This is a genomic window from Plantactinospora sp. A48 (assembly GCF_055793945.1).
Map to the genome: position 1 here is coordinate 1 of NZ_JBTIXF010000030.1, position 57,671 is coordinate 57,671.

The following is a 57,671-nucleotide window of genomic DNA, read 5'->3' on the forward strand; positions in this document are numbered from 1 at the left end:
CCCCGCCCGCTCTGGGCGGTCAGGCTTGATCCCGACGCGGGCGGGGTCGGCGGAAACCCCCCAGCGGTCCGGCGAACCAGCCCGGCGGTCAGGCTTGATCCCGACGCGGGCGGGGTCGGCGGAAACCCCCCAGCGGTCCGGCAAACCAGCCCGGCCGTCGGGCTTGATCCTGGGGTGGGCTGGGTAGGGGGAGGCACTCGGTGGTCCCGGTGCTGCGCGGGGACTGGTGTCCGCCGGGGCCGCTGGGCAGGATGGAACGCATGGACTACGAATACGCGCCGCTACGGTTACCGCCGAACGTCGACCGGGTGACCGCGATGGCGCAGCTGGCCATCCAGGCGGAGTTCTCGGGCTGGGAGCTGGCCCGGGTGCGGCTGTACCGCGACGGCACCCGCCAGGTGGTGCTGCGCCGCCGGGTGGTCAACACACCGCAACCGGGCCTGTCCTACTGACCCGCGCCGGGTCCGGCGTCAGCGCGCCGGCTCGTCCTCGGCGTCCGTCTCGGGCAGGAACGGGTGCTCGTCGAGGCGACCGACAAGTCGGTCGTCCGCCCCCGGCTGGAACGGGCCGACGCCGTCGTCGTCGTCGAACCCCTCCAGGTCGAGCGGTACGGCCACCTCGCTGACCATCACCAGCCCGTCCAACGGCTCCAGCTCGGGGATGTCCAGCGCGGCGAGCGAGCCGTCGCCCGCCTGGAGCAGCTCCAGCACCGCCTCGCCGACCCCCTCGACCGGCTCGCTCTCGTCGCCGTCCGGCAGCCCCGCCCGGCGGGCGGCCTGGGCCACCCGGATCAGCGCCCCGACGCTCGGCACCCGGAAGTCCCGCCGCTGGCGCACCGACAACACCTGCGGGTGCGGATCGGCCGGCTCGGTCCCGTCGGCGCCGCCGAGGCCCACCCCGAAGCGCTCGTCCGCCTCCTCCGGGTCGATCGACTCGACGTCCCAGGGCGTCACCTCGCCGTACGCCTCCAGGAGCTGGTCGTCGTACTCGTACGAGGCGTTGTTGAGCGCGACGTACGCCTGCCAGACATCGTCGTCGTCGACCCGTCCCTCGGCGGCCTTGACGGCCGCCAGGTGGATCCGCGCGGCCTCGATGACCCGCTCGAGCGCGGCGTCCAGCTCGACGTGCTGGTCGGTCATGATGGTGGGTGTCCCTTCGGGAAGGTGGTCGGCAGAGCGGGAGTCCGGACCGCCGGGGCGGCGGACGAGGGGTCAGCAGGCGCGCAGGAACCGGTCGAGCACCCGCACGCCGAACTGTAGTCCGTCCACCGGTACCCGCTCGTCGATGCCGTGGAACAGCGCCGAGAAGTTCAGGTCGGCCGGCAGCCGCAGCGGCGCGAAGCCGAAACACCGGATCCCCAGCCGGTGCCACGCCTTCGCGTCCGTACCACCGGAGAGCATGTACGGCACCGGCCGCGCGCCCGGGTCCTCGGCCCGCAGCGCGGTGGCCATCAGGTCGACCAGCGGACCGTCGAAGGTGGTCTCGAGGGCGTCCTGGCGTTGGATGTACTCGATCTCGATGTCCGGACCGACCAGCTCGCGCACCTGTTCGATGAGCAGGTCGGACTGTCCCGGCATGCTCCGGCAGTCGATGGTGGCGGTGGCCCGGCCGGGGATCACGTTGTCCTTGTAGCCGGCGGCCAACCGGGTGGGGTTGGCGGTGTTCCGGACCGTCGCGCCGATGATCGTGGCGATCGGGCCCAGCTTGGCGATCGCGGTCTCCGGGTCGTCCGGGTCCAGTTCGACCCCGAGCACCTCGGAGACGTTTTCCAGGAACGCCCGCACGGTCGGCGTGACGACCACCGGGAACCGGTGCCGCCCGATCCGCGCCACCGCCTCGGCCAGCGCCGTCACCGCGTTGTCGTCGTGGACGAACGAGCCGTGCCCCGGGCGGCCCTTGGCGTGCAGGCGCAGCCAGTTGATGCCCTTCTCGGCGGTCTCGATGAGGTACAGCCGCAGGTCGTCGTTCACCGAGTAGGAGAAACCGCCGACCTCGCCGATCGCCTCGGTGCAGTCGGCCAACTCGTCGGGGTGCCGGTCCACCAGGTACCGCGCGCCGTAGTCGCTGCCGGCCTCCTCGTCCGCGGTGAACGCGAGCACGATGTCCCGCTCGGGACGTACGCCGGTGCGCTGCCAGTTCCGGACCACCGCGAGCATCATCGCGTCGAAGTCCTTCATGTCGATGGCGCCCCGGCCCCACAGGTAACCGTCGCGCAGCTCCCCGGAGAACGGGTGTACCGACCACTCGTCCGGGTCGGCCGGCACCACGTCGAGGTGCCCGTGCACCAGCAGCGCCCCGCGGCTGGAGTCGGTTCCGGGGATCCGGGCGAGCACGCTGGCCCGGCCGGGTGCCGACTCGATCAGCCGGCTGTCCACGCCGACCTCGGCGAGCTTGCCGGCCACGTACTCCGCCGCCACCCGCTCGCCGGCGGAGGTCTCGTTGTCGCCGGTGTTCGTGGTGTCGATCCGCAGCAGGTCCCGACAGAGGTCGACGACCTCACCGTCGACGGCGGGCGGGGCGGATTCGGGGTGGCTGGTCATCGGTTCTTCTTACCAGTCCCCGGTTACCGGAGCAGCGACCAGCCTCCGGTTTCGGCACGCCCACCGCCGGGTATCGCCGCTGCCATCGACGCGGTGCCGGGGTCTCCGAGGTCACCGGACGGCGTCGGGAGGTTAGGAAGGGACCCTTGTACATCGGAACGCGACAACAGGGGGCCCTTCCTTGCGGAGACACCGTGGAGAGGGAGGGTCCGATGACCACTGTTCCCCTGCCGCCGCTGCCGCCGGACACCGGCGGGCCGGCCGACGGCTACCGACCCGGGGGGCGGAACATGGTCGACCTGCTCGCCGTCGAGCACCATCGGATCGACGCGCTGTGCGGCGAGCTGATCGAGCCGGCCACCGCCCCCGGGCGCCGGCGCCAGGTGGCCGAGGTGCTCACCGCCACCGTGGTGCGGCACCTGTCGGCCGAGGAGCAGTACCTCTACCCCACCATCCGGGTGGCGCTGCCCGACGGCGCCACGCTGGCCGACCGCGAGATCGCCGCCGACATCACGCTGCTCACCGCCCTCAAGGAACTTTCCGGCACCGCGCCCGAGGACCCGACGTACGACCGGCGGGCCCGTCGGGTGGTGGGCCTGCTGCACCGGCACGCCGCGGCGGCCGCCGCGGACCTGTTCCCGCCGCTGCGGGCGCTGGCCTCCGACGCGGAGCTGATCCGGCTCGGCAACCGGGTGGAGATCGCCCAGGAGGCGGCGCCCACCCGGCCCCGACCGTCGACCCCGGCCACCCCGCCGTGGAACCGGGTGGTGGACCCGGCGGTGGGCATGCTGGACAAGGTCCGCGACGTGGTGACCCGGCGGCGGACGTACGCCGAGGACCTGCCGCCCGTGGAGCTGTGACCCGCGGAACTGTGACCCGCGGAGCTGTGACCCGTGGAACTGTGACCGGATCGGTGCGAAACCCGTCGAACCGGGTAGAGACCCACCATGACTGATCTGTTTCCAGCGGACGACCCCAGCCGCGACGACGACCTGGAGCGGGTCCGGCGGGTCGCGGCGGCGCACACGTCGGCCTCGCGGGACGTCGAGGCGTTCCTGCGGCGGGTACCGGAGCTGCCGCAGCCGGGTGACGTGGCCGAGTACGGCAACCTGATCGCCCGGGAGGAGGCCCTGCGGGCCGAGCGCCAGGACGCCGCCGACGCGGCCGGGTTGAGCGTTCCGAGCGTCGAGTCGCAGTAGCCGGACAGGCGCGAACGGAACAGGTGTGCGGAGTTGTTGTCGCCCCAGCGACCACAACTGCGCACACCTGCCCGGTTCCGGACCGGGTCGGGTTCAGCGATCCGCGAGGGGATCGTGGCCGAGGTCCAGCAGCGCGTGTCGCCACTGCTCGTCGCCGGCCCCGACGGCGGGCCGGGCGTCCAGGAGCCGGCGGACCTCCTCGACGGTGTCCCGCATCGTCTCGACGTCCTCCCGGGTCAGGTCGACCTTCCGTTTGCCCTTGATGGCCAGCACCGAACGGCCGGGTTCCGGCAGGTCGAGGCTCGGATCGGTGCCGAACGCCGCCTCACCGGAACCCTGGGTGAGCAGCCAGGTACGCAACCGCTCGGACGTGACGTTGACGCACTCGTGGAACTCCTGCCACAGCTGCTCCACCTCGGGTTCCACGCGCTGGTTGCGAGCCATCACCGTTCTCCCTCCGCCGGTCGGCCCGGGTCCGGCCCGCCGGATCCGCCCCCGCGCCCTGTCTGCTCCTCGCCGCCCCCGCCGACGGCGCCCGGCCCGGCTGCGTCATCCCCGGCCGCGCCGTCCCCGGCCGAACCGCTCCCGACGGTGTCGGCCCCGGCAGCGTCCGGCTTGTCGACGTTGCGGGTCCGGCGCGGGTTCGCGGTCGGTCCCGGCGGGACTGCGTCCGTCTTCGGGGTCTTCTCCCGGCTCTCCTCCGGCTCGGTCATCGGCCATCCCCCCTCAACGACCGGCCCTGGCGCTCGCCTCGGCCGGTCGGCCGGACCCCTCGCCCCGGCGCACGTCGAACTCCAACCGTCCGTCCCGGGCGTCGACCCGGATCCGGTCCCCCGAGCTGAGCGAGCCGTCCAGCAGCATCGTGGAGAGCCGGTTGTCGACCTCGCGCTGGATGGTCCGACGCAACGGCCGGGCCCCGAACTCGGGCTGGTAGCCGTGCTCGGCGAGCCAGTCGAGGCCGGCACCGGTGAACTCCACGCTGATGTTCTGGGCGTGCAACCGCCGCTCGGTCTCGGTCAGCATGAGGCCAGCGATCTGCCGGATCTGCTGCTCCTCCAGCCGACGGAAGATGATCACCTCGTCGATCCGGTTCAGGAACTCCGGACGGAAGTGCTCCTGCAGCCGGCGCATCAGCCGGTCCCGCAGATCGCTCTCCTCGGCCGCGGCGCCGGCCGGCCCCTCGGTGCCGAAGCCCACGCTGCGCTGCGTACCCATGATCAGCTCGGACCCGAGGTTGCTCGTCATGATCAGTACGGTGTTGCGGAAGTTCACCGTCCGGCCCTGGCTGTCGGTCAGCCGCCCCTCGTCGAGCACCTGGAGCAGCACGTTGAACACGTCCGGATGCGCCTTCTCCACCTCGTCCAGCAGGATCACCGAGTACGGCCGGCGGCGCACCTGCTCGGTCAGCTGGCCCGCCTCCTCGTACCCCACGTAACCGGGCGGGGCGCCGACCAGCCGGCTCACCATGTGCTTCTCCTGGAACTCGCTCATGTCCAGCCGGGTCATCCGGTCGGAGTCGCCGAACAGCGCCTCCGCGAGGGCCCGGGCCAGTTCGGTCTTGCCGACCCCGGTGGGGCCGAGGAACAGGAAGCTGCCCATCGGACGGTCCGGGTCGGCCAGGCCGGTCCGGGACCGTCGGACCGCCTCGGCGACCGCGCCCACCGCGTCGTCCTGGCCGATCACCCGCTCGTGCAGGTGGCCCTCCAGACGCAGCAGCCGGCTGCGTTCCTCCTCGGTCAGCTGGTTCACCGGGATGCCGGTGGCCCGGGAGACCACCTCGGCGATCTCACCGGTGCCGACCTGCGGCACCTGGTCGGCGTCGCCGTCGCCCCGCAGCCGCTCCAACCGCTGCTGGACTCCCTGGAGCTGGTCCCGTAGCTGCGAGGCGCGCTCGTACTGCTCGTCGGCGACCGCCTGTTCCTTGTCCCGACGTACCTCCTCCAGCTGGTGCTCCAGCTCCCGCACGTCGCCGTCCGGGGTGTGGGTGCGCAGCCGGACCCGCGCGCCGGCCTGGTCGATCAGGTCGATCGCCTTGTCCGGCAGGAACCGGTCGGTGATGTACCGGTCGGCCAGCTCCGCCGCGGCCACCAGCGCCTCGTCGGTGAACCGCACCTGGTGGTGGGCCTCGTAGCGGTCCCGCAGGCCACGCAGGATGGTCACCGTGTCGTCCAGGTCCGGCTCGGGCACCAGCACCGGCTGGAACCGGCGGGCCAGCGCCGCGTCCTTCTCGATGCTGCGCCGGTACTCGTCCAGGGTGGTGGCCCCGACCACCCGCAGTTCGCCCCGGGCCAGGGCCGGCTTGAGCATGTTGCTGGCGTCCATCCCGCCCTCGCTGCCGGCGCCGCCGGCGCCGACCAGCGTGTGGATCTCGTCGAGGAAGACGATCAGCTGGTCGCGGTGGGCCCGGATCTCGTCGATGACCTTCTTGAGCCGTTCCTCGAAGTCGCCCCGGTACCGGGTACCGGCCACCAGGCTGGCCAGGTCGAGCTGCACCACCCGCTTGCCGAGCAGGGTCTGCGGCACGTCGCCGTCGGCGATCCGCTCGGCCAGCCCTTCGACGATGGCGGTCTTGCCGACGCCCGCCTCGCCGATCAGCACCGGGTTGTTCTTGGTACGCCGGGACAGGATCTCCACCGCCTGCTCGATCTCGGCGGCCCGCCCGATCACCGGGTCGATCTGGTCGGCCCGGGCCAGGTCGGTGAGGTCCTGGCTGTACTGGTCGAGGGTGGGCGTGCCGTGGTCCGGCTGCGCGGCCGGCGCGCCGGTCCGCTCGACCCCGGCGGCCTGCAACGACTGCGGTTGGATCCGGCTCGAGGCCAGCATCCGGCCGGCCGGCGACTCCGGATTGAGCGGCAGCGCCATCAGGATGTGCTCGGGGCCGATGTACGAGGCTCCCATCGCCCGGGACAGCTGGTGGGCGTCCAACAGGGCCCGCTTGGCCGCCGGGGTGAGGGACAGGTTCGGCGGCACCTCACCGCCGGGGGCGCCGTCCCGCCGGCCGCCCAGCGCGGCCAGCAGGGCGTCCGGGTCGGCGCCGGCCCGGGACAGCAGCTGGCGCAGCGGCTCCCGTTGCAGCGCGCTCCAGAGCAGGTGGTCCGTGTCCAGGTCGCTGCTGCGCCGCTGCGCCGCCCGGCGGGCCGCGTCGGCCAGCAGTTCGCGGGCGTCGGCGGTCATCAGTCGGGTGATGTCGACCCGGTGCGGTCGCCGCCCCTCGCCCCGGCCGAAGTAGCGCGCCAGGAACTCGTCCCACGGGTCGGACCCGAAGTCCCCGAATCCCTGTGTCATTGGCTCTCCCCTGTTCTCGGCGCGGGTGTGCCCGGTGCCGGCTACCCGGCGGTCCGGGCGGCAAACGTCGCCGCGTGGCAGTCTGAGCGGGTGGAGACGCCCCCGCTGCTCGTCGTCGACGCCGCGAACGTGGTCGGGTCCCGCCCGGACGGCTGGTGGCGGGACCGTGCGGGTGCCGCCACCCGGCTGCGCGACCGGCTGGAACCGGTGGCCCGGGACGGTCGCACCGACCTGCCACCGCCGCTGGAGGTGGTGCTGGTGGTCGAGGGTGCCGCGCGGGGCGTCCCGGGCACCCCGGCGGTCCGGGTGGTGTCGGCCGAGCGGTCCGGCGACGACGCCATCGTCGATCTGGTGGGCGCCGCGCCGGACCGTCGGTGCGTCGTGGTGACGGCCGACCGGGAGCTGCGGCACCGGGTGACCGCACTGGGCGCCGAGGTACGCGGTCCACGCTGGCTCGATTGACCCGGCCGCGCGTCAACGCGACTGCGACATCGACCGCGCCACAAGCGACTAATGGGGCGATCTCCCCCGTCACCAGGCGTGTCACCTCGGAGACTGTGCGTACCGGCCCCGGCGGCGGGGAACGGACACCCGGGCAGCAACACACCGAGGGGGTCCCGTCCACGCAAACTGTCTAACCTCTACTGTTAGATCCCTCCCCGCCCCCAGGAGGTCCCGCAGTGGCGAGCGTCGCCGAGCTCAAGTCAGCGATCGATGCCGCACTCCAACAGATCGGCGACGGCCAGGCCGCGGTGCAGGCCGCGGGCGAGAAGCTGGCCGAGGCGCAGCAGACCCTCGCCGGCGCGCTGGAGGGCAGCGGGCACGACACCGTGACCGCCGCGCAGGCGTCACTGTCCCAGGCCAGCCAGGAACTCCAGGACTGCCTGGCCGCGACGCTCACCGCGGTCGAGCAGGCCCAGCAGTACGTCGCGAGCCTGTAAGCCCGCCATGTCCATCGTGGAGGATCTCGGGGCGCGGGTCCGCGCGGCCGCGGACGACCTGCCGGTCGGGCTGGTGGCGCAGGCGCTCGACCGGCTCGGCAAGGCCGCCGACCGGCTGCGCTGGGTACGCCAGGAGTCCAGCGACCCGATGGGCGTACCGGAACTCACGGCGGCCATCGAACACCTGGAGACGGCGAACCGGACGCTGCTCGTCGCGCAGGAGCAACTGGCCAGCTACCTGGCCGCGATCGGGCTGGCCCGGGACGGGCAACCCGTACCGATCCCGGCGGAGCGGCGACGCGAGTCCGGCCGGCCGGCAGACGAGCCGGAACGGCCCCCGGAGCGCTCCACCGCCGGTCGGGAACCCGCCGACACCGGTCTGCGGCGGTGGTGGCCGACCCGGGTGGCCGAGCTGACCGGGGACGCGAAGGCACCGGCCGGGGAGCCGAGCCGGCGGGTCACCGATCCCACCGAACTGCTCCGTCGGGTCTCCGCCGGGGTCGGCGCCGGCGACCGGGCCGGCATCCGCCGGGAACTCGGCCAGGTCGACGCGGACGTCGGGCTCGGCCTGGCCGCCGTGGCGCCGCCGCTGCTGCGCGGATTCGCCACCGACCTGCTCGGCCACCCGCCCCGGGCCGAGGACCTGCCCCGGCTACGGCGCGAACTCAGCGGCGGGGTCCGGGAGCTGCTGCCCGGCCTGCCGCCCGCGGTGCTCGACACGCTGCTGACCCGGGTCTGCCGGATGCCCCCACCCCGCCAACCGCAGGAGCGGGACAAGCCGGCGAACCCGGCCGACCCGGCCGTGGCGGCCGGGGTGCTCGCCGGGGTGCTGCTGCGCCGCCTCGGCCGGGACGCGCGGCAGGCGATCGGGGTGGCCGGCGGAGCCGAACCCACCGCCCGACGCGACTCCGGTGGCAACCCGGCCCGACGCGACTCCGGTCCGAGCCCCAGCCGGCACGAGGGCGGCGCGAGCCAGACCCGACGCGACGGCGGCGCCCCCGGATCACCCGGATCGACCAGCGGACGTGGCTGGATCGGGCCCGCCACCACCCGGGAGACCCATGGCTGACGTGCGGACCCAGCTCGTCGACCGGGTCCGCGGCATGCTCTCGCACGCGCTCGGCGCGGCGCGGGCGGACCTCGCCGCGGCCCGGACCGACCTGGAGGAGGCGCGGGACCGGCTGGCCCGCACCCGCCAGGCCGCCGAGCGGATACCCGGCCGGGCCGGCGCCCAGCGGGACGAACGGCTCGCCGAGGTCGAGCGCCGGCACGCGGCCCGGCTCGCCGACCTGGCCGAACGGGTCACCGCGGCGGCCCACGCCGAGGCGCCGGGCGCCGCGAGCGCCCCCTGGGCGCAGTGGCAGCCCACCCCGGCGGTACGCGCCGAACCGCCGGGACCGCTGCGGATCGGCGGGATCGCCGACGGCGTACCGGCGCTGGTCCCGCTGCTGGACGCCGGGCACGTCGAGTTGCACGGGGACGACGCGGCCGGCTGCGACGCCGTGGTGGCCGGCCTGCTGCTGCGCGGCATCGGCCGGGCCACCCCGGGGGCCGTACGGGTGATCGGCTACGACCCGGAGCACCTCGGTGGCGGGCTGGCCGGCTTCGCGCCACTGGCCACCGCCGGGCTGCTCACGTTCGTCGGCCCCGGCGGGCTGGCCGGGCTGCTCGACGAACTGGTCGACCAGATCCGCCGGATCAACGAGAAGGTGCTGGCCGGCGAGTACGGATCGGTGCGGGAGCTGGCCGTCGCCACCGGGCGCCGGCCGGAGCCCTGGCGGGTGGCGGTGCTGCTCGGCGGAGACGAGCCGGGCCGGCACGAACGCGCGCAACTGGACCGGATCGCCCGGACCGGCGCCGCCTGCGGGGTGCACCTGGTGGTCCGGGACATCGAACTGCCCGACTCACCGACGGTGACCCGGATCAGGGTCAGCGCCGACGGGGCCCGGTTGGCGGCCGTACCGTCGCTGCCGGTCACCCTCGATCCGGCGCCGCCCCCGGCGCTGCTCACCGAGACCTGCCGGCGGATCGCCGAGCAGGTCAGCGCCGGGCCGGCGCCCACGCCGTTCACCGACCTGCTGCCGCCGCCGGACCGGATGTGGCGGGAGAGTTCGGCGAACGGGCTGACCGCGCCGATCGGCGACGGGCCCCAGGGCCGGCCGGTCACCCTCACCCTCGGCGACTATCCACCGCACGCGCTGATCGGCGGCCCGTCGGGCACCGGCAAGACCAACCTGATCTTCGCCTGGATCGGTTCCCTCGCGGCCCGCTACTCCCCCGACGAGCTGGAGTTCTACCTGCTCGACTTCAAGGAGGGGGTGTCGTTCGCCCGGTTCGCCCAGGGCCGTCGGGACCCGAGCTGGCTGCCCCACCTGCGGCTGGTCGGCATCAACGTCAACACCGACCGGGAGTTCGGCCTGGCCCTGCTGCGGTTCCTCACCGAGGAACTGCGCCGGCGCGCGGAGGCCGCCAAGCGGTACGAGGTCACCAAGCTCGCCGAACTGCGGGCGGTGGACCCGGACGGGCGGTGGCCCCGGATCGTCGCCGTGGTGGACGAGTTCCAGATGCTGCTCGCCGGGCGCGACGCGCTGGCCCGGGAGGCCGCCGACCTGCTGGAGGACCTGGCCCGGCGCGGCCGGTCCCAGGGCATCCACCTGGTGCTGGCCTCACAGGACGTGCGCGGTATCGAGGCGCTGTGGGGCCGGCCCGCCCTGGTCGCCCAGTTCACCCTGCGGATCGCCATGCCGAAGGCGCTGCGGATCCTGGACGAGCGCAACGACGCAGCCCAGTCCCTGCCCCGGCACCACGCCGTGGTGAACGCCGAGTCCGGCATGGTGGAGGGCAACGAGGTGGCCCGGATCCCGGCGGCCAGCGACTGGGGCACCTGGAACGACCTGCAGCACCGGCTGTGGCGGATGCGCCCGCCGGACGCCGCGCCGGCCCGGTTGTTCGACGGTGACGCGATCCCCCGGCTGGCCGAGGCCCCCGACTTCCTGGCGCTGCGTCCGCCACCGGAGCGGGGCGGACCGGGTCCGGCGGCCGGCGCGCCGTGGGCGTCCGCGCCCGGCACCGCGCGGCTCGACGTACCCGGCGCGGAGCCGCCCCGGGCCGGTGGCCGGACCCCTGTCGCGCTGCTCGGGGAGATCATCGACGTGCAGTCCCGGTCGGCGGCGCTGCGCCTGCCCCGGGCGCCGGGCCGCAACCTGGCGGTGCTCGGCACCGGCGTCGACGAGGCGTGCGCGGTGCTCGACGCCGCCGGCCGGTCGCTGCGCCGCCAGCACCATCCGGGCACCGCCCGGTTCTCGGTGGCCTGCCTCGACCCGGACGCCGACCCGGCGGCGCGGGCCCTGTTCGACGCGCTGGGCGCCGACGCCGCCTGGTACGACGAGGAGTCCGTTCCCGAACTGGTGGCCGAGACCGCCGCCGCGCTGGCCGGTGGACCCGCCGAGCCGCACTACCTGCTGCTGTACGCGGTCGACGCCGCGGCCGGGCCGCTCGGTGGCCGGGTCGGCGGCCGGACCGGGCTGGAACACCTGCGCCAGATCCTGCACGACGGCCCGGAGCGGCGTACCCACGTGCTGGCCTGGTGGCGGGGGGTGGCCCGGATGCGGGCCGACCTGGGTGGCCCGGCCGCCCGCACCGACCAGATCGGCGCCTGGATCGCGCTGGACGTGCAGGGCTCCGAGCTGACCTCGTCGCTCTATCCCGGGACCGGCGGCCCGGACTGGTATCCCCGCCCCTGGCGGGGACTGTTCTTCGACCGGTCGGTCCACCGGACCGGTCAGGTCATCATCCCCTACCGGGTGGCGTCATGAGCGAGGGCTACGCCGGGTTGCTCGGTCAGTTGGCCGCGCTGTCCGCCCGGGTGGCGGCCCAGCGGGCCGAGGCCGAGACGTGGTACGCCGGCCAGTGCGCCGCCGCCGACCGGGCGGTGACCAACGCCGCCGAGGCGGTCCAGCGGGCCGAGGAGCGGGTGGCCGCCGCCCGGGAGGCCGCGGACCGGGTCGACGCCGAGGTGACCGGCCTCTGGCAGGCCGTACCCGCTCGGCTGGGTCGGTCGGCCGCCCGGCTGGGCCCGCCGCCGACCCCCGAACCGGACGCCAGCGGCGACCCCGCAGCGCTGCTGGACGGGGTGCGGACGCTGCTGGACCGGGCCGCCCGGCCGGGTGACCTGCCGGCCTCGGTGAACCCGCTGCTGGTGCTGTTCGGGGTGCTGGGCGCGGCCCTGGCCGCCGCGCTGGGCGCCCTCGCCCGGTACGCCGGAGCCCGGTACGGCGGCGACCTGAAGGTGGGGCTGCCCGTGGTGGGCCTCGTGGTGACCCTGCTCGGCCCGGTCGTGGGCCTGGCACCCGCCCGCCGACTGGCCGATCGCCGGCACGCCACCCTCGGCCCCCGCCCGATGATCGTGGTGGTGGCCGCCGGCCTGGTCACCACCGCCGTCCTGATCCCCCTCCTGCGCTGACCCCGAAAGGAAGGGCACCCTGTTATCGCTTCCGGTATAGGAGGGGCCCCCGGTCAACCGCCCACCGTCCGGGGCCCGCCCCGCGGCTCAGGCCGGGACGAGGACGGCCTCCCGGAGCAGCCGGCGGGCCAGCACCACCCGGTCCGCGTCGTCGTCCAGGCCCGGCAGGTCACCGACCCGGTCGACCGCACCGGTCAGCGCGGCCCGGAGCGCCTCGGCGCACTGGTCGGGCAGGTCCAGGGCCCGGTCGAAGACCCGCAGGATGACCCGGCCGGGGGCGCCGGGAACCAGCCGCCAGGACAGGCCGTGACGCGGCGCGATCCGGGTGTCGGCGTCCACCGTCGCGAGCGCCGCGGTCTGGGCGAGCGGTCGGATCGGCGCGGGCCGGCTGGCCGGCCAGGCGCGCTGCCGCAACCGGTCGGCCACCGCCGCCGGATCGGCCCGGCAGAGCCAGTCCCGCAGCGCGGCCACGGTCTCGGTCAGCTCCGGCGCCACCTGCTCCGGATCGGCCACATCCAGCCCGAACGGCAGGCTGGCCCGCAGCCGGCCATCCTCCGCGGCCAACCGCAGCAGCTCCTCGACCAGGGCGTACCGGGTCAACGCCCGGATCCCGACGGTCAGGTGCAGGGAGCTGGACTCCTGGGCCTGGGCGCTGTGCAGCCAGCCGCGCGGCAGGTAGAGGGCGTCACCCGGCTCCAGCACCACGTCCAGCGTCGGCTCCCCACTGGCGCTGGCCGACACCTCGTCGGCGCGACCGCCCCAGGGTTGCCGCTCCAGCGGGTCGGGCAGCACCGGCGGATGGATCCGCCAGTGCTTGCGGCCGTCCACCTGGAGCACGAACACGTCGTGGGTGTCGTAGTGGGTGGCGAAACCCTGGCTGCCGGCCGGGGTCAGATAGGCGTTCACCTGGAGCGGGTGGCCCAGTGCCAGTCCCAGTTCGCGGGCGAAGTCGACAAGCGGCGGCCAGTTCCGGTGCAGGCCCTGCAACACCAGGGTGGCGCCGTCGGCGTACAGCTGCAGGACCCGTTCGTCGAGGACCTGGTCGGTGATCTCGGCGCCCGACCCGCCGCTGCCGGTGTAGCGGCCGGCCGGCAGCACCTCGCCGTCCCTGGCGACCCGCAGGAACGGGGTCCGCAGGCCGCGCCGGCTGAGCAACTCGTCCGCGTCAGCCGGGGACAGCAGGTCGGTGAACCCGACCGGGTTGGGCAGCTCGGCGGCCCGGGACAGCAGCGGCCGGCGGCCCCAGTGGGTGGTGGCGAAGACGGCCGGGTCGGTCGCCACGCACCGGGTCAGCGCCGGACCGGTCACCGATCCGGGCGCCGCGGCCGGCGACTCGACCGTGATGCCGGCGGGATCGCCGAACGCCGGGCGGCCGCGGCCGCCCGGCGTCTCAGTCGACCTGGCCGGAAGCCCGATCGTCACCGGGCCGAGCCGTCGGCGCCACCGTCCTGCTGACCCGGGGTCGCCCCGCCGTCGGCCGGGCCCTCGGCACCGCCGTCCGCGCCGCCATCCTGCTTACCGGGGGTCGCGCCACCGTCGGCGGGGCCCTCCGCGCCGCCGTCCGCGCCGCCATCCTGCTTACCGGGGGTCGCGCCACCGTCGGCGGGACCCTCCGCGCCGCCCGCGCCGGCGCTGCGGATGTCGTCATCGTTCAGTCTCATCGACGTCTCCTTCGGTGCCGCCGGAGCGGCTGATCGGTTTGCCACCCGAAGGTAGCTCTTCGGCATCGCCGCCGGTGGCGGCTGGTGGAGCAGCGCCGCCGAAGCGGCTGGTAGGGCATCGCCGCCGAGGCGGGTGGTTTGCATGCCATGCCACCGCCGGGACGGCTGGTTCGCACGCCCGCCACGGTGCGGCGGGCGTGCCGAAGCTGGTACCCCCGGGCGGATCATGTCTAACCACCCGAACGAGCCCGGAACGACCCGCGGTACGGGAACACCTGACGACCCGGACGCGGCCGGGCCGAACCCGGACGGCCGCCCGGGGCCGGAACCCACCCGGTCCGGGCAGCGGGGCACCGAGGGCTGTCACTATCCTCGGTGACCATGGGGGTGAACCGGACCGCGTCGTCGTTACGGGGCAACCGGGACTTCCTGCTCTTCTGGGCGTTGCAGACCCTGTCGGTGGCCGGCGACTCCTTCTCGTACGTCGCGATTCCGCTGCTGGTTCTGCACGCCACCGGTTCGGTCACCCAGATGGGCCTGCTGACCGGGATGGCCGGCGCGGCCTCGGTACTCGCCGGGGTCTTCGCCGGGGTTCTGGTGGACCGGTTCGACCGACGTCGACTCATGATCGGGTGTGACGCGCTGCGGGCGGTCGCGTACGCGGTCGTGCCCCTGGTGTGGCTAGCCGGCCCGCACGTCTGGCTGCTCTACCTGGTGGTGCCGCTCGGTGGCGCGTTGGGAATGGTGTTCCAGGTCGGTTACGTGACCGCCGTGGCCGGACTGGTGGACGTCGACGCGATCACCGAGGCCAACAGCCGGCTGTCCGCGACGTACGCGGTAGCGACCGTGACCGGCCCGATGCTCGCGGGCGTCGTCTCCGGCCTGCTCGGCCCGCCCGCCGCCATCGGGGTGGACGCCGCCACCTTCGCGGTCTCGGCCGGCGGTCTCTGCCTGGTCCGGCTCGCCCGCCGCCAGCCGGCCGACACCGGTACCGCCGGCGCCCGAGGCTGGCGCGACCTGCTGGCCGGGGTGCTGTTCCTGTGGCGGCATCCGGTGCTGCGCTCGCTGACCGTGCTGCTGTCGCTGTCGCTGTTCCTGATGCTCGGACTCACCGACGTGTTCATCTACCGCCTCAAGCACGACCTGGGGCAGCCCGACGAGATCGTCGGCACGGTGCTCGCGGTCGCCGCCGTGGGAACGGTGGCGGCGGCACTGGTGGTCGCGCCGGCCCGCCGCCGGTTCGGCTTCGGGCTGTGCTGGATCGCGGCGCAGGCGCTGGCCGGGCTCGCCGTCGCGCTGGCCGGATTCGCCGGCGGCATCGCCTCGGCGGCCACCCTGGTCGCGGTCTACACCTTCGGCATCGGGGTGGCCGGTATCTGCTCGATGTCGCTGCGCCAACAGGTCACCCCCGAGGGTCTGCTCGGCCGGGTCACCTCGGCGTTCTGGACCATCCACTACGCGCTCGCGCCGGTCGGCGCCGCCGTGCTCACCTGGGCCACCGCCCGGTACGGCAGCGGCGCCGTGCTGCTCATCGCCGGGACCGGCTGCCTGCTGATCGGGCTCGCCGGCCTGCTCACCCCACTGGTCCAACCCGCGGCGGCGGCCGTACCCGAGCCGGCTGGGCCGTCGACCGGGTAGCGCGCGGCCGGGGCGCGGGAAACGGGTGGGCGGCCGGCGGCTGGGTAATGATGACGCCGATGATCCTCGTCGGCACCTCCGGATGGCAGTACCGCGACTGGCGCGGCCGGTTCTACCCGACCGCGCTGCCCCAGCGAAGCTGGCTGGAGCACTACGCCGCGGCGTTCGGCACCGTCGAGGTGAACAACGCCTTCTACCGGCTGCCGGAACGGGACACCTTCGCGCGGTGGCGGGCCCGGACACCCGACGACTTCTGCGTCGCCGTCAAGATGAGTCGCTACCTGACCCACATCAAGCGGCTACGTGAGCCGGCCGAACCGGTGGCCCGGTTCCTCGGCCGGGCGACCGCGCTCGGCGACCGGCTCGGCCCGGTGCTGCTGCAACTGCCGCCGAACCTGCGGGTGGACACCGCCGCCCTGGACGAGACCCTCGCGCTGTTTCCCCCCGAGATCCGGGTCGCCGTCGAGCCCCGACACGACAGCTGGTGGACCGCCGAGGTCCAGGCGATCCTGACGGCCCGGGGCGCCGCGCTGTGCTGGGCCGATCGGGGCAGCCGACCGCTGACCCCGCTGTGGCGCACCGCCGACTGGTGCTACCTGCGGCTGCACGAGGGCCGGGCCAAGCCCTGGCCCCGGTACGGGCGTACCGCACTGGCCAGCTGGGTCGGCCGGATCGCCGACCGGTTCGGCGCCGACGAGACCGCGTACGTGTACTTCAACAACGATCCCGGTGGGGCCGCCGTGGTGGACGCCGTCGCGTTCGCCACCCTGGCCCGGCGACATGGCTACACCGTCAGCCGCCCTTAGCCGAAAGGAAGGGCCGGCCGAAAGGGAGGGCGGCCGAAAGGAAGGGCCCCTTGTTATCGCTTTTTGTAGAGGAAGGGCCCCTTCCTAACCGATGTGTGTCAGGGCAGTACTGACTCCAGGTCCTTCGGCACGGTGGCCCGGACGTCATCCCACTCGCCCTGCGGGACGTGCCGGCGCAGGGCGCCCAGGACGGTCCGTACCAGGCCCTCGGCGCCGCCCTCCACCTCGTACGGGAAGCCCTGCCGGACCTCGTACAGGAAGTCGTCCCGGTTCAGCTTCACCGGCAGCACGCTCGGATCCCAGCCCTCGAAGAAGATCCCGCGCACCAGGGTCGGCAGTTGGGCCGCGAAGTGGGCGCTCTCCTGCACCGGCATCCGGTCCCGCAACAGGTGCAGCACGGTACGCAGTGCGGCGTACGACTGGTTGCGGCGCTCCTTCGGCCAGCCGTACGTCTGCTCGATGTCCTTGAGCAGCAGGTTCGTCTTGTCCATGGAGGTGTCGAAAGTCGACTCCGGCTTGCTCACGGTGGCTCCCCCTTGGTTGTCGTCGGCCGTCACCACCATGTCCCAGCGCCGGATGACCCATCCTCACCCCGGCCGGGTGAACCGCCAGCCGGGCCGGGAGAACCGCCGGGTCAGGCGCGCGGACGTGGGTCCCGGGACGTATCCGAATCCTCGGACGGACCCGAGGATTCGGACGGGCCCGGCTCGGCCAGCGGGCGCGGGTCGGTCAGCGCCCAGGCCGCGTCGATCAGCCCGACATGCGAGAACGCCTGCGGAAAGTTACCCAGTTGCTCGCCGGTGACCGGGTCGAACTGCTCGGCCAGCAGGCCCACATCGTTGGCCCGGGCGACCACGCTCTCGAACAGGGCGGTGGCCTGGTCGTGCGCGCCGGCGGAGGCGAGGCACCGCACCATCCAGAACGAACACAGGAAGAATCCGGCGGGATCACCGTCCCACCGGCGGATCAGCCCGCCCGTTGACAGCTTCCGGTTGATCAGCTTGATGGTCGCCCACATTCGGGGATCGTCGGCGGGAAGGAACCCGACGCACGGCAGGATCAGCACCGCGGCGTCCAGGTCGGGCGAGCCGAACGCGCCGGTGTAGGCGCCCACCTCGTCGTTCCAGCCGTCCCGCAGCACGGTCCGGCGGATCTCATCACGGACGGCACGCCACCGCTCCAGCTCCGCCGGGTCGCCCAGTCGGTCGCCGAACCGGACGGCCCGGTCCAGCGCCACCCAGCAGAGCACCTTCGAGGACAGGTAGTGCCGCTCGGTGTCGCGCGCCTCCCACATGCCGGCGTCCGGTCGCCGCCAGTCGTCGGCGGACCGCTCGACCAGGTCGCGCAGCAGGTCACGAATGTCGGAGGGCATCGGGTCGAGATAGTCGCGCAGCAGCCAGGCCGCGTCCAGCACCTCGCCGGGCACGTCGGCCTGGCGCTGCCGCCAGGCCTCGTTGCCGGCCCGTACGGGCGTGCTGTCCGCGTACCCGCGCAGGGTGTCCACCGTGTGCTCGGAGACGTCCCGTTCGCCCTCCACCCCGCACATGATCGGCACCGGGCGGTCATCCACCCGGCCCACCGTCCGGGCCACCCAACGGAACAGCCGGGTCGCTTCGTCCGGGCAGGCGGCCACCCACAACGCCCGCAGGGTCAGGGAGAAGTCCCGCAGCCAGGCGAACCGGTAGTCGTAGTTGCGATCAGCGCCGAGTTCCTCGGGCAGCGACGTGGTCGCCGCCGCGACGACGGCGCCACTGGGCTGGTACGTGAGTCCCTGCATGATCAGCGCGGCGTGCTGGACCAGTTCCGGATAACGGCCGTGGTACGGGTGCAGGTCAGCCCAGGCACGCCAGCCGCGTACGGTGCCGGCCAGCGCCGCCGGGACGTCCAGCACCGCCGGCCCGCCGGCCGGGGTGGGACCGTCCGCCGCCGACCCGGCCATGGACGTCGGATCGTCCGTCGGCGCGGCACCGTCGGTACCCTGGGGACCCGCCGCCCCGGCGGGACCGGGCGTCCGCGCGGCACCGGCGGTGGACGCCGGCCGGCCATGGTCGTGGTACGTCCGGGTGTGGCCGAGTGCGAAATCGACGCGGTCACCGACGCCGACCGAGAACGCGGCGGTGGCGTCCGGACCATCGACGGTGAGCGGCACGGCGGCGGTGAGCGTGAGGGTGGCCGGCCCGGCCCGGGCCACCAGGGCGGCGCCCTCCCGTTCCAGGTACGCCAGCACCCGGCCGTACTCGAACCGGGGACGGTAGGTCAGCACCATCTCGACCCGGCCCGACAGCCCCTCCACCGACCGGACCAGGCGGTCCGGCGAGCGGCGACCGAGGTCGTGCCCGTCCGTCTCCGGTTCCAGCACCAGCGCGTCGGTCAGGGCGACGGACCCGGTCGCGGTGCCGAAGACGGTACGCAACACCAGCGTCTCGTCCAGGTAGGCCCGCTCGGTCGTGAACTCCGCCCGGGGGTGGATGGACCACTCCCCGCCGGCCTCGTCGTCCAGCAGCCGGGCGAACACCGACGGCGCGTCGAACCGCCCGGGGCACCACCAGTTGACCGAACCGTCCCGGTCCACTAGGGCAGCGGTCCGGCCGTCGGCCAGGAACCCGTGGTCGGCGATCCGTGGGGTACGCACGGTCGGTCTTACCCGGGTCTCGCCCGGGTAAGCGTGTGAGGAGGGCTGGCCGGACCCGCCGGTCAGTCCTCGGTCAGCAGACCGGCCAGGGTGGCGGCGTTGTCCTGGGCATAGTCGCGGTAGCAGTTGTTCAGCAACACCTGGGTCCGCTCGGTCTGCCCGGCCAGCTCGCGGAGTCGGGGCGCCCACTCCCGCAGTTCGGCGTCGGAGTACCGGTAGCCGAACTTCTCGTGGATGTCCTTGCTGGTCCACTTGTCGCTGTGCCCGTGGAACCGGACGACCGCCAGGTCCGCGGTGGCGGTCAGCACCGGCGGCACCGACGAGCGGTGGCCCTGCGGCATGTCGACACAGACGTACGGCAGCTCGTGCTCGCGCAGGAAGTCGAGCGTCTCGTCCCGGTTGGCGCCGTCGAACCAGGAGGCGTGCCGGAACTCGAACACCGCCCGCAGCGGCTCACACCGGCGCCGGACCTCCAGCAGGTACTGCTTGTTGTCCCGGCGGATGGTGAACCAGGGCGGAAACTGGAACAGCACGGCGCCGAGCTTCCCGGCCGCCGCGAGCGGGTCCAGCGCCGCGAGGAACCGGGTCCAGACCTCCTCGTACGCCTGCGGCGGCAGATCGTCGGGGTAGATGTTCTTCTTGTCGGTGTCCGGCCGCAGGTCCTTGTACAGCGCGGTGACCCGGGTCGGGTGCCCGGTCAGCAGGCTGAACGCCTTGATGTTGAAGGTGAATCCGGGCGGCGTCCGGGCGGCCCACAGCTCGGCGGTGCGCTCGGCGGGCGGCGAATAATACGTGGCGTCGACCTCGACCAGCGGGAACCGTTCGGCGTAGTAGGCCAGCCGCTTCTCCGCGGTGTCCACGCCGGACGGATACCAGCCGGATTCCAACAGGGTGGGATCGGTCCAGGAGGCGGTGCCGACACTGATCTCACCCATCGGATCGCCTCCCGCCGCCCGGCTCAGCCGTCCGGCTCAACGTACCCAGCGGACCGGCGTCCGTACCCACTCAGCGGCGGCACGGTTCAGGCGGCGCGGCGCTCGCGGTTCTGCTTACAGGTCACGCAGCTCGTCGCGGACGGGAAGATCTCCAGCCGTTCCACCGGGATGGCCGCACCGCAGCCCTCGCAGTATCCGTAGGTGCCCTCGGCCAGCCGGGCCAGCGCGTGCTCGAACTGGGCGCGCCGGGTGAGGATGCCCCGCAGCAGCGACTGCGCGGTGTCCCGTTCGGCGGTCTTGGTGCCGTGGTCGGCCTGGTCGTCACCGGCCGTGTCGCCGACCTCCACCAGGCGCAGCACCTCGTTCTGCAGCATGGCCTCGTCGTACTCCGCCGTCAACTCGTCGTACCGGGTCCGCAGGGACGCCCGGATCTGCTCGATATCGGTCGCGGAGCGGGTCGTGCCGACGGTGTCCTGGACGAGCATGTCCTGCCTGCCTCTCTGCTGTCGAGTCACCGCCGGCCCGGTCGAGGCCGGCGGTGGTCCGCTGTGAGCGGGGCGAGTACCCCCGCTCCGGCCGGGTCAAACGGGCCGGTTTCAGCTCATCGCGAGGTCCGTTCCACCAGCGCCGGGTGCCGCGGATCATCGACCCGTACGGCCAGGTCGGCGAGCGCGACCGGGTCGACCTCCTCGGCGTACCGGTCGTACGCCGGCAGCGTCCAGGCGTCCTGTGCGGTGGACCGCCGACGCAGTGCGGCCGGGGACAGCGCGAGGTGGACGGTCAGGTCGAACGGCAGCGGACCGCCGATCAGGAAGGACCCGCTGACCAGCACCACGGCCCGGTCCGGCAGTCCGACGTAGTCGGCGCGGCTGGCCCGGTCGAGGTCCGCGTTCCACAGCGTCGGAAGGATCCGGCCGCTGCCCGCCGGGCCGGCCGGGTCCAGCACCTCACGACGCAGCCCGGCCTCGTCCAACCAACCGAAATAGTAGGAATCCGGGTTGGTGCGGCCCAGTTCGTACCGCAGGCTGGCGGGCCGCAGGAAGTCGGCGGACCGGATGTGCAGCGCGGCCCTGCCCCGGATCCGGAGCGGGTCGACCAACTCGTCACCGAGCCGATCCGGGCCAGCGGCCGGGGCGCCGTCCAGGGCCACCCGGACCCGGCCGTCGCCGGCGGCGTCGGCGATCCGGTCGGCGAGTTCGGTCACCAGCAGTTCGGGGGCGATAGGTCGGATCCTCACCCGTCCATGGTGCCCGGTCGACCCGGTGCCGGCCGGTCAGCCCGTCCGGCCATCTCCGTGCCGCCCGGTCAGCCCGTCCGGTCGATGACCACGCGCGCGTCGTCGGCCAGCCGGTAACCCACGCCGTAGACGGTGGTGATCAGCGGCACGTCGGTGCCGACCTTGCCGCGCAGCCGACGGATGTGCACATCCACCGTCCGCACCCCGGCGTGCTCGTAGCCCCACACCGCGTTCAGCAGTTGCAGCCGGGTGAACACCCGGCGGGGGTGAGCCACGAGATGCATCAGCAGGTCGAACTCCAGCCGGGTCAACGGCAGCCGATCGGCGCCCAGCAGCACCGAGCGGGAGGCGGCGAGCAGGTGCAGGGTCGGCGGCGTCGGGGGTGGCGGCGTGCTCGGCTGGACGCGCGGTACGGGCGCCTCGCCGCGCCGTTCCCCGCCGCCCGGGCTCGTGGTCACCGTCGCCTCGCCCCGCTCCACCATCTCGCGGGCCGCCTCCAGCAGCCGGCGGGCCGGCGCCGTCAGGGCCTCCTCACCGGCCAGTGGAATGGAAAGGGTGACGGTCAACGCGGGCATCCCCCCGCTGCCTGCGGCCGGACGGCGCTGGGCTCCCGGCGGTCTCCCGGGACCAGGCGGTTGTGCTGCATGCCATCCGGTACGCGACGAAGCGGGGCTGACCGACATGGTCCTCCTTGGCTGGTCCGGGTTTTCCCCACGGCCCCGGGGCACCGCAGGACCGATGCTTCCGGCCCTCCTGGTGAGGGTCAAGAGGCTGCGGCGTTGCATGAACGTGACAATCGGCAAACACACCGGAACTGAGTGCTTGCTCTCAGTGCCAAGGCAGATGATAGAGGGGCCGCGCCACCGTCCGAATCGAACCCCCTCCTCCGGCCGTACGGTGCTCAATCACCCACCCGGCTCACGATCCGGCGCCGCTCCGGGGGCCGACGCCGCCGCCCAGCCGGGCTCACCGGGTCGGCACCGCCGCCCGGTCGCCCCGCCCGGCTCACCGGGCCGGCACCGGCACCGGGCTCACCAGGCCGGCATCAGTGCCCCGCTCCCCGGGTCGGCACCGGCGCCCGGTGACGCCGCCCGGCTCGCCGGGTCGGCATCAGTGCCCGGCTCGCCGGGTCGGCGTCGGCGCCGGGTCACCCGGCCCGGCTCACCAGGACGGTGCCGCCCCGGCGGTCGGCGCGGAGACCACCGACATCCAGCTGGGTTCGGCGCCCGACCGGGCGGATCGCCCGCTGGCAGCGCCAACGGTGGTTCCACCGACCGATGCCGGCTCCGGCCCGTCGTCCGGATCGATCTGCACCGTGAGGTTCTCGGCCAGTCGGTAGCCCACCCGGTGCACTGTGGTCACCACCGGTGTGTCGGCGAACTTGGCCCGCAACCGGCGGACGTGTACGTCCACCGTCCGGGTCTGGACCGGGTCGTGACCCCACACCCAGGACAACAACTGGCCCCGGGTGAAGACCCGACGCGGCCGTTCGACGAGGAACCGCAGCAGTTCGTACTCCAGCCGGGTCAGCGGCACCGGCCGGCCACGCAGCCAGACCTCCCGGGAGGCCGGCCGCAGGAGCAGGCCCGTGGTCGAGGCGGCGCTGGGCGGGGTGGCCGCCGCGGTGGACGGCCGGGCGTCGTCGGGTCGCCCGACGCCGCCGGCGGGTACGACGCCGCTGACGGGTACGGGGCCGCTGGACGGCGCAGCGCCTACAGACGGGGCAGCCCCGGCCACCGGCGCCGCGCCGATCGACGACTGGACGCCGGCCGACGGACGGGCGCCGGCGGACGGCACCGCGCCGACCGGCGATCGGGTGCCGATTGACGGAAGTACGTCGCCGGAGGCCACGGACCCGGCCGGGCGACCCAGCAACTCGGCCTGTTCCTCGGCCACCTCGACCAGCAGCTCCAGCAACCGCGCGGTGGCGGGACTGAGCGGCCCCTCCGGCACGGCGATGTCCAGGGTCAGCCGCAGTGGCGCCGACTGCCCCGCGGCACGCGGCACCTCCCGGCCCTCGTCGAACGCCGCCGCAGCGGTGGGTTGCGCCGGAGCGGGCGGCGGCGGGACCTCGGTGGGTCGCACCGAACCGTCGTACCGGCGGGTGAAGAACGGGTGGGGCGGGATGGCGATGATCGACACGAGGGGTCTCCTAGCGCGGTATCGGTTGCGCGGTTGGGTCGGGCGGTGCGCGCCGACCCAACCGCGAGCTGTGACGCGGTCTACGCGCGACGGACCGATCCGGCCCGTACCGGCGTCGGCCGCACGGCTACCTCGGCGTACACATCGGTGGGCCCGAAGGCCGGAAGTCCGGTGGCGCGCCAGGCGGTGAAGCCGCCCACGACGTCGGTCGCCCGGTACACGCCGAGGTCCTTGAGGGCCGCGGCGGCCAGTGAGGAGGTGAACCCCTCCTGGCAGAACACGACGATCGGCAGGTCGTAGCGGGCGATCGGCAGCCGGGCCGGACATCGCGGATCGAACCGCCACTCCAGCACGTTGCGCTCCACCACCAGGGCGCCGGGTACCGCGCCGGACACGGCGCGCTGCGCGGCGGGGCGGATGTCGACCAGCACGGCCCCCTTCCTGCCGGCCAGGTGGGCCTCCTCCGGCTGGAGCCGGACCAGCCGGGCACGGGCCACGGCCAGGATCTCGTCGATGCTCCGCGAGCCGGCGGGGGCGGGGGCGGCCGGCAGGGGCGCCGCGGGGAACGGGGCCGACAGTCGGGTCACCATGCCACCCCGGCCTCGGCGACCTCGAGCCGGCGCAACCGGCCACCGTCGAGGTGGTAACGGTTCATCAGGCGCAGCGCCGGCTGGTACACGTGCACGCTGACGGCCGGTACGGTGCCACGGTTGCTCACCCGGTGGATGTGCCGCGCGCCGAACGACCGGCCCGAACCGGTGGGGAGGGTGCGCGGGCGCAGCCGGCCCAGCGCCACCGTCTCCTCGGTGAGGACACCGGAAACGACGGTGAACGCGCCGGCACAGCCACCGTGATCGTGCAGATCGGTGTGCTGACCGGGCAGCCAGGTCAGCAGCCACACCTCGTGTTCGGCGGTCGCGGCCAACCGGCTGTACCAGCGTTCCACCGGGTCGAACCGGAGCTGGCCGGACCAGTCGCCCGCGGCGTACCGACGGGCTATGTCGAGGAGCCCGCCACCGGCCTCAGGCTCCCCGGTCGTCTCAGATAGTCGCTGCTCAAGCGTCATACGACCAGTTTGGGGATAATCCCTATCGACTTACTAGACTATTCCACGATGTGGGATAGTGATTGTTCTGACAGGATCCGCGTGAACTACGAACCGTCAAGCGCCGTACACGTCTCCCGCGGCGAAGACCTCGAACCCGGCGGTCTCGGCCCGGCGCCGCTCGTGATCCAGCCGCCACGCCTGCCGGCCGGTCCACACCAGACCGGCGCCGCCGATGGCCAGGGCGAGCAGTTCGACCACGACCAGCGGCCCGGAGGGCGGATGCGCCTCCCCCGAGCCCGCCCGCACCAGGCAGACGACGATGAACAGCACCGCCGAGACCACGTTGGGCAGGTTCCCCACCAGCGCCGCGCGCCGGGCGCCGTCGGGCGGCGCGTCCCACAGCTCGACCATGCCGGCCACCACCGTGAGGCCGGCCGCCACCAGACCGGCCACCGCGGTCCAGTAACCGACCTGACCGACCAGCCCAGGAGCGCCCAACACGTCCGCGAGATCGAACAGCGTCGCGGAGACGAACAACCCCAACGGGAACGTCACCAGCATCGGCTGGACCGGATGACCGTGCACACGCAACCGACTGTCCATGGTGGCCCTCCCCAGGTACGTCCACCGTACCCGGCGTCGTACCCCCGGCCACCCGCCGCCAAACGGCCGCCCGCCCACCCGGCGACCCGACCACCCACCGGCAGTCAACGACCCGGTCACCCGGCGGCGGACAACGGCCCGGTCACCCGGTCCGGCGCCGGGCCACCGAATCCACCAGCCGGCGGGCCACCTCGGCCATCGGGATGGCCAGGGCCACGGACGCGGTACGCAGCACCTCCCGCGCGTCGGCGGCCGGGCAACCGCGCTGGGTCATGATCACCCCGATCGCCTGGCCCACCAGCTCCTCCTCGCCGGGCGCCACTCCGGGCTCCTCGACCGCGTCGGCCCGGGCCCGGTCCCGGACGGCGGCCAGCAGCAGGCCGGCGTGCTCGGCCAGCAGCATCGCGGTGAGCTGCCGTTGCTCGGTGAACGCGCCCGGCCGCCGGGCGTAGAGGTTGATCGACCCGATCACCTGGTCGTCGATGTCCACCGGCGCCGAGATCACCCCGTGTACGCCGAGCGCCAGGGCCCGCGCCGTCCAGGGCGACCACCGTGGCGAGACCCGCAGGTCGGGGACGAGCACCAGGTCCCGCTGCCGGATCGCCGTCATGGCCGGCCCGTCGTCGCCGTACTGCACGTCGTCGAGCGTCCGGATCGGCTCGTCCGAGGCGGCCACCGAGGCGGGTTCTCCGGCCTGCAGGATCGTCACGCTGCACCAGCTCACCCCCGGCACGGCGGCCTGGCAGGTCCGGACGAGCTGGTCGAGCGCGTCGTCGAAGTCGGCCGCGCAGATCAGCCCGGCGGTGAGTTCGCGCAGCAGGGCGGCCGTCTCCAGGACACCCAGCGAGTCGCCGGGCGTCGCCGTCTCCAACCTCACCGCAGCGTGGCCCACGCCACCGCCGCGTCCGACGCGGCTCGCCCAACCCGTACGGTCGACTTCATCATGATGACCTCTCCCCCGGGATCTCGGACCCCGGGTACTACCCCTGGCAACGACGGTCAAAACCGGGCAAAAAACAGCGCGGTCGGCCGACAAATAGGGTAAGGGACCCGACAACGCCATCGCCCACCGGCCGGCGGCCGAGCGTGCGGGACCGGCGTGTCGGGCGTTCGGGAACGCGTCGACGAGCGGCTGGAACCCGGGTGGTCGCCGAAGCGCGGCGACCACCCGGGTGGAGACCCGGTGAGATCCGAACGCGGCGGGTCAGCGACCGCCGGAGCGCAGTCGCCGGCCCACCGAGGCGATGAGGCGGTCGAGTTCCGAACCGAACGGGTTGTCATGAACCAGGTACGTCCAGGTGGCGCTGGGCCGCACCAGCTTCGCGTCGTCCGGCTCCCAGTCCTCGCCGAACTCGGTCTCCGAGAACGTCTCGATCGTCCGCCGCTCGATCTCCGGGACCAGCGCGTTGAACGCGGGGACGGCGGCCCGGTGGAACTCGTCCAGCGGGTCGAGCCGACCCAGGGCGCGCAGGTGGACGCCCTCGCGGACCTCGGACAGCTCCGCCAGGTGCTCGGCCCAGAGCCGGTCCAGGTGGTAGAGCGCGGTCGACCGGGCGGCCCGGGACAGGATGTCCTCGTCCATGTCCTTGGTCTTCTCGGGCAGCTGCTCCAGCAGCATCAGGGCGGCCACCTCCGAGGTGAGCAGCCGCTCCCGCCGCTCGGCGAGGGCCTTGCGCTGCTGCTCGATCACCACGCTGTACCGCCAGGTGTTGCGGTGGATCTCATGGTTGACGCCCTCGGCGACCCGCTGGGCGTGCTCCACCGCGAAGTCCACCTGCTCATCGGTGACCAGACCGTCGGCGTTCATCCGCGGCGACGCCGGAATCGCGTCGGCGGCGTGCCGGACCACCAGGTCGTCCTCCAGGCTCACGAAGAACACCGAGCCGCCCGGGTCGCCCTGCCGGCCGGCCCGGCCGCGCAGCTGGTCGTCGACCCGACGGCTGTCGTGCCGGCCGCTGCCCATCACGTACAGGCCACCCAGCTCGGCCACCCGGTCCCGGTCGCCCTGGTCGCTGCCGCCGAGCCGGATGTCCACGCCCCGGCCGGCCATCTGGGTGGAGACCGTCACCGCGCCGTACGCGCCGGCCTCGGCGATGATCGCCGCCTCCTCCGCGTCGTTCTTGGCGTTGAGCACCACCGACGGCACCCCGGCCGCCTCCAGCGCCGCGGCGAGACCCTCGGACTCCTTCACGTCCAGCGTCCCGACCAGCACCGGCCGGCCCGCCTCGTGACACCGCCGGATCTCGTCGACCAGCGCCTCCTCCTTCTCCGCCCGGGTCGCGTAGATCCGGTCCGGGTCGTCCACCCGGATGCACGGGGTGTTCGGCGGGATCACCGCCACCTCGAGCGAGAAGAACTCCCGGAGCTGGTCGCCGACCAGCACGGCGGTCGCGGTCATCCCGCACAGCGTCCGGTAGAGCGCGATGAACGCCTGCACGGTGATCGTGCCCAGCACCTCGCCCTCGGCCGTGGCGTCCAGGCCCTCCTTCGCCTCCACGGCGGCCTGCAGGCCGTCCGGCCACCGCCGCCGCTGCGCCACCCGGCCGCGCATCTCGTCGATCAGCTCGACGGCGCCGTTGCGCACGATGTAGTCGACGTCCCGGTGCAGCAGCACCTGCGCGTGCAGGGCCACGTTGAGCGCCGACAGCTGCTCGATGTTCTCCTCGGCGTACAGGTCGAGGCCGCCCAGCCGGGACTCCAGGGTGGCCAGACCCGCGTTGGTGAAGGCGGCGCTGCGGCCGTCCTCGGCCACGGTGTAGTGCGCGCCGAGCCGCAGGCCGCGGACCAGCGCGGCGGCGGTGTGCACCGGATCCTGCTCGCCCGGTACGGCGCCGGCCAGCACCATCGGTACCCGCGCCTCGTCGATCAGGATCGAGTCCGCCTCGTCGACGACGGCGGTGGCCAGGCCGCGCTGGACCCGCTCCTCGACGTCGGTGACGAGCTGGTCGCGCAGGTAGTCGAAGCCGGCCTCGCTGACCGAGACGTAGGTGACGTCCCGGGCGTACGCCTCGCGCCGCTCCTCGTGGGTGGACGCCTCGTTGACCCAGCCGACCGTCAGGCCGAGCAGCCGGTACACCGGCTCCATCCACTCGGCGTCCCGGCGGGCCAGGTAGTCGTTGACGGTCAGCACGTGTACCGGGCCGTTGCCCAACCGGACGTGCCCATACGCCGCGACGGTGGCGGTCAGCGTCTTTCCCTCGCCGGTGGCCATCTCGGCCACCTTCCCGGCCAGCAGCGACATGGCGCCGATCAGCTGCACGTCGTACGGCCGCTGGTCGAGCGCCCGGCGGGCGGCCTCCCGGCCGACGGCGCAGATCTCGGTGAAGTCGGCGGCCTCGCCCGCCGCCTCGGTCAGCTCGGCGTCGTCCAGCGCGGACAGCGCCTCCTCACGGGCCTCGATGGCTGGCAGCAGCTTGGCCAGCGGGGTGAGATCGACGGTGCTGCCGGGTCGCTGGAGGAAGCGCCGGACCCTGCTCTTCAAACGCTGCGAGACGCCCATGACGGGCAACGGTAGCCGACGACAGACCCGATCGGCGTACCCGGGCGGCCCCCGTCCCATTCGCGTCGCTCGATCAACGGTGCTCCCTTCGTTCGTCTCGGAACAAATCCGGCAGACAACCCGGCAGCGACGAGATCACCCGGTGGATCCACCGGCCCGGAAGAGCCCGATTCGCTCGCGCCCGGTGATCTCTGCTCTCTCGCGCCCGGTGATCTCCGTTCTCTCGCGTCCGGTGATCTCCGCCCGGGTCGCGACCATCGACGCTCGGTCGGGAAGGATCGCGGTTAACCGGGGGTGGACGGGGAAGGCCAGCACCGGTTCGACAAGCTGTTGGAGACGTTGATCTCTGGGGGTGGCCTGTGGACCAGCCGAGACCTACCGTTCCGCCCGCCGTCGAGGCGTGGTCCAGCTACCGGACCGGCACCGCCGAACAGTGGACGGCGTCCACCCTGGTGCGGGCCAAGGGCGCCGCCACGGTGAGCGTGGTGATCCCGGCCCGGAACGAGGCCGCCACCGTGGGCGCGATCGTCGCGGTGATCCGCCGCTACCTGATGGACGAGGTTCCGTTGGTCGACGAGCTGATCGTGGTCGACTCCCGGTCCCGGGACGACACGGCGGCCATCGCCACGACCGCCGGCGCGCGGGTGGTCAGCCAGGACCGGATGACCCGTGGGCTGCCCCGGCTGACCGGCAAGGGCGACGCGCTCTGGTCCGGCCTGGCCGCGGCGACCGGGGACGTGGTGGCCTTCGTCGACGCCGACCTGCGCGAATTCAGCCCCCACTTCGTCACCGGCCTGCTCGGTCCGCTGCTGACCGATCCCTCGGTGGCCTTCGTCAAGGGCTTCTACCACCGGCCGCTGGTCGGCAACGCGGGTGTGGAGCAGGACGGTGGTGGCCGGGTCACCGAGCTGATGGCCCGGCCGCTGTTCAACCTCTTCTGGCCGGAGCTGGCCGGCTTCATCCAGCCGCTGGCCGGGGAGTACGCCGGCCGCCGCGAGGTGCTCGAACGGGTGCCGTTCGTCTCCGGGTACGGGGTCGAGACGGCCATGCTGATCGACCTGCTGGACCTGGTCGGGCTCGACGCGCTGGCCCAGGTCGACCTCGGCGAGCGGCTGCACCGGCACCAGGACACCGAGGCGCTGGGCCGGATGTCGGCGCAGATCCTCTACACCGCGTGGTCCCGGCTGCACCGGCAGGGCCGGGTGACCGACCCGCTCCCGCCGACCGGGCTGCTCACCCAGTTCCGCCGGGGGACGGCCGGCCCGGACCGGCCGTACCTGAGCCGGGAGGTGGTGGTCACGGACGTCGCCGTGCAGGAGCGACCGCCGCTGGCCGAGGTCGCCGACCTGATGCGCGGCCGGCAACGCGAGTTCGTGGCCTGACCTCGCCGCTGGTGGGGGACGGTGGTTAACAAGGGGCCCTTCCTATACCGAAAGCGATAACAGGGGCCCTTCCTTACGACGGGAGATGGCGCGATGGTGACCGGCCGGGCACAGGCACGGGCACGGGCACGACCCCACCCGGCGACCCGGCGACCGGCCGTCTGCCGAGTGGCCACCGGGATCGGCGGGTTGTTCGTCGTCTTCGGAGGGCTGGGCTTCCTGCCGGGGGTGACGAGCGACTTCGGCGAACTGGGATTCGCCGGCCACCACTCCGGGGCGGCCCTGCTCGGGGTGTTCCAGGTCTCGGTGCTGCTGAACGTCCTGCACATCGGGTTCGGGGTGCTGGGCCTGGGACTGGCCCGATCCGTCACCGGCGCCCGGTTCTTCCTGCTCGGCGGGGGCGCCGGCTACCTCATGCTCTGGCTCTTCGGCCTGACCGTCGGCCCGCACGCGACCGCGAACGTCGTACCCCTCAACGGGGCCGACGACTGGCTGCACGTGCTCGCCGGGGGCGGAATGCTGGCCCTGGGCGCCCTGACCGGCCTGCGGCGCCCGACGCCGCCGGCCGCCGGAACCGACGCGGTGGCGCCGGCCGCCGGACCCGGCTCGGCGCCTCCGGCGTCGGGATCCCGCGCGGCACGACCCGGGGCCGATCAGCCCGGCCCGCCCTGACGTCCGCCGTGGGCCCGACGGCCCGGTGCCGGCCATCCGGCGAAGAAATCCCCAGATGCCGGGTTTCGGCATCCCACCACCGGGTAGCCGGCCCCGTCCGTTGTGCGGGGTTGGCGGGGTGGGGGCGATGGCGAGACGAGTGACCACCGAACCGCACCGGGACCGGGGTCCGGTGATCCTGGCGCCGGCGCAGTTCGGTGGATATCCCGGTCCGGTACGGAAGATGATCCGTGGCGACAGCCTGTGGCGACTGCTGCGGACCACCGACGCGAAGCTGATCGGGCTGATGTACCTCACCACCGCGTTCGCGTTCTTCGTGATCGGTGGGATCATGGCCCTGCTGCTGCGGGCCGAGCTGGCCCGGCCCAGGCTGCAGTTCCTCTCCACCGAGCAGTACAACCAACTGTTCACCATGCACGGCACGATCATGCTGCTGCTGTTCGCCACCCCGCTGGTGTTCGCGTTCGGCAACTACATCGTCCCGTTGCAGATCGGCGCCCCGGATGTGTCCTTCCCGAGGCTGAACGCGTTCGCGTACTGGCTCTATCTGTTCGGTGGCACGCTGGTGCTGGCCGCCTTCATCACCCCCGGCGGGGCCGCCGACTACGGCTGGACCGCGTACACCCCACTGAGCGACGGCAGCCACTCCCCCGGGGTCGGCGCCAACATGTGGATCATCGGGCTGGTGATCTCGGGTCTGGGCACCATCCTCGGCGCGGTCAACATGATCACCACGATTCTCACCCTCCGGGCGCCGGGTCTGACGATGTTCCGGATGCCGATCTTCACCTGGAACATCCTGCTCACGGCCGTACTGGTGATCCTGGTTTTCCCGCTGCTCGCGGCGGCCCTGCTGGCGTTGGCCGCCGACCGGCTGGTCCACGCGCACGTGTACGACCCGGCGACCGGCGGGCCGATGCTGTGGCAGCACCTGTTCTGGTTCTTCGGCCACCCCGAGGTGTACATCGTGGCGCTGCCGTTCTTCGGCATCATCACCGAGATCATCCCGGTGTTCTCCCGCAAGCCGGTGTTCGGCTACAAGGGTCTGGTCGCCGCGACCATCTCGATCACCGTCCTGTCGATGACCGTGTGGGCGCACCACATGTTCGGCACCGGCCAGGTGCTGCTGCCGTTCTTCAGCTTCCTCAGCTACCTGATCGCGGTGCCGACCGGGGTGAAGTTCTTCAACTGGATCGGCACCATGTGGAAGGGCCAGATCAGTTTCGAGACCCCGATGCTGTTCGCGATCGGCTTCCTGGTCACCTTCCTGCTGGGCGGGCTGACCGGGGTGCTGCTGGCCAGCCCGCCGGCGGACTTCCAGGTCACCGACACGTACTTCGTGGTCGCGCACTTCCACTACGTGCTGTTCGGCACGATCGTCTTCGCGGCCTTCGGCGGCGCCTACTTCTGGTTCCCCAAGATGACCGGCCGGCTGCTCGACGAGCGGCTCGGCAAACTGCACTTCTGGACCATGTTCATCGGCTTCCACAGCACGTTCCTGGTGCAGCACTGGCTGGGCGCCGAGGGCATGCCCCGGCGGTACGCCGACTATCTGCCCACCGACGGCTTCACCACCCTCAACATGGTCTCCACGATCGGCTCGTTCGTGCTCGGCGCCTCCACGCTGTTCTTCATCTACAACGTCTGGAAGTCGTGGCGGTTCGGCCCACTGGTCACCGTGGACGACCCGTGGGGGTTCGGCAACAGCCTGGAGTGGGCCACCACCTGCCCACCGCCGCTGCGCAACTTCGAACGGCTGCCCCGGATCCGCTCCGAACGGCCGGCCTTCGACGCCAAGTACGGCCCGATGGTCGCCGACCTGCTCCGGAACCTCCCGATGCGGACCACGAAGGCACCCCAGCACCTGCGCGATGAACTGCACACCGAGCAGCGACCGCCGGAGTCACCGAGCGCCGAGGGCGCGTACGGGACGCGGATCGCCACCGGGCACCACCCGCGCCCCCAGTCCGGCGCGCGGCCGGTCGAGGTGCCGGATCCGGAGCAGTTGCGCCGACCCGCCTTCGCCGATTCGGAGGCACCAGCCGACAGACCCCCGGCCGGCGAACGACCGGGTGGGGAACAGTCGGCTGACGGACCGGACGATCCGGACCGGGCCGGCGGTCGTACCGGCGACACCGGCGATGAGTCGTGACCCCGCCCACCCAGCCCGAGCGGACCGCCGGCCGGCCCGCCGGGTCGACCACCAGACGTGCGGCCAGGCGCGTGGCCGGGCGCGTGGCCGGGCGCGTGGCCGGGCGTTAACACGGGGCCCTTCCTATACCGAAAGCGATAAGAAGGTGCCCTTCCTTACCCAGCGACGGCGGCCAGGCCGGCACTGGCCAGCACCGCGCGGACCGCGGGCTGCGGCCGGGCCAGCCGGACCGGGATGCCGGCCCGCAGCGCGGCGTCCCGCCCCGAGATCAGTGCGGCGGCGGCGGTCGGATGCAGGGTCGCCGCACCGGCCAGGTCCACCACCACCTCGGCGGGATGGCCCGTGCTGATCGCCTCGGTGAGCACCCGGCGCAGCCGCTCGGCACCGTCGGCGTCCACGTCGCTGGCCACCTCGACGAGCACCCGGTCCCCGGCCCGGCGGACCGCCAGTCGCGGCCGGGTCGGCTCCGGTTCGGCCGTTCCGTTCTGCCAGGGGGTGGCCCCGTCCGTGAGCATCGACTGGCGCAGCCAGGTCAGTGCCCGGGACAGCAGGCGGGACACGTGCATCTGCGAGATGCCGAACCGCGCCGCGATCTCGGCCTGGGTCTGGTTGCCGTAGAACCGCATGGCCAGGATGCGGCGTTCCCGCCAGGGCAGCCGACCGAGCAGTCCGCTCATCGTGACCCGGTCGTCCACGGATTCGAGCAGGTTGTCCGACTCACCGACCAGATCGCCGAACTCCGCCGAACTCTCCCCGCCGACCGGCGCGTTGAGCGAGGCCGGGCTGTAGCCGGCGGCCGACTCCAGCGCGGCGAGGACCTCCGCCTGCGGGGTCTCCAGCCGCTCGGCGAGTTCGGCGACGGTCGGCGCCCGGCTCAGTTCGCTGGTCAGCGCGGCCGTGGCCTGGCCGACCTCAAGGATCAGGTCACGCAGTCGCCGGGGCACGTGTACGCCCCAGGTGCGGTCCCGGAAGTGCCGTTTGATCTCGCCGACGATGGTGATCGCCGCGTAGGCGGTGAACGAGCCGCGTTCCGGGTCGTACCGGTCGACGGCGTTGACCAGCCCCAACCGGGCCACCTGCTCCAGGTCCTCCAGCGGCTCGCCGCGGCCCCGGTAGCGCCGGGCCAGCCGGCCAGCGAACGGCAGGGCGAACCGGACCAGGTCGTCGCGCGCCTCTCCCCGGCGCTCGGGTGGCAGCCCTTCGATCCGGGCCGCGTACGCGAGTGCCGCCGCGTCGAGATCCTCCAGCCCGCGTTCCGTCGGTGCCGGTGTGGTGGTCTGTCCGAACATCCGCGCCTCCCTCGCCGAAGGGCCCCCGCCCAGGCTGCGGAACCGGTCGTTGATGTGGTCACGCCACAGACCGGGCCGGAAGCGAAAAGGTCTCGTGGAAGTCGACGGCCACCAGCGCACGCAACAACTCTGCGTACTCGGCTCGTCGCAGCCAGCGATGTTCCCGCTCCGTAGGTACTCAATCACGAGACGAGGTTTTCTCGGGCTCGTTTCCGTCGGAGCGGGCGGCGAGGTTCAGCTGACCAACAGGCCGTGCGCCGTACCGCCGGCCCGCAATCCGGCCAGCGCGGCCATCGGGTCCAACGGCGGCGGAGGTGGCAGATCGCGCGGCTGACCGCGCAGCACCTCGGTGGCGTGCCGGGTCGGCACGGAGGTGACGGGATACCCGCGGGCGGCCAACCGGTCGACCGCGGCACGGCGACGCCCGAACGCGGCCACCGCCAGCCACTGGGGCAGACCGGCCAGGGCCGGCGACCGCAGTCCCGGCGGCTCGGGCAGGACGTCCACCGAGCTGAACGGCTCGCTGCCGGCCAGCCACCACTCGGCACCGGCCACCGCCCGCCGGGTGGCGTTCTCGCACCAGTACGGCACGAGTCCCGAGCGGATCACCTGCCACGGGTCGAGCAGCCGGCCGCACTCCACCACGCACCGGTCACCGCTCTTGCCGGCCGAGCGCAGCCACCCCCGGTAGAGGTCGGCCACGGCGGCGCTGAGCGCCTCCGGACGGGCGAACACCGCCCGGTGCGAGGTGCCCGGCCCGGCCCGCAGCGCCGCCTCCAGGCCGGGCTCCACGCCCTGCTCGGCGTACCCGGTGGGACAGCTCAGGCCGGGCGGCCGCCACCGGCGCGGATCGCCGCCGGCCCGGCGCAGCACCTCGGCCAGGTCGGGGCTGTCCGCGCCGAAGTCCGCCGGGTCGAGGCCGCTGGTCGGACCGCCGACCTGGAAGCTGTACCTGGACCGGACGGCCAGCACCGGCCAGGTGCGGGCATCCCGCAGCGTCAGCACCGGGGCGCCGGGTCCGAGCCGTTCCGCGATGAACCGCCGGTACGCCCCGGGCAGCTCCCGCCAGCGCACCAGCAGGCTGATCGTCGCCCCGGCCAGCGCCCCCCGAACGGCCGGATCATGCACCTGCCGCACCGCCACCGCCGGATTGTTCGCCAGTACCGGCGCCGCCACCCCGGCCCCGTACCCGAGGGCGCCGGCCGGATCGTCGACCGACCCGGCCGGCCAGCGGACCGACATCTCGAAGCCGGTCGGTAGCCACGGCATGCCGAGCGCGACCGCCAGGTGGGCGGCCGCGCCGTGCGGCGAGCCCAGCAGCAGGCCCGGATAGGTCCGATGCGGATAGTGGTCGACGACCCACCGCGCCACCCGTTCCGCGTCCACCGCGCCGGCCCGACCGGCGGGCAACGCGGACCGGACGGCGGCGCGGGCGATGGCGGACCGGCGGACCGGTTCCGGGGCGCCCCGGAACCGGGTGAGGACCGGTTGGCCGCCCAGGTCGGCGCAGTCCAGCCCGCGCAGCGCGCGGGAACACGCCGCGAGCAGCACCCGACCGGCGCTGTCCGGCGCCACCATCCAGTCCGACCCGGAAAACCCGGATCCGGTCGCGGCGACCCAGTCCTGCATCTCCCGCACGGGTTCACCCCTCGTCGACGACACCCTCCCGGGCCGCGACTTCCCGTCCGGAACACGGCTAAACGAGCCGTCCCGCCCGGGTGACCGGGTCGTGGGTGGTCAGCTCAGGTCCTCACCGACCCGCTCCCGGAGCAGTTCGTCCCGCCACCTGCGGGACGCCTCGGCGCCGCTCTCCGTGCCACGGTCGGCCCGCTGGCCGCCGTCCGGCACGCCGGCCAGCACCCGGTGGTACCCGCCGAAAGGCAGCTCGGGCGGGTGCAACGCGACGGTCGGGTCGACCACCGCCTCCAGTACGGTCGGCCGGTCGGCCGCCAACGCCTCGTCCCAGGCGGCGCCCACCAGTTCCGGACGGTCGACCCGGACGCCGTGCAGCCCCAGCAGCCGGGCCCAGCCCGCGTACGGGACATCCGGCAACGAGGGGGCGGACCAGTCCCCGACGCTCGGGCCGCCCGACCGACCCGCCCGGTCCCGGTTGTTCAACACCAGCACGACGAGACGGGGATCGGCCCAGCCACGCCACCGGTCCGCGATCGTGATGAGTTCCGCCAGCCCGTCCATCTGCATGGCGCCGTCCCCGGTCAGCGCGACCACCGGCCGGTCCGGCGCGGCGAGTTTCGCGGCCACCGCGTACGGCAGGGCGCAGCCCATCGCGGCGAACGTGCCACTGATCTGGGCCCGCGCCCCGGGCGGCAGCTGGAGGTGCCGGGCGTACCAGTAGGTCACCGACCCGACATCCACGGTGACAGAGGCGTCCCGGGGCAGCCGGGCGGACAGGTCGTGCAACACCCGCTGCGGGTTCAGCGGCTCGGCCGGTTCGTCGGTCCGGCCCAGCATCTCCTCGCGCCAGCGGTCCACCGACGCCTCCACCAGGTCCCGCCAGTCGCGGTTCCGCCGGTGCGGCACCAGCGGCAGCAGTGCCCGCAGGGTCTCGGCCGCGTCACCCACCAGCGGCACCGACACCGGGTACCGGGTGGCCAGCTTGCGGCCGTCGATGTCGATCTGCACCGCGTTGGCCTGATCCGGGAGGGGATAGAAGTCCGTCCACGGATCGTTGGTGCCGATCAGCACCAGCGTGTCGCAGCCGGACATCAGCTGGGCGCTGGCCGTTCCCCCCACGTGGCCCATCACGCCGGTGTGGAACGGCAGGCGTTCGTCCAGCACCGGCTTGCCGAGCAGCGAGGCCGCCACCCCGGCGTCGACCCGGTCGGCGAGCGCCAGGATCTCCGCCCCGGCGCCGCTCGCGCCCTGCCCGACCAGGATCGCCACCCGTTGACCGGCGGCGATCACGTGGGCCGCCGCGTTGAGGTCGGTGTCGTGCGGCACCACCCGGGCGGGCGGCAGACCGGGCACCATCGCCGCCGAGCCGCCGTCCCGGGGAAACGGGTCCACCACGGCGGCACCCTGCAGGGTGTCCGGGATGACCACGCAGGTCGGGCTGCGGGTGGCGACCGCCACCCGGAACGCGCGGTCGACCAGGATCGGCACCTCGGCGGCCGTACGGGCCACCCGGAAGAACTGGGAGCAGGCGTCGGCGAACAGCCGGGCCGGCTCGATGCCCTGCTGGTACGCGCTGCCCAGCGGGGCCGTCGTCGGGTCCCCCACGATCGCCACCACGGCCTGGCCGTCGAGCTTGGCGTCGTACAGCCCGGGTAGCAGCCGGACGGCGCCCGGCCCGTGGCTGGCCAGGCACACCCCCACGCCGCCGGTGAACTTCGCGTGCCCGCTGGCCATGAACCCGGCGGTCTCCTCGTGCCGGACCCGGACGAACCCCGGGTCACCGCCGGCGCGACCCACCGCCGCCACGATCGGGGCGACGGCGTCCCCCGGATAGCCGAACAGGTGTGGCACCCGCCAGGCGCGCAACCGGTCGACGACGAGGTCGGCGACCACCCGCCCCGGCTCAGCCATCGCCGCGGCCCGGGGTACTCGCGTCGACGTACCGCAGCACGGCGCCGACCCCGTCGGTCAGCTCCGGCGCCTCGGCCGGGTCCAGGACCGCGACCGCCGCGTCGGTGCCGACCAGGGCCCGGATCAGGGCGGCGTCGGCACGGACCCGGACCGGTTCGCCGGCCGGCAGGTCACCCGGCTGGGTGGCCAGATCGGTGGGTTGCGGTCCGATCCACAACCGGTCGGTGGACGACGGATCGTCCACGATCAGCATGGTGTCCACCTGGCTGCGGCGCAGCGCCGAGACCACGGCGTCCAGCCCGGCGCCGACGTTCTCCTGCTGGCCGAACCGGTCCTTCGCCGAGTCCGCGTGCCCGGTGGCCACCTCGGCGATGACCTGCACCGTGAGGTCCTCGAGCTTCTCGGTCCTGCCGCCGGGCGCCCCGGCCGGGGCGTCGAGCTGCACCACCCGGTCCTGCCACTTCGCCGGCAGCTGGGCGGCAAGCATCGTCCGGGCCTGCGGGTCACCCGCGACCACCACCACCTCGGCGCCGAGCCGTTCGGCCAGGTCGGCGGTTGCCGCCGCGCTGTCGCCGGCGTTGCGCTTCCACGAGGTCATCGCCTCGCGCTGGTACCGGGACTGGGACCATCCGCCCGGCTGCACCCGCCGGATCGGTTCCCGGTTGCCCCCGCTGACGTGCGCCCGCCGGGGTACGTCGCCGGCGCTGAGCCCGTCGACGTCCGCGCCGGTCCGGCTGGCCACCACCCGGACCCAGGGCACCCGCTCGCCCCGCTGGGCGACCAGCGGCATGGTGTGCGGCAACGCGCCGTGCGCGGCCAGGTCCCGCCGCGGCGGCGCGGGAAGGTATTCGCTCAACACCACCTGACCGTCGGTCGCGAAGGCGGCGAGACCGTAGTCGCCGGGCCGCGGATCATGACCGCGGACCACCGCGTCCAGAGCGGCGAGGGTACGCGGCTCCGCACGCTGATGCTCAAGTTCCTCCCGCAACCCACGCCACCGGAGGTCGAGAGCCGCGGCGGCGTCCTCGGTGTCCCGGGAGGCGTCCAGGTAGATCGAGGCCCACGGCCCGGGGCGGGCGTAGAGCGGACGCAGATAGGACAGCTCCATTTTTCGACCCCTTCCCACTCGGTCGCCGCATACCCGTCCCGGCCGGCAAGTCACCTGGCCGCCGTCGGGATGACACCGCTCATTCACGCCGTTCACCCCGATCCGTCGATACAATCCGTAAACCAGTCAGGACGCTCGGTGGTGAACATGACCAGGACGGACCATCCCCAGCCGGCCGCCACGGCACGCGCCCTACCACCCGTCACGGGACACGTCGTGCGGCTGACGGAGGGCTATCCACGGGAGATCCGGGTACATCAGCCGTTGCTGGTCGCCGTGCTGGTCACCGCGGGCGTCGCCCGGCTGATCGGGCGACTGGTGGCCACGCTGCTGCGCGCCGGCACCGGCGCGGGCGGCGGTCAGCGTCGGTTCCGGGACCTGCGCAAGGGGCCGGAGTTCCTGGTCACCCCGCTGCGGGTGCGCACCGGTGACGGCCGGGTGCGGGAGCTGGAGATTCACGGCCACCTGCCGCAGAGCGCGCTGGAACCGGCCGACCACATCCAGGTGACCGTCCGGCGGCAACGCGACCCGGAACTGCCGCCCCGGGTCGAACGGATCGTCAACCTCACCACCGGTCAACTGCTGACCCCACGGACCCCCACCCTGTGGTCGCACCTCGGTCCCGCCCTGGTGTTGCAGGCCGGGCTCGGCACCGCGCTGGTCGCCGTGATCGCCGCCTGCACCGTCGTACGCTGACCGGCGTCGTACGCTGACGGACGTCGTACGCTGACCGGCGGGAAAGCCCGTCGGCGGGGTATTCAGCCGCCCGGGCGCGGGGTATTCAACCTCCCGAGCATCGAACATCGGCCATGCTCCGGTCGTCCCCTTCCCATCGGTGGCCCGGCCGTGCGAGGTTGAGATACCGACTGTGGCAGGACGGTGACCCACATGGGCGAGGAGATCGGGGCACACACCTTCAGCCGCGCGGACCGGGCGCGGTACCGGCAGAAGGTCCGCCGCTGTCTCGACGTGTTCGCGGAGATGTTGCGGGAGTCCCGGTTCGACACGGACCGGCCGATGACCGGGCTGGAGATCGAACTCAACCTGGTCGGCGGGGACGCCATGCCGTCGATGCGCAACGCCGAGGTCCTCGCGGCGATCGCCGACCCGAGTTTCCAGACGGAGCTGGGTCAGTTCAATGTGGAGATCAACGTGCCGCCGCGCCGACTGGCCGGCACCGGCACCGCCGACTTCGAGGCACACGTACGGGCCAGCCTGAACGCCGCCGAGGAGAAGGCCCGGCGGATCGGCGCGCACATGGTGATGGTGGGCATCCTGCCGACGCTGCGACCCGAGCACCTCACCTCGGAGACGCTCTCGGCCAACCCCCGGTACGCGTTGCTGAACGAGCAGATCTTCGCGGCCCGTGGCGAGGACCTGGCGATCCGGATCAGCGGCATCGAGCGGCTGGCGACCACGGCCGACACCATCACCCCGGAGGCGGCCTGCACCAGCACCCAGTTCCACCTCCAGGTCGGGCCGCCGCAGTTCGCCGCGTACTGGAACGCCGCCCAGTGCCTCGCCGGGGCCCAGGTGGCACTGGGCGCCAACGCGCCGTTCCTGTTCGGCCGGGAGCTGTGGCGGGAGACCCGGATCCCGCTGTTCGAGCAGGCCACCGACACCCGGCCGGAGGAGATCAAGGCCCAGGGGGTACGCCCGCGGGTCTGGTTCGGCGAACGCTGGATCACCTCGGTGTTCGACCTGTTCGAGGAGAACGTCCGGTACTTTCCCGCGCTGCTGCCGGTGTGCGACCCGGAGGATCCGGCGGAGGTCCTGGCCCGGGGCGACACCCCGACGCTGGCCGAGTTGCGGCTGCACAACGGCACGGTCTACCGCTGGAACCGACCGGTGTACGACGTGGTCCACGGCCGGCCGCACCTGCGGGTGGAGAACCGGGTCCTGCCGGCCGGGCCGACCGTGCTGGACACGGTGGCGAACGGCGCCTTCTACTTCGGCGCGGTGCGGATGCTCGCCGAGGCCGACCGCCCGCTGTGGTCGCAGATGTCGTTCAGCGCCGCCGAGGAGAACTTCCACGCCTGCGCCCAGCACGGCATCGCCGCCCAGGTCTACTGGCCGGGATTGGGCTACCTGCCGGTCACCGAACTGGTGCTGCGCCGCCTGCTGCCGCTGGCGTACGAGGGGCTGGACCGCTGGGGTGTCGACCCGGCCGAGCGGGACCGGCTGCTGGGCGTGATCGAGCAGCGCTGCCTCACGGGTCGTAACGGGGCCACCTGGCAGGTGGAGACGCTGCACGAGTTGGAGCAGCACGACCACCTGGACCGCCCCGCAGCCCTGGCCGAGGTGCTACACCGCTACATCCCCCTGATGCACAGCAACCAACCAGCCCACACCTGGCCCCTCCCCTAACCTCAATGCCGCTCCCCTCCCCTCCCCCTCACCCCCCCATCCCCCGGTTGATCATGAAGTTAACGGACGGTTTGGAGATCAAACCCGCAGTTAACTTCATGATCAACGCGAAACGGGGGTGGGGGGGACCGGGGGGACCGGGGGGACCGGTGGGGGTGGGTCAGGTGGGGGAGAGGACTACTTTTTCGCAGTTGTCGGTTTTGTTTTTGAACATCTCGTAGCCGGCGGGGGCGTCGGCCAGGCGCATCCGGTGGCTGATCACCACGCTGGGGTCGAGTTCGCCGACCCGGATCCGCTCCAGCAGCGGACGCAGGTAGCGCTGCACGTGGCACTGCCCGCCACGCATCGTCAGCGACCGGTTCATGAACGACCCGATCGGGAACTTGTCGACGAACCCGGTGTACGCCCCGATCACCGCGACGGTGCCGCCGTTGCGGCAGGTCAGCACGGCCTCCCGCAGCGCGCTGGGCCGGTCGGTCTGCATCCTGGCACCCTGCTTGACCCGGTCGTAGGCGTGGATCGCGGCGTTGCCGTGGTGCGCCTCGGCGCCCACCGCGTCGACACAGCCGTCCGGTCCCCGCCCGGCCGTCAGCTCCTTGAGCGCCACCGGGACCTCGACCTCGGCGAAGTTGACCGGGGTGGCGTCGGCGTAGCGCTGCGCGCGGGCCAGCCGGTCCGGATAACGGTCGATCGCGATGACCCGCTCGGCGCCCATCAGCCGGGCCGCCATCATGGCGAACAGCCCGACCGGCCCGGCGCCCCAGACCGCGACGGTGTCACCGGGCTGGATGTCGCACATCTCGGCGCCCATCCAGCCGGTCGGCAGGATGTCGGAGAGGAACAGCACCTTGTCGTCGGGCAGGCCGTCCTCGATCTTGATGGGACCGATGTCCGCGTACGGCACCCGGGCGTACTCGGCCTGGCCGCCGGCGTAGCCGCCCAGCAGGTGCGAGTAGCCGAAGATCCCCGCCGGAGAGTGCCCGAGCAGCTTCTCGGCCAGGGCCGCGTTCGGGTTGCTGTTCTCGCAGACCGAGAAGAGTCCGGCGGCGCAGCTCGCACACCGGCCGCAGGAGATCGGGAACGGCACCACCACCCGGTCGCCCACGGTCAGCTTCCGCACCCCGGCGCCGACCTCGACGACCTCGCCCATGAACTCGTGCCCCAGGATGTCGCCCGAGCGCATCGCCGGCAGCAGTCCGTCGTAGAGGTGCAGGTCCGATCCGCAGATGGCGGTGGAGGTGACCCGGACGATCACGTCACCGTCGTTCAGGATCTGCGGGTCGGGCACCTCGCGCACCTCGACCCGGTTGGGCCGGACCCAGACGTTGGCCTTCACCGTGCCCTCCCCGCCACCGGCACGCCGGGCCGCTGCCGACGTTGCTGGTGGGTGCTCAGCCCGCTGAGGCTGGCCTCCGACCGGGTGATCTCACCGGTCTCCAACACCTGCTTGAACCGCCGCAGATCGTCGTTGACCTGCTGGGCCGGCTCCTCGCCGAGGACCCGGGCGACGGCCCGACCGACCCGCCCGGCCGGCGGCCGGTAGGACAGCTCCACCCGGACCTCGGTGCCCCGGCCGCCGGGTGCCGGCTCGAACCGCACCCGGCCGGAGTTCGGTACCCGGGACCCGTCGACCGTCCGCCAACCGATCGCCCGGTCCGGGACGTCCTCGGTGATCTCGGCCTGCCAGGTCACCCGCCGGCCGCCCGGGGCGTGCGCGGTCCAGGTGGACCGGCCGTCGCCGTCGGTGCTGACCTGTTCGAGGTGCGCCATGAACCGGGGCAGGTTCTCCAGTTCCCGCCAGAACCGGTACGCCTCGGCCGGCGAGCTGTTCACCGTGGTGGACGCCCGGACGTCCACGGTCCGGGAGCCCGCGGCCGTACGCCGGGACTGCTGGACGGCCGCGAACAGGTCGACCAGCGCGATCCCACCGACCAGCGCGGTGGCCCGGGCGGCGCGGTGGCGGCGGTCCCCCCGGCGGGCCCCGGTCGCGGCGGCCAGCAGGGCGAGGTCCATGACGTCGCCCCCGACCCGGGTCCAGGTCCAGGCGGCGGTACGGGAGGAGCGCAGCAGGCCCGCGGCGTGGAACAGCTCCCGGGCCCCGGCTGCCGCCAGGATCTCCCGCGCCCGGGGTGAGTCGTCGATGCCCACCCAGCGGGCGACCGGGCGCGGCGCGGCGAACGCCGTCGTGCCGAGGGCGAGGCTGACCACCCCCAGCAGTCGGGGCAACGCCCCCTCGGGTGGCTCCACGTTACTTCGACCCATCTCCGACACCCTCCTCCGGCCGACCTGTGGGCTGCGTCCGACGCTAGCCCGGTACCCCGGCCTTCCATGCCGAAACGGGACAGCCGGTCCGGGCGCGACGCGGATCGGTCAGATGGCGACGACGACGGCGGATTCGGCCGGCAGCTGGACCCCGCCGCGCATCACCGTGACCCCCTCCCCGGTGGCCAGCAGCACGACGTCGACCTCCTCGGGCAGGGTGATGCGTTGCGGTCGGGGAGCCAGGTTCGCCGCCACCAGGCAGCCGCCCCGGCGGATCACCAGGAACTGGTCGCCGTGCCGCACCTCGACCCGGTCCAGCCGGGGATCCGACAGGTCGGCCCGGCTCTTGCGCAGCGCGATGAGCCGACGGTGGAAGTCGTACATCTCGCGGTGGCCGGGCTGGTCCAACTCGTTCCAGTCGAGTCGGGACCGGGCGAAGGTCGCCGGGTCCTGCGGGTCCGGCACGTCCCCGGGCGGCCAGCCGTGCGCCGCGAACTCCCGCCGGCGACCGGTCGCCACCGCCGCCGCCAGCTCCGGCTCGGGATGGCTGGTGAAGAACTGCCAGGGCGTGCCGGCGGCCCACTCCTCGCCCATGAACAGCATCGGGGTGAACGGCGCGGTCAGCAGCAGGGTGGCGCCGACCCGCAGCAGCGCCGGTGACAGGGTCGCGGAGATCCGGTCGCCCAGCGCGCGGTTGCCGACCTGGTCATGGTTCTGCAGGAACGCCACGAACCGGTGCCCCGGGACGCGCTCCCGGTCCACCGGCCGGCCGTGGTGCCGGCCGCGGAAGCTGGACCACGTCCCGGCGTGGAAGTACGCGCCGGTCAGCACGTCGGACAGGCACTGCAACGAGCCGAAGTCCGCGTAGTATCCCTGCCGCTCGCCGGTCAGCAACGTGTGCAGCGCGTGGTGGGCGTCGTCGTTCCACTGGGCGTGCAGCCCGAACCCGCCGGCCTCCCGCGAGGTCACCAGCCGAGGATCGTTCAGGTCGGATTCGGCGATCAGCGACAGCGGTCGGCCCAGGTGGGTGGCGAGCGCCTCCACCTCGGTGGCCAGTTCCTCCAGGATCGGCACGGCCCGGTGGTCGCTGAACGCGTGTACGGCGTCCAGCCGCAGGCCGTCCACGTGGTAGTCGCGCAGCCACATCAGCACGCTGTCCACGATGTACCGGCGGACCTCGTCGGAGCGCGGCCCGTCGAGGTTGACCGACCGGCCCCAGGTGTTGTTCGTGGCGGACAGATACGGGCCGAACATCGGCGCGTAGGCCCCCGAGGGGCCGAAATGGTTGTAGACGACGTCGAGGACCACCCCCAGCCCACGCCGGTGGGCCGCGGCCACGAACCGCTTGAGCCCGTCCGGGCCGCCGTACGCCTCGTGCGGCGCGAACCAGCAGACCCCGTCGTACCCCCAGTTGTACTCGCCGTTGAAGGCGTTGACCGGCAGCAGCTCGACCAGGTCCACGCCCAGCTCGACCAGGTGGTCCAGCCGCTCGATCGCGCCGTCGAAGGTGCCCGCCGGGGTGAACGTGCCGACGTGCAGCTCGTACAGGACGCTGCCGGGCAGTTGCCGGCCGGTCCAGTCGCCGTCGTCCCAGCGGTACGCGGCGTGGTCGTAGACCCGGCTCATCCCGTGTACGCCGTTCGGCTGCCAGGCCGACCTCGGGTCCGGCAGCGGCTGGTCGCCGTCGTCGAGCAGGAAGGCGTAGTCGGTGCCGGGACCTGCGCCGGGCACCTCCACCCGCCACCACCCGTCGGCGTCGCGCCGCATCGGCAGGTCGGCGGACCCGACCGGGCCGGACGGGTCGGCGGACCCGACCGGGCCGGACGGGTCGGCGGACCCGACCGGGCCGGACGGGTCGGCGGACCCGACCGGGCCGGACGGGTCGGTGGTGCCGGGCCGGTGGCCGCCGGTCGCCGGGGTGCGCAACCGGACCCGCTCGGCGTCGGGAGCCCACACTCGGAACTCGGTCATGACCTTCCCCGGGGGTCGGCGGGCGTCAGCAACGCGACGGGATAGTGGTCGAGCAGGTCGGCCACCGCGATCCGGGAGTCACTGTAGACCCGACCCGTGAACGACTCTGTCGTGTTGTCAACGTTCAGCGATATGGCGGTGTCGCCCCACCCGCCCCGGCGGGCCAGCCCGACCGGTAGCCGGGTGGCGACCGTGACCGCGCCGCCGCGGTCGAAGGCGATCACGTGTTCGGCGGCCGGCCCGGTCACCGGCACCTCCCGGTAACCGGTGAACAGTTGCGGAGCGTCCCGGCGCAGCCGCAGCGCCCGGGAGGTGACCAGCAGCTTCGCCGCCCCGCCGGCGTCCACCGGTGGTCGCCAGCCGCCGTCCAACCGGTCCAGCAGCTCGGCTCGGGCGGCGAAGTCGACCTCCCGCCGGTTGTCCGGGTCGACCAGCGAGTTCTCCCACAGCTCGGTGCCCTGGTAGACGTCCGGGACCCCGGGCATGGTGAGCTGGACCAGCTTCTGGCCGAGCGAGTTGGACCAGCCGTACGGGGTGATCCGGTCGGCGAACGCGGTCACCTCGGCCCGCAGCCCGGCGTCGTCGTAGATCCGGTCCACCACCGCGTGCAGGGTCGCCTCGAAGTCGGCGTCCGGGTCGGACCAACTGGTCGACGTGGCCGCCTCCCGGGCGGCCTTCTCGACGTACCCGTGCAGCCGCTCGCGCTCGATGGGCCAGGCGCCGACGACCGTCTGCCAGAGCAGGTGCGCGAAGGCCGGATCGGGCAGCGGCGCGGTGGCCTGCCAGCGGGTGACCGTCTCGGCCCACTCCCCCGGCAGCTCCGACAGCACCGCCAACCGGGCCCGGACGTCCTCCCCGCGCTTCGTGTCATGGGTCGACAGCGCGGTCATCCCCGCCGGCCAGCGGTAGTGCCGGGCACCGGCCGCCCGGTGGAAGGCCGGGACCGACATGCCGAACCGGGCCGGGCTGCCGCCGACCTCGTTGAGCGCGACGAACCGGGTCCACCGGTAGAAGGCGGTGTCCTCGACGCCCTTGGCCATCACCGCGCCGGACAGTTGCGGGAACCGCGCGGCCAGCTCGTCGTCCGGGGTGCGCAGCCGGCGGGTGAGCAGGTCCAGCGCCGGCACCAGCTCGGGTCGGCGCCGCCCGGCCTCGGCGCGGGCCTGCGCGAGGCGCCGGCCGCCCTCCGGCGGGTAGCCCCGGTAGACGGGGAAGTTCGCGGCCAGCTCGGCGAGCGCGTCCCGGGCGACGTCGGTGGACAGGTCCGGGACGAGTCGGGCCAGCCGGCCGAGTTCGGCGCCGAGCAGCCGGGTGGCCGCCGCCCGCTTGCTGCGGTGGGTCAACTCCGGCCAGGAGGTGGCACCGCCGCACAGCCGGGTGTCCAGCGCCGTGAACGCGCCCTCGGCCGCCGGGTCAACGAACAGCCCGCCCACCTCGGTCAGCGCGTCGTACCCGGTGGTGCCGGCCACCGGCCAGTCCGGCAGCTCCTCACCGGGTTCCAGGATCTTCTCGACCACCAGCCACTCGCCGGACGCGGACTCGCGCAGCCGCTCCAGGTATTCGGCCGGCTCGCGCAGGCCGTCCGGATGGTCCACCCGGATGCCGTCGACCAGTCCCTCGGCGACCCAGCGCAGGATCTCGACGTGGGTGGCCGCGAAGACCGCCGGGTCCTCCACCCGCACCCCGGCCAGGTCGGAGACGGCGAAGAAGCGCCGGTACGTGAGTTCCTGGTCGCCCCGGCGCCAGGAGATCAGCTCGTAGTGCTGCCGGTCGTGGACCTCCCGGGGGGTGCCCGACCCGGTGCCCTCGGCGATCGGGTAGCGGTGCTCGAAGTACCGCAGTTCGCCGTCGACCACCGCCAGGTCGTCCAGCGCGTCCGGGCTGTCGGCCAGCACCGGCAGCAGCAGCCGGCCCCGGGACCAGTCGATGTCGAACCAACCCGCGTACGCCGAGTCGGGGCCGGCGCGCAGCACGTCCCACCACGCCGGGTTGGCCTCGGGGACCGCCACCCCGAGATGGTTGGGGACGATGTCCACCACCAGGCCGAGCCCGGCGGCGCGGAGCGCGGTGACCAGCCGGTCGAGCGCCTCCGCCCCACCCAGCTCGGGGTTGACCCGGGTGGGGTCCACGACGTCGTAGCCGTGTTCGGAGCCGGGCGTGGCGGCCAGCAGTGGCGCGCTGTAGAGGTGGCTCACCCCCAGCCGGGCGAGGTAGCCGGTGAGCCCGGCGGTGGTGTCGAGGTCGAAGGCCGGCCGTACCTGCACCCGGTAGGTCGCGCGCACCACCACGTCAGATCGTCCTCTCCAGCACCACCAGTGAGCGGTCCGGGACCTGGAGGACATCCGCGGCCTCCAGGGTGGTCCGGTCCTCCGGACCGGGTTCGGCGGTGCTGATCACCCGGTGCCACTTCTGCCCGTAGTCCCCGCCGGGGACCACGAAGTCCAGCGGCGCGTCGTGGGCGTTGAAGCAGAGCAGGAAGGAGTCGTCGACGTGCCGCTGGCCCCGCTGGCCCCGCTCGTTGATGCCCTCGCCGTTGACGAACAGCATCACCGCCCGGCCGAAGTCGTTGCCCCAGTCCTCGGCGGTCATCTCCCGGCCGTCGGGGGTGAACCAGGCCAGGTCGGGCAGCGGGCCGCCGGCGGTCCGGGTGGTGACCTCCAGCCCGGTGAAGAACCGCCGCCGGCGGAAGACCTGGTGCCGGCTGCGGAACGCGGTGAGCGTCCGGACGAACTCCAGCAGGTGCTCGTCGGCACCCTCCCAGTCGATCCAGGACACCTCGCTGTCCTGGCAGTAGACGTTGTTGTTGCCATGCTGGGTGCGGCCCAGCTCGTCGCCGTGGGCGATCATCGGCACGCCCTGGGACAGCATCAGGGTGGCCAGGAAGTTGCGCCGCTGCCGGGCCCGCAGTTCCAGCACGCCCGGGTCGTCGGTGGCGCCCTCCACGCCGCAGTTCCAGGACCGGTTGTGGCTCTCGCCGTCCCGGTTCTCCTCGCCGTTGGCCTCGTTGTGCTTGTCGTTGTACGACACGAGGTCGGTCAGGGTGAACCCGTCGTGCGCGGTGACGAAGTTGATGCTGTGGAACGGTCGCCGGCCGTCGTCCTGGTAGAGGTCGGCCGAGCCGGAGATCCGGGAGGCGAACTCGGCCAGGGTGTTCGGCTCGCCGCGCCAGAAGTCCCGGACGGTGTCCCGGTACTTGCCGTTCCACTCCGTCCACACCGGCGGAAAGTTGCCGACCTGGTAGCCACCGGGGCCGACGTCCCACGGCTCGGCGATCAGCTTCACCCGGCTGACCACCGGGTCCTGCTGGACCACCTCGAAGAACGTCGACAGCCGGTCCACCTCGTAGAACTCCCGGGCCAGGGTGGCCGCCAGATCAAACCGGAACCCGTCCACGTGCATCTCCTGCACCCAGTAGCGCAACGAGTCCATGATCAGCTGAAGCGAGTGCGGGCTGCGGACGTTCAGGCTGTTGCCCGTGCCCGTGTAGTCGACGTAGTACCGACGGTCCTCTTCGGCGAGCCGATAGTAGCTGGCGTTGTCGATCCCCCGGAAGCTGAGCGTCGGGCCGAGGTGGTTGCCCTCGGCGGTGTGGTTGTAGACCACGTCGAGGATCACCTCGATGCCCGCCGCGTGCAGCGCCTTGACCATGCCGCGGAACTCCTGCGCCTGCTGGCCGAGCCGGCCGGTCGAGCAGTAGCCGTGGTACGGGGCGAAGAAGCCGATCGTGTTGTAACCCCAGTAGTTGCGCAGCCGCAGGTCGACCAGCCGGTGGTCGTGGATGAACTGGTGTACCGGCATCAGCTCCAGCGCCGTGATCCCGAGCCGGGTCAGGTGCTCGATCATCACCGGGTGGGCGATGCCCGCGTACGTCCCGCGCAGCTCGTCGGGGATCCCGGGGTGCCGGCGGGTGAGCCCCTTGACGTGCCCCTCGTAGATCACCGAGTGGTGGTACGGGGTCCGGGGTGGCTTGTCGTTGCCCCAGTCGAAGTACGGGTTGACCACCACCGCCTTCGGCACGAACGGCGCCGAGTCGCTCTCCGACATCCGCTCCGGGTCGTCGAACTCGTACCCGTAGACCGCGGTGTCCCACTCGACGTCCCCGTCGATGGCCTTGGCGTACGGGTCGATCAGCAGCTTGTTGGGGTTGCACCGCAGGCCGTTGGCGGGATCGTACGGTCCGTGCACCCGGTAGCCGTACCGCTGGCCGGGTTCGACCCCCGGGATGTAGGCGTGCCAGACGTAGGCGTCGACCTCGTGCAACCGGACCCGCCGTTCGGTGCCGAGACCCCACTCGTCGAACAGGCACAGTTCAACCGATTCGGCCGCCTCCGAGTAGATCGCGAAGTTCGTTCCGGTGCCGTCGTAGGTGGAACCCAACGGATAGGGCTCACCCGGCCAGACCTGCATGTCGTCCCTCGTCTCCCCCACGCCGACGCCACCGTGCCGCACAGATCGCGCGGCTGCCGGCGTACGCCCGCTATTGCCCAGCGGGCCGGCTCGCCAACCATGCTCCCAGCCCGCCCACGACGACGAAGGGCACGTCGCGTGCGGCGACGTGCCCTTCGGGTGGTACGGGGTGCCGGCGGCCGGTCAGGGCGCACCGCCGGAAACCCGGCCGGCCGGGCGCCCGAGGCCGGCCGGCCCGGCAATCAGCGCTGGTCGGCCGGGACGTAGTCCCGGGCCTCGGGCCCGGTGTAGAGCTGCCGCGGCCGGCCGATCTTGGTCTCCGGGTCGTTGATCATCTCGCGCCACTGGGCGATCCAGCCCGGCAGCCGGCCGAGCGCGAACAGCACCGTGAACATCTTCGTCGGGAAACCCATGGCCTTGTAGATCAGACCGGTGTAGAAGTCCACGTTCGGGTAGAGCTTGCGGGACACGAAGAAGTCGTCGGCGAGCGCGATCTCCTCGAGCTGCATGGCGAGATCCAGCAGCGGGTCCGGCTTGGCCATCCGACCCAGGACGTCCTGGGCGGCCTTCTTGACGATGGCGGCCCGCGGGTCGTAGTTCTTGTAGACCCGGTGGCCGAAGCCCATCAGCTTGACGCCCTGCTCCTTGGCCTTGACCCGGCGGACGAACGCCTGGACGTCACCCCCCTCGGCGTGGATCCGCTCCAGCATCTCCAGCACGGCCTGGTTGGCGCCACCGTGCAGCGGGCCGAACAGCGCGTTCACACCCGCGGAGACCGAGGCGAACAGGTTCGCGTTGCTGGAGCCGACCAGCCGGACCGTCGAGGTGGAGCAGTTCTGCTCGTGATCGGCGTGCAGCACGAACAGCATGTCCAGCACCCGCGCCACCACGGGATCGACCTCGTACGGCTCGGCCGGGACGCCGAAGGTCATCCGGAGGAAGTTCTCGACGTAACCGAGCGAGTTGTCCGGATAGAGCATCGCCTGGCCGATGGCCTTCTTGTAGGCGTACGACGCGATGGTCGGCACCTTGGCCATCAGCCGGACCGTGGACATCTCCACGTGTTCCGGGTCGAACGGGTCCAGGCTGTCCTGGTAGAAGGTCGAGATGGCGCTGACCGCCGACGACAGCACCGCCATGGGGTGCGCGTCACGCGGGAAACCGTCGAAGAAGCGCCGCATCTCCTCGTGCAACAGAGAATGCCGGCGGATCCGCTCGCTGAACTCGGCCAGCTGGTCGGCGGTGGGCAGTTCACCGTAGAACAGCAGGTAGGAGACCTCCAGGAAGGAGGACTTCTCGGCCAGTTGTTCGATCGGGTAGCCGCGGTACCGCAGGATACCGGCGTCGCCGTCGATGTAGGTGATCGCCGACGAGCAGGCGGCGGTGTTGACGAAGCCCGGGTCGTAGGTGGTGTACCCGGTCTCCTTCAGCAGGCTGCCGACTCCGATGCCGGGCGGCCCGTCAACGGCCGCCTTGACCGGCATCGACAGCTGCCCACCTGGGTGGTCAAGCTTGACATCCGTCATGTGGTCCCTCGCTTGTGCCGGCATTCGTCATTGAATTTGCCTCAGGTTTTAACCGTAATGGGACCTACCACCTCGCCGCCCGCCGTGGTGGCGGGGTGAGGGATGCGTCACCTGGGATTCGGGTTGCCGGACGTCCTCGGGAGTTGCTAATGACCCCGGTGGGACGTCCGTTTTCTTCAAGACACGACGCCCACCTACGCCTACGGTCGGGCGCATGTCACCACGATTCGACCTGATCGGCATCGTCACCGCCGACCTCGCCCGTTCGCTCGCCTTCTACCGCCGGCTGGGACTGGCCATCCCGGCCGACTCCGACCCGGCACCGCACGTCGAGGTCACGCTGCCCGGCGGGCTGCGCCTGGCCTGGGATCCCGTCGAGACGATCCACTCGTTCAACCCGGGCTGGACCCCGCCGACCGGCGGCGCACGGATCAGCCTGGCCTTCGACTGCGGGACCCCGGCCCAGGTGGACGCCGAGTACGCGGAACTGGTCGGGGCGGGCGTCACCGGACACCTGGCCCCGTTCGACGCGCCCTGGGGTCAGCGGTACGCCACCGTACTCGACCCGGACGGCAACGCCATCGACCTCTTCGCCCCGCTCTGAGCGGTAAGGAAGGGCACCTTCCTATCGCTTTCGGTGGTAGCAGGGCCCCTTGTTAACGCCCGGCCGGTCCGGGGACCGAGGGATGCGATCCCGGGGAACGCTCCGCCGCCGGAGGGTGGTCGGCGAGGAGGGCCCCGAGTGGCACCCCGGCCAGCGTCCGTACCTCCCGGGACAGGTGCGGCTGGTCGGCGTACCCGCACCGGGCGGCGGCCTCGGCGGGCGGCACCCCGGCCCGGACCAGGTCCAGCACCCGACGCAGCCGCAGGATCCGGGCGAGGGTCTTCGGCCCGTACCCGAACAGGTGCCGGCTGCGCCGGTGCAGCTGGCGCTCCCCGATGCCCAGCTCGGCCGCGACGGTGGCCACCGGGCGGCCACCGGCCATCCGGCGGGCGACCAGGCCGGCCACCGGGTCCGGTCCGTCGCCGACCCGCAGCCGGCGGACGGCCACGGCCACCAGCAGCCCGCCCGGCGAGGTCGGACCCTCGCCGGCGGTCGAGCCCGACGGTCCGCCCGCAGGCGGAGCGGGCTGGCCGGCGGCGGCATCGACCCGGTGGGTCAGGTCCCGGACGGTGCGCTCGGGCCAGAGCGCGGCCAGCGGTACGCGTTGGTCGCGCAGTGCCCGCGCCGGTACGCCGAACACCGCCGGACCCGTGCCGGGAGGCAGCCGCAGCCCGACGTACCGCTCCCCGGCGGGCCCGCCAGCCAGCTGAGCGGTGGTGTCGGGGCCGGCCACCAGCAGCCCGGTGACCGAGGACCAGATCAGGTCCATGCAGCCGTCCGGCAGTACCCGTGCCTCGGGCGCGTCCGGACCGCGGACGCTGGTCCAGAGGATCGCGCCCGGCAGGTCGGCTCCGACGGCTCGTTCCCGGTACACCGCCCCCATTGTGGCCCGGTCGGGCCGGACCCGCCGGCCCGAGCCACGGTCAGGTCTGGTCAACCGGTTTGACCGGCGGTCAGGTCGTAGACGGTCTCCCCGCCCACCGTGGTGGCGGTGAAGGTCCGCTCGACCCATGCGGAGATCTCCGCGGACGCCTGGCTGCCACCGTTGGCCCGGAAACCACCGCCGCCGAGGAAATAGTGGATCTTCCCTGCCCGGACGTACCCCTGGAACCGGGCCAGGGTGGGGGCCGGGTCGCTGCCGTTGAAACCCCCCACCGGCATCACCGGCAGCCCGGTGGCCAGCTGGTATCCGGAGGCGTTGTTCGAGCCGACCGTGGCGGCCACCCAGGTGTACCGACCGGCGTCCGTGGTCAGCAGGGTCCGCAGTTCGGCGCTGGGTTCGCGGGAGTCGAGCAGCCCGCCCATCCCCCCGCCCCGGCTGCCCGGCGCCCCGGCCGGAACGCCGGGCGACCGACCGCCACCGGGCAACCGTCCACCCGGGACGCGCCCAGCACCGGGAAGCTGACCACCCGGGACCTGCCCGCCACCGGGAAGCTGAGCATCGGGGAAGGGACCGCCGCCCGGGAACCGGCCGCCGCGGAACTCGGCACCGCCCGGGAACCGGCCCGCTCCCCGGAACCCACCCGGGCCGAAGCCCTGCCCCGGCGGACCGGCCGCCGGGATGGCGCCGGTGTGCGCGACGGCCGTGGTTTCCAGCGCGTACCCGACCGGCCCCGCGAACGCGGCGGCGGCGCCCACCGCCAGCACCGTGACGGAGGCCCACCGGGGTAGCCGGGTCACCACCACCAGCAGGGCCGCCGCGACCAGGCCGGCGACCAGCACCGCCGGGCGCAGCCACGGCTGCCAGTCGGCGCTGCGCAGCAGCAGGACGAACGACCATCCGGCCGTACCGGCCAGCACCACCGCCAGGGTGGCCGTGGCCGCGAGATGCCGGCGGCGGCGCCACAGCAGGGTCACGCCGATCCCGACCAGCGCGCCGACCGCCGGCGCGAGCGCCACGGTGTAGTAGGCGTGGAAGATGCCGCGCATGAAGCTGAAGGTGATCCCGGTGACCAGCAGCCAGCCGCCCCACAGCACCAGCCCGGCGCGGGTGCGGTCGGTCCGCCCGGCCCGGCCCGCGAGCGCGAGACCGACCACCAGCAGCACCAGCGCGGCGGGCAGCAGCCAGCTCACCTGGCCGCCCAGCTCGGCGTCGAACAGTCGTAGCCAGCCGGTCTGTCCGGAGGCCGGCCCGAACCGCCCGCCGTTCGCACCGAACGGCCCGGCCTCGCCGAACGGGCCGCTCCCACCGAACGGCCCGGCCCCGGCGAACGGCCCACCGCCGCCGACGCTGCCCTCCTCGGCGCCGGTGAGCCGGCCCAGGCCGTTGTACCCGAAGGTCAACTCCAGGATGCTGTTGTGCTGCGAACCGCCGATGTACGGCCGGGCCCCGGACGGCATCAACTCGACGATCGCCACCCACCAGCCACCGGCCACCACGAGGGCCAGCCCGGCCAGCAGCAGGTGCCGGATCCGGCGCGGCAACCCGGTGGGGGCGGCCAGCAGGTACGTCGCGGCGAACACCGGCACCACCAGGAACGCCTGCAACATCTTGGTCAGGTAGCCCAGCCCGACCAGCGCACCGGCCAGCGCCAGCCAGCGGGCGCTGGCGGTCTGCACCGCGCGGACCGTCGCGTACGCCCCGGCCACCAGGAGCAGCACGAGCAGGGCGTCGGGGTTGTTGAACCGGAACATCAACGTGGCGACCGGGGTGAACGCCAGCACCGTTCCAGCCAGCAGGCCCGCGGCCGGGCCGTACCAGCGGCGCACGGTGGCGAACAGCAGGCCCACCGAGGCCACGCCCGCGAGGGCCTGCGGGACGAGGATCGCCCAGGCGTTGAGCCCGAAGACCCGTACGGACAGCGCCATCACCCACAGCGCGGCCGGGGTCTTGTCGACGGTGATCGAGTTCCCGGCGTCGGACGAGCCGAAGAACATCGCCTTCCAACTCACCGAGCCGGCCTGCACGGCCGCCGAGTAGAAGGAGTTGGCCCAGCCCGAGGCGCCGAGTCCCCACAGGTACAGCAGCGCGGTGCCCAGCAGCAGGGCGGCGAGCGCCGGACGTACCCAGCGCGGCGCCGCGGCGGGCGACCCGGCCGGGCCCACCGCCAGCGGGTCCGTGCCGGCCGGGCCCACGTCCGCCGAGCCCACATCCGCCGAGCCCACCTCCGGGTCCGCGCCGGCCGGGTCCGCCGGGACGCCGCCGGTCGGGGTCCGGTCCGGGTCTTCCGCCGGTACGCGTGGATCCGCCGAATCGTGGGCGGCTGAGCCGGGTGCCGGCACGGGTCCGGCCGGCAGCCCGATCACGGGGGTGAAGGCGCTCCCACCGCCGGCCGACCGGCCACCGTGACCCGGATCCGATCGATCCGTGGCACTGTCCGAGGTGCTGTGCTGATCCATGCCCGCCAGCCTGCGGACCGCGACTGGCCTGACACCGTGGACCGGCTATGTGTCCGCTGTGAAGCGCACCGGAGGTTCCGGATCGGCGGCCAGCAGCGGGAGCCGGACCGTGAACGCGGTGCCCTCCGGTCCACTGTCGACGGCCACCACCCCACCGTGCGTCTCGACCACCGCCGCCACGATGGCGAGCCCCAGCCCCGTGCTACCGGCGGCCCGGGACCGCGAACTGTCGCCCCGGGCGAACCGCTCGAAGATCGCCGGCAGCAGTTCGGCCGGCACCCCCGGTCCGTCGTCCGCCACCGTCAACTCGGCCCGGTCGCTGACGGTGGCCAGGGAGGTCGTCACGGTGGTGCCCGGCGGGGTGTGGGTACGGGCGTTCGCCAGCAGGTTCGCCACCACCTGGTGCAGCCGCTCGTCGTCGCCACGCACCCGTACCCCGTCCGGCGGCAGGTCGAGTCGCCACTTGTGGTCGGGCCCGGCGACGTGCGCGTCGCCGACGACGTCGACCACCAGCGCCGACAGGTCGACCGGGTCGGCGGCCAGTGGCCGGCCCGAGTCGAGCCGGGCCAGCAGCAGCAGGTCGTCGACCAACCGGGTCATCCGGGTGGACTCCGACTCGACCCGTCGCAGCGCGTGCGCCACGTCCGGCGGCACCTCGTCGCGGGACCGCCGGGTCAGCTCGCTGTAACCACGGATGGCGGCCAGCGGGGTGCGCAGTTCGTGGCTCGCGTCAGCCACGAACTGACGTACCCGCGTCTCGCTGGCCTGCCGCGCGGCCAGCGCGGCGTCGACGTGGCCGAGCATCCGGTTCAGCGCGGCGCCGACCTGGCCCACCTCGGTCCGAGGGTCGGTGTCGGCGGTCGGTACCCGCTCGGAGAGGTCCACCTCACCCTGGTGCAGCGGCAGCTCGGCCACCCGGCCGGCGGTGGCGGCGACCCGGCGCAGCGGTCGCAGCGACCGGCGGACGATCACCGTGCCGACCGTCCCGGCCACGATCAGCCCGGCACCGGCGACCCCGGCTTCGGCCGCCACCATGTACCAGACGGTCTGCTCGACGTCGGCCAACGGGAAGCCGGTGACCATGACGGCTCCGTCCGGCATCGTCGTGGCCACCAGGCGGTAGTTGCCGAGGTCACCGAGGGTGCGGGTGCGCGGAAGACCGTCGGTGGGCAGGTCCGTCACCGCCGCCACCCGGCCGGTGGCCAGTTCCTCGTTGCGGTACGACGGGATGCCGACGGTCGTACGCGAGGCCAGCTCCGGATTGAGCCGGACGGCCTCCTGCACCTGTCCGTCCACGAGCTTGGCGGCGACCGCCCAGTTCGGCGCGCCCGGCGGCAGCCAGGGCCCGAGGTTGCGGGTCCGTTCCGGCCGCTCCCGCTCCGGCCCGTTTCCCGCTCGGATGACTCCGGCGGTCAGTTGCACGTCGAGCCGGTGTATCAGCACGTTGTGCAACACGATCGTGGTCACGGCCCCGATCGCCACGCAGACCACCGCGAGCAGGCTGAGCACGGCGATCAGCAACCGGGCGTTCAGGGTGCGGCCGGCCCACCAGCGCCGGCCGGCGGCCAGCCACCGGCCGGACCCGGCGGCGACGCGGGCCGGGACCCGCCAGCGACGCCCCGGCGGGTGAGCCGTCCGGGGATCTGTCGGCGCCCGCCCACCCGGGCGGTGATCAGCCGCCGGGCGATCACCCGGGCGGTCGTCAGTCGGCGGGCTTGAGGACATAGCCCGCCCCGCGCAGCGTGTGGATCATCGGGGCCCGAGCGGCGTCGATCTTCTTCCGCAGGTACGAGATGTAGAGCTCGACGACGTTCGCCTGGCCACCGAAGTCGTAGTTCCAGACCCGGTCGAGGATCTGCGCCTTGCTCAGCACCCGGCGCGGGTTGCGCATCAGGTAGCGCAACAGCTCGAACTCGGTGGCGGTCAGCGAGATCAGTTGTCCGCCCCGGCGTACCTCGTGGCTGTCCTCGTCCAGCGTCAGGTCGCCCACCGTGAGCACCGCCTCGTCCCGGGCGGCCACCGCGGACCCGGCCCGACGCATCAGCGCGCGCAGCCGGGCGATGACCTCCTCCAGGCTGAACGGCTTGGTGACGTAGTCGTCGCCGCCGGCGGTCAGCCCGGCGATCCGCTCCTCCACCGCGTCCCGCGCGGTCAGGAACAGCACCGGTACGCCCGGACTGTGCTCGCGCAGCCGCCGCAGCACCTCCAGTCCGTCGAAGTCGGGCAGCATCACGTCGAGCACCACGGCGTCGGGCTGGAACTGGCGGGCGGTGCGTACGGCGACCGTACCGGTGCCGGCGCTGCGGACGTCCCAACCCTCGTACCGCAGCGCCATCGAGAGCAGGTCGGTCAGCGTCGCCTCGTCGTCCACCACCAGCACCCGGACGGCCCCACCGTCCGGGCGGCGCAGTTCGAGGT

Annotated in this window: 49 protein-coding genes (1 of these 49 running past the window's edge); 16 read left to right on the top strand and 33 right to left on the bottom strand. The window is 73.2% G+C overall.

From position 1 onward, the window contains the following. Positions 1-260 precede the first annotated feature (260 nt). Positions 261-452 (top strand): DUF5703 family protein, encoded by a 192-nt coding sequence (locus ACXN5W_RS16930; protein ID WP_473159267.1) that lies wholly within the window; start codon positions 261-263, stop codon positions 450-452. An 18-nt stretch (positions 453-470) separates the two neighbouring features. Here the strand turns inward: ACXN5W_RS16930 and ACXN5W_RS16935 are convergent, their stop codons facing one another. Next, positions 471-1,139: a hypothetical protein gene (locus ACXN5W_RS16935; protein WP_473159268.1), complete on the bottom strand. Its 669-nt coding sequence runs from the start codon at positions 1,137-1,139 to the stop codon at positions 471-473. Between the two features lie 72 nt (positions 1,140-1,211). After that, positions 1,212-2,540 (bottom strand): M20/M25/M40 family metallo-hydrolase, encoded by a 1,329-nt coding sequence (locus ACXN5W_RS16940; RefSeq protein ID WP_473159269.1) that lies wholly within the window; start codon positions 2,538-2,540, stop codon positions 1,212-1,214. Between the two features lie 212 nt (positions 2,541-2,752). On the opposite strand from ACXN5W_RS16940, the gene ACXN5W_RS16945 reads away from it, so the two are divergent. After that, entirely contained in the window at positions 2,753-3,400 is a 648-nt protein-coding gene (locus tag ACXN5W_RS16945) for a hemerythrin domain-containing protein (RefSeq protein ID WP_473159270.1), read from the top strand. A gap of 87 nt (positions 3,401-3,487) precedes the next feature. Beyond that, positions 3,488-3,739, top strand: a complete 252-nt coding sequence (locus ACXN5W_RS16950; protein WP_473159271.1) for a hypothetical protein — start codon at positions 3,488-3,490, stop codon at positions 3,737-3,739. Between the two features lie 93 nt (positions 3,740-3,832). Here the strand turns inward: ACXN5W_RS16950 and ACXN5W_RS16955 are convergent, their stop codons facing one another. Genes ACXN5W_RS16955 through ACXN5W_RS16965 form a run of 3 tightly spaced genes read right to left on the bottom strand, consistent with a single transcriptional unit; the run spans position 3,833 to position 7,024 of the window. Then, entirely contained in the window at positions 3,833-4,183 is a 351-nt protein-coding gene (locus tag ACXN5W_RS16955; RefSeq protein WP_473159272.1) for a DUF3140 domain-containing protein, read from the bottom strand. Next, positions 4,183-4,452, bottom strand: a complete 270-nt coding sequence (locus ACXN5W_RS16960; RefSeq protein ID WP_473159273.1) for a hypothetical protein — start codon at positions 4,450-4,452, stop codon at positions 4,183-4,185. The genes ACXN5W_RS16955 and ACXN5W_RS16960 overlap by 1 nt, the downstream gene beginning before the upstream one ends. Before the next feature lie 13 nt (positions 4,453-4,465). Further along, on the bottom strand, positions 4,466-7,024 hold the full coding sequence (locus tag ACXN5W_RS16965) for an ATP-dependent Clp protease ATP-binding subunit (protein WP_473159274.1): 2,559 nt from the start codon (positions 7,022-7,024) through the stop codon (positions 4,466-4,468). Positions 7,025-7,114: 90 nt separating this feature from the next. Between ACXN5W_RS16965 and ACXN5W_RS16970 the strand changes: the two genes are divergently transcribed. The 5 genes from ACXN5W_RS16970 to ACXN5W_RS16990 all read left to right on the top strand — a co-directional run bounded on the left by ACXN5W_RS16970 (position 7,115) and on the right by ACXN5W_RS16990 (position 12,427). Beyond that, a complete protein-coding gene (locus tag ACXN5W_RS16970; RefSeq protein WP_473159275.1) occupies positions 7,115-7,486 on the top strand; it encodes a PIN domain-containing protein in 372 nt (123 codons plus the stop codon). 218 nt (positions 7,487-7,704) lie between these two features. Continuing rightward, positions 7,705-7,965 (top strand): hypothetical protein, encoded by a 261-nt coding sequence (locus ACXN5W_RS16975; RefSeq protein ID WP_473159276.1) that lies wholly within the window; start codon positions 7,705-7,707, stop codon positions 7,963-7,965. A 7-nt stretch (positions 7,966-7,972) separates the two neighbouring features. After that, the gene (locus ACXN5W_RS16980; RefSeq protein ID WP_473159277.1) at positions 7,973-9,034 is read left to right on the top strand and encodes a hypothetical protein; all 1,062 of its coding nucleotides are present in this window, start codon (positions 7,973-7,975) and stop codon (positions 9,032-9,034) included. Beyond that, positions 9,027-11,780, top strand: a complete 2,754-nt coding sequence (locus ACXN5W_RS16985; RefSeq protein WP_473159278.1) for an FtsK/SpoIIIE domain-containing protein — start codon at positions 9,027-9,029, stop codon at positions 11,778-11,780. The genes ACXN5W_RS16980 and ACXN5W_RS16985 overlap by 8 nt, the downstream gene beginning before the upstream one ends. After that, the gene (locus tag ACXN5W_RS16990) at positions 11,777-12,427 is read left to right on the top strand and encodes a hypothetical protein (protein WP_473159279.1); all 651 of its coding nucleotides are present in this window, start codon (positions 11,777-11,779) and stop codon (positions 12,425-12,427) included. Before ACXN5W_RS16985 ends, ACXN5W_RS16990 begins: the two co-directional genes overlap by 4 nt. Before the next feature lie 87 nt (positions 12,428-12,514). On the opposite strand, the gene ACXN5W_RS16995 is transcribed toward ACXN5W_RS16990, so the two are convergent. Continuing rightward, the gene (locus ACXN5W_RS16995) at positions 12,515-13,843 is read right to left on the bottom strand and encodes a cupin domain-containing protein (RefSeq protein WP_473159329.1); all 1,329 of its coding nucleotides are present in this window, start codon (positions 13,841-13,843) and stop codon (positions 12,515-12,517) included. A 2-nt stretch (positions 13,844-13,845) separates the two neighbouring features. Beyond that, positions 13,846-14,088, bottom strand: a complete 243-nt coding sequence (locus ACXN5W_RS17000) for a hypothetical protein (protein ID WP_473159280.1) — start codon at positions 14,086-14,088, stop codon at positions 13,846-13,848. 381 nt (positions 14,089-14,469) lie between these two features. Here ACXN5W_RS17000 and ACXN5W_RS17005 point away from each other — a divergent pair, with 381 nt between their 5' ends. Both ACXN5W_RS17005 and ACXN5W_RS17010 read left to right on the top strand, forming a co-directional pair. Next, complete coding sequence (locus tag ACXN5W_RS17005) at positions 14,470-15,726, top strand: MFS transporter (RefSeq protein ID WP_473159281.1); 1,257 nt, start codon at positions 14,470-14,472, stop codon at positions 15,724-15,726. 59 nt (positions 15,727-15,785) lie between these two features. After that, complete coding sequence (locus tag ACXN5W_RS17010) at positions 15,786-16,532, top strand: DUF72 domain-containing protein (RefSeq protein ID WP_473159282.1); 747 nt, start codon at positions 15,786-15,788, stop codon at positions 16,530-16,532. Positions 16,533-16,630: 98 nt separating this feature from the next. Here the strand turns inward: ACXN5W_RS17010 and ACXN5W_RS17015 are convergent, their stop codons facing one another. The 12 genes from ACXN5W_RS17015 to secA2 all read right to left on the bottom strand — a co-directional run bounded on the left by ACXN5W_RS17015 (position 16,631) and on the right by secA2 (position 28,628). Further along, complete coding sequence (locus ACXN5W_RS17015) at positions 16,631-17,095, bottom strand: DUF2267 domain-containing protein (protein WP_473159283.1); 465 nt, start codon at positions 17,093-17,095, stop codon at positions 16,631-16,633. A gap of 71 nt (positions 17,096-17,166) precedes the next feature. Further along, positions 17,167-19,164, bottom strand: coding sequence for a glycoside hydrolase family 15 protein (locus ACXN5W_RS17020; protein WP_473159284.1), 1,998 nt, complete (start codon positions 19,162-19,164; stop codon positions 17,167-17,169). Between the two features lie 62 nt (positions 19,165-19,226). Next, the gene (locus tag ACXN5W_RS17025) at positions 19,227-20,099 is read right to left on the bottom strand and encodes a DUF72 domain-containing protein (protein ID WP_473159285.1); all 873 of its coding nucleotides are present in this window, start codon (positions 20,097-20,099) and stop codon (positions 19,227-19,229) included. 86 nt (positions 20,100-20,185) lie between these two features. Beyond that, complete coding sequence (locus ACXN5W_RS17030; RefSeq protein ID WP_473159286.1) at positions 20,186-20,584, bottom strand: TraR/DksA family transcriptional regulator; 399 nt, start codon at positions 20,582-20,584, stop codon at positions 20,186-20,188. A 116-nt stretch (positions 20,585-20,700) separates the two neighbouring features. After that, positions 20,701-21,336, bottom strand: a complete 636-nt coding sequence (locus ACXN5W_RS17035; protein WP_473159287.1) for a nucleoside/nucleotide kinase family protein — start codon at positions 21,334-21,336, stop codon at positions 20,701-20,703. A gap of 68 nt (positions 21,337-21,404) precedes the next feature. Continuing rightward, on the bottom strand, positions 21,405-21,911 hold the full coding sequence (locus tag ACXN5W_RS17040) for a winged helix-turn-helix domain-containing protein (protein ID WP_473159288.1): 507 nt from the start codon (positions 21,909-21,911) through the stop codon (positions 21,405-21,407). A 586-nt stretch (positions 21,912-22,497) separates the two neighbouring features. Next, on the bottom strand, positions 22,498-23,478 hold the full coding sequence (locus tag ACXN5W_RS17045; RefSeq protein WP_473159289.1) for a winged helix-turn-helix domain-containing protein: 981 nt from the start codon (positions 23,476-23,478) through the stop codon (positions 22,498-22,500). An 80-nt stretch (positions 23,479-23,558) separates the two neighbouring features. After that, entirely contained in the window at positions 23,559-24,065 is a 507-nt protein-coding gene (locus ACXN5W_RS17050; RefSeq protein ID WP_473159290.1) for a rhodanese-like domain-containing protein, read from the bottom strand. Continuing rightward, positions 24,062-24,544: a cysteine dioxygenase gene (locus tag ACXN5W_RS17055; RefSeq protein ID WP_473159291.1), complete on the bottom strand. Its 483-nt coding sequence runs from the start codon at positions 24,542-24,544 to the stop codon at positions 24,062-24,064. Before ACXN5W_RS17055 ends, ACXN5W_RS17050 begins: the two co-directional genes overlap by 4 nt. A gap of 96 nt (positions 24,545-24,640) precedes the next feature. After that, entirely contained in the window at positions 24,641-25,129 is a 489-nt protein-coding gene (locus ACXN5W_RS17060) for a DUF2231 domain-containing protein (protein ID WP_473159292.1), read from the bottom strand. 142 nt (positions 25,130-25,271) lie between these two features. Then, on the bottom strand, positions 25,272-26,006 hold the full coding sequence (locus ACXN5W_RS17065; RefSeq protein WP_473159293.1) for a GAF and ANTAR domain-containing protein: 735 nt from the start codon (positions 26,004-26,006) through the stop codon (positions 25,272-25,274). Positions 26,007-26,333: 327 nt separating this feature from the next. Further along, entirely contained in the window at positions 26,334-28,628 is a 2,295-nt protein-coding gene (gene secA2, locus ACXN5W_RS17070; protein ID WP_473159294.1) for an accessory Sec system translocase SecA2, read from the bottom strand. 449 nt (positions 28,629-29,077) lie between these two features. Between secA2 and ACXN5W_RS17075 the strand changes: the two genes are divergently transcribed. The 3 genes from ACXN5W_RS17075 to ctaD all read left to right on the top strand — a co-directional run bounded on the left by ACXN5W_RS17075 (position 29,078) and on the right by ctaD (position 32,834). After that, positions 29,078-30,010 (top strand): glucosyl-3-phosphoglycerate synthase, encoded by a 933-nt coding sequence (locus tag ACXN5W_RS17075; RefSeq protein WP_473159330.1) that lies wholly within the window; start codon positions 29,078-29,080, stop codon positions 30,008-30,010. A 168-nt stretch (positions 30,011-30,178) separates the two neighbouring features. Continuing rightward, positions 30,179-30,682: a DUF4383 domain-containing protein gene (locus ACXN5W_RS17080; RefSeq protein WP_473159295.1), complete on the top strand. Its 504-nt coding sequence runs from the start codon at positions 30,179-30,181 to the stop codon at positions 30,680-30,682. 127 nt (positions 30,683-30,809) lie between these two features. Beyond that, positions 30,810-32,834: an aa3-type cytochrome oxidase subunit I gene (gene ctaD / locus ACXN5W_RS17085; protein ID WP_473159296.1), complete on the top strand. Its 2,025-nt coding sequence runs from the start codon at positions 30,810-30,812 to the stop codon at positions 32,832-32,834. 155 nt (positions 32,835-32,989) lie between these two features. Here the strand turns inward: ctaD and ACXN5W_RS17090 are convergent, their stop codons facing one another. From ACXN5W_RS17090 to ACXN5W_RS17105, 4 genes are all read right to left on the bottom strand, one after another. Next, positions 32,990-34,123: a SigB/SigF/SigG family RNA polymerase sigma factor gene (locus tag ACXN5W_RS17090; protein WP_473159297.1), complete on the bottom strand. Its 1,134-nt coding sequence runs from the start codon at positions 34,121-34,123 to the stop codon at positions 32,990-32,992. 234 nt (positions 34,124-34,357) lie between these two features. Further along, positions 34,358-35,752, bottom strand: coding sequence for a hypothetical protein (locus tag ACXN5W_RS17095; RefSeq protein WP_473159331.1), 1,395 nt, complete (start codon positions 35,750-35,752; stop codon positions 34,358-34,360). A 108-nt stretch (positions 35,753-35,860) separates the two neighbouring features. Beyond that, on the bottom strand, positions 35,861-37,669 hold the full coding sequence (locus ACXN5W_RS17100) for a thiamine pyrophosphate-binding protein (RefSeq protein WP_473159298.1): 1,809 nt from the start codon (positions 37,667-37,669) through the stop codon (positions 35,861-35,863). Further along, entirely contained in the window at positions 37,662-38,777 is a 1,116-nt protein-coding gene (locus ACXN5W_RS17105) for a baeRF2 domain-containing protein (protein WP_473159299.1), read from the bottom strand. The genes ACXN5W_RS17100 and ACXN5W_RS17105 overlap by 8 nt, the downstream gene beginning before the upstream one ends. 147 nt (positions 38,778-38,924) lie before the next feature. Between ACXN5W_RS17105 and ACXN5W_RS17110 the strand changes: the two genes are divergently transcribed. After that, complete coding sequence (locus ACXN5W_RS17110) at positions 38,925-39,473, top strand: hypothetical protein (protein ID WP_473159300.1); 549 nt, start codon at positions 38,925-38,927, stop codon at positions 39,471-39,473. 192 nt (positions 39,474-39,665) lie between these two features. Further along, complete coding sequence (locus ACXN5W_RS17115; RefSeq protein ID WP_473159301.1) at positions 39,666-41,144, top strand: glutamate-cysteine ligase family protein; 1,479 nt, start codon at positions 39,666-39,668, stop codon at positions 41,142-41,144. Positions 41,145-41,304: 160 nt separating this feature from the next. Here ACXN5W_RS17115 and ACXN5W_RS17120 read toward each other — a convergent pair whose 3' ends face one another. The 6 genes from ACXN5W_RS17120 to ACXN5W_RS17145 form a co-directional block, all read right to left on the bottom strand. Beyond that, positions 41,305-42,480, bottom strand: coding sequence for a zinc-dependent alcohol dehydrogenase (locus ACXN5W_RS17120; RefSeq protein ID WP_473159302.1), 1,176 nt, complete (start codon positions 42,478-42,480; stop codon positions 41,305-41,307). Further along, on the bottom strand, positions 42,477-43,406 hold the full coding sequence (locus ACXN5W_RS17125; protein WP_473159303.1) for an SRPBCC family protein: 930 nt from the start codon (positions 43,404-43,406) through the stop codon (positions 42,477-42,479). The genes ACXN5W_RS17120 and ACXN5W_RS17125 overlap by 4 nt, the downstream gene beginning before the upstream one ends. 108 nt (positions 43,407-43,514) lie before the next feature. Continuing rightward, the gene (gene treZ, locus ACXN5W_RS17130) at positions 43,515-45,377 is read right to left on the bottom strand and encodes a malto-oligosyltrehalose trehalohydrolase (RefSeq protein ID WP_473159304.1); all 1,863 of its coding nucleotides are present in this window, start codon (positions 45,375-45,377) and stop codon (positions 43,515-43,517) included. Further along, positions 45,374-47,665: a malto-oligosyltrehalose synthase gene (gene treY, locus ACXN5W_RS17135; RefSeq protein WP_473159305.1), complete on the bottom strand. Its 2,292-nt coding sequence runs from the start codon at positions 47,663-47,665 to the stop codon at positions 45,374-45,376. Before treY ends, treZ begins: the two co-directional genes overlap by 4 nt. A gap of 1 nt (position 47,666) precedes the next feature. Next, entirely contained in the window at positions 47,667-49,784 is a 2,118-nt protein-coding gene (gene glgX / locus ACXN5W_RS17140; protein ID WP_473159332.1) for a glycogen debranching protein GlgX, read from the bottom strand. 242 nt (positions 49,785-50,026) lie between these two features. Next, positions 50,027-51,310 carry a citrate synthase gene (locus ACXN5W_RS17145; RefSeq protein WP_473159306.1) on the bottom strand — a complete coding sequence of 428 codons (1,284 nt, stop codon included), beginning with the start codon at positions 51,308-51,310 and terminating at the stop codon, positions 50,027-50,029. A 214-nt stretch (positions 51,311-51,524) separates the two neighbouring features. Here ACXN5W_RS17145 and ACXN5W_RS17150 point away from each other — a divergent pair, with 214 nt between their 5' ends. After that, a complete protein-coding gene (locus ACXN5W_RS17150; RefSeq protein WP_473159307.1) occupies positions 51,525-51,914 on the top strand; it encodes a VOC family protein in 390 nt (129 codons plus the stop codon). Between the two features lie 52 nt (positions 51,915-51,966). Here ACXN5W_RS17150 and ACXN5W_RS17155 read toward each other — a convergent pair whose 3' ends face one another. The 4 genes from ACXN5W_RS17155 to ACXN5W_RS17170 form a co-directional block, all read right to left on the bottom strand. Then, positions 51,967-52,797: a helix-turn-helix domain-containing protein gene (locus ACXN5W_RS17155; protein WP_473159333.1), complete on the bottom strand. Its 831-nt coding sequence runs from the start codon at positions 52,795-52,797 to the stop codon at positions 51,967-51,969. A gap of 50 nt (positions 52,798-52,847) precedes the next feature. Then, a complete protein-coding gene (locus tag ACXN5W_RS17160; RefSeq protein WP_473159308.1) occupies positions 52,848-55,253 on the bottom strand; it encodes a glycosyltransferase family 39 protein in 2,406 nt (801 codons plus the stop codon). A 45-nt stretch (positions 55,254-55,298) separates the two neighbouring features. Beyond that, positions 55,299-56,822 (bottom strand): sensor histidine kinase, encoded by a 1,524-nt coding sequence (locus ACXN5W_RS17165; protein WP_473159334.1) that lies wholly within the window; start codon positions 56,820-56,822, stop codon positions 55,299-55,301. 133 nt (positions 56,823-56,955) lie between these two features. After that, a protein-coding gene (locus ACXN5W_RS17170) for a response regulator transcription factor (RefSeq protein WP_473159309.1) crosses the window boundary here: on the bottom strand, positions 56,956-57,671 show its 3' portion. It continues 31 nt past the right edge of the window; 716 of the gene's 747 nt are visible here — the last part of the coding sequence; its start codon lies beyond the right edge, outside the window; it ends in the stop codon at positions 56,956-56,958.

Bases quoted from the DNA above. Each gene is read 5' to 3' on its own strand.
- ACXN5W_RS16930 (WP_473159267.1), top strand. From the start codon at position 261: ATGGACTACGAATACGCGCCGCTACGGTTACCGCCGAACGTCGACCGG.
- ACXN5W_RS16935 (WP_473159268.1), bottom strand. From the start codon at position 1,139: ATGACCGACCAGCACGTCGAGCTGGACGCCGCGCTCGAGCGGGTCATC.
- ACXN5W_RS16940 (WP_473159269.1), bottom strand. From the start codon at position 2,540: ATGACCAGCCACCCCGAATCCGCCCCGCCCGCCGTCGACGGTGAGGTC.
- ACXN5W_RS16945 (WP_473159270.1), top strand. From the start codon at position 2,753: ATGACCACTGTTCCCCTGCCGCCGCTGCCGCCGGACACCGGCGGGCCG.
- ACXN5W_RS16950 (WP_473159271.1), top strand. From the start codon at position 3,488: ATGACTGATCTGTTTCCAGCGGACGACCCCAGCCGCGACGACGACCTG.
- ACXN5W_RS16955 (WP_473159272.1), bottom strand. From the start codon at position 4,183: ATGGCTCGCAACCAGCGCGTGGAACCCGAGGTGGAGCAGCTGTGGCAG.
- ACXN5W_RS16960 (WP_473159273.1), bottom strand. From the start codon at position 4,452: ATGACCGAGCCGGAGGAGAGCCGGGAGAAGACCCCGAAGACGGACGCA.
- ACXN5W_RS16965 (WP_473159274.1), bottom strand. From the start codon at position 7,024: ATGACACAGGGATTCGGGGACTTCGGGTCCGACCCGTGGGACGAGTTC.
- ACXN5W_RS16980 (WP_473159277.1), top strand. From the start codon at position 7,973: ATGTCCATCGTGGAGGATCTCGGGGCGCGGGTCCGCGCGGCCGCGGAC.
- ACXN5W_RS16985 (WP_473159278.1), top strand. From the start codon at position 9,027: ATGGCTGACGTGCGGACCCAGCTCGTCGACCGGGTCCGCGGCATGCTC.
- ACXN5W_RS16990 (WP_473159279.1), top strand. From the start codon at position 11,777: ATGAGCGAGGGCTACGCCGGGTTGCTCGGTCAGTTGGCCGCGCTGTCC.
- ACXN5W_RS17000 (WP_473159280.1), bottom strand. From the start codon at position 14,088: ATGAGACTGAACGATGACGACATCCGCAGCGCCGGCGCGGGCGGCGCG.
- ACXN5W_RS17005 (WP_473159281.1), top strand. From the start codon at position 14,470: ATGGGGGTGAACCGGACCGCGTCGTCGTTACGGGGCAACCGGGACTTC.
- ACXN5W_RS17010 (WP_473159282.1), top strand. From the start codon at position 15,786: ATGATCCTCGTCGGCACCTCCGGATGGCAGTACCGCGACTGGCGCGGC.
- ACXN5W_RS17015 (WP_473159283.1), bottom strand. From the start codon at position 17,095: ATGGTGGTGACGGCCGACGACAACCAAGGGGGAGCCACCGTGAGCAAG.
- ACXN5W_RS17025 (WP_473159285.1), bottom strand. From the start codon at position 20,099: ATGGGTGAGATCAGTGTCGGCACCGCCTCCTGGACCGATCCCACCCTG.
- ACXN5W_RS17030 (WP_473159286.1), bottom strand. From the start codon at position 20,584: ATGCTCGTCCAGGACACCGTCGGCACGACCCGCTCCGCGACCGATATC.
- ACXN5W_RS17040 (WP_473159288.1), bottom strand. From the start codon at position 21,911: ATGCCCGCGTTGACCGTCACCCTTTCCATTCCACTGGCCGGTGAGGAG.
- ACXN5W_RS17055 (WP_473159291.1), bottom strand. From the start codon at position 24,544: ATGACGCTTGAGCAGCGACTATCTGAGACGACCGGGGAGCCTGAGGCC.
- ACXN5W_RS17060 (WP_473159292.1), bottom strand. From the start codon at position 25,129: ATGGACAGTCGGTTGCGTGTGCACGGTCATCCGGTCCAGCCGATGCTG.
- secA2 (WP_473159294.1), bottom strand. From the start codon at position 28,628: ATGGGCGTCTCGCAGCGTTTGAAGAGCAGGGTCCGGCGCTTCCTCCAG.
- ctaD (WP_473159296.1), top strand. From the start codon at position 30,810: ATGGCGAGACGAGTGACCACCGAACCGCACCGGGACCGGGGTCCGGTG.
- ACXN5W_RS17090 (WP_473159297.1), bottom strand. From the start codon at position 34,123: ATGTTCGGACAGACCACCACACCGGCACCGACGGAACGCGGGCTGGAG.
- ACXN5W_RS17095 (WP_473159331.1), bottom strand. From the start codon at position 35,752: ATGCAGGACTGGGTCGCCGCGACCGGATCCGGGTTTTCCGGGTCGGAC.
- ACXN5W_RS17100 (WP_473159298.1), bottom strand. From the start codon at position 37,669: ATGGCTGAGCCGGGGCGGGTGGTCGCCGACCTCGTCGTCGACCGGTTG.
- ACXN5W_RS17105 (WP_473159299.1), bottom strand. From the start codon at position 38,777: ATGGAGCTGTCCTATCTGCGTCCGCTCTACGCCCGCCCCGGGCCGTGG.
- ACXN5W_RS17110 (WP_473159300.1), top strand. From the start codon at position 38,925: ATGACCAGGACGGACCATCCCCAGCCGGCCGCCACGGCACGCGCCCTA.
- ACXN5W_RS17115 (WP_473159301.1), top strand. From the start codon at position 39,666: ATGGGCGAGGAGATCGGGGCACACACCTTCAGCCGCGCGGACCGGGCG.
- ACXN5W_RS17125 (WP_473159303.1), bottom strand. From the start codon at position 43,406: ATGGGTCGAAGTAACGTGGAGCCACCCGAGGGGGCGTTGCCCCGACTG.
- treZ (WP_473159304.1), bottom strand. From the start codon at position 45,377: ATGACCGAGTTCCGAGTGTGGGCTCCCGACGCCGAGCGGGTCCGGTTG.
- glgX (WP_473159332.1), bottom strand. From the start codon at position 49,784: ATGCAGGTCTGGCCGGGTGAGCCCTATCCGTTGGGTTCCACCTACGAC.
- ACXN5W_RS17145 (WP_473159306.1), bottom strand. From the start codon at position 51,310: ATGACGGATGTCAAGCTTGACCACCCAGGTGGGCAGCTGTCGATGCCG.
- ACXN5W_RS17150 (WP_473159307.1), top strand. From the start codon at position 51,525: ATGTCACCACGATTCGACCTGATCGGCATCGTCACCGCCGACCTCGCC.
- ACXN5W_RS17155 (WP_473159333.1), bottom strand. From the start codon at position 52,797: ATGGGGGCGGTGTACCGGGAACGAGCCGTCGGAGCCGACCTGCCGGGC.
- ACXN5W_RS17160 (WP_473159308.1), bottom strand. From the start codon at position 55,253: ATGGATCAGCACAGCACCTCGGACAGTGCCACGGATCGATCGGATCCG.